Source organism: Mycolicibacter longobardus (assembly GCF_002102265.1).
Taxonomy (GTDB): Bacteria; Actinomycetota; Actinomycetes; order Mycobacteriales; family Mycobacteriaceae; genus Mycobacterium; species Mycobacterium longobardum.
Genome location: NZ_LQPG01000008.1, coordinates 1 through 56,412, shown reverse-complemented (window position 1 = coordinate 56,412; position 56,412 = coordinate 1). Strand labels below are relative to the sequence as shown.

Here is a 56,412-nt window from a genome sequence, read left to right as displayed (position 1 = left end):
CCACGCGGCGGGCGAGCAGAAATCCCGAGAGCAGCCCGGTGGCCGCCCCCGCGGTGACCGGTCCGGGACCGCGCCCGCCCCGCACCCCGGGCACCATCAGCACAGCACCCAATGTCGATGCGCCGTTGGACAACGAGATTCCGCGCTGGGTGGCCTCCCGCGCCGCCGGTATCGCGTGCAGCACCCGCCAGGCTCCGGCGAGGTCGGCCAGCAGCAGGTCGGCGTGCCATGGCGGGGCCAGGGCCTCGTCGTCGGGCATGATTCCCAGGCCCACGTCGGCCGAACAGAGTGCCTGCGCCCCCGTCGAGGACAGCACCGCCACCGTGCGCCCGGCCCGCTGACGGTCTGCCAGCGCAGCGGCCAGCGCCACGTCGAGCGCTTCGTCAGTATCTTCCACACCGACCGGTGCCAGTTCGTCGAACGCGGGCCGCAGCTCGCCCAGGGTCGACACGTCGAGCGTGGTCAGTTCCGCGCCGCAGGCCCGTGCCTCGGCGAGCAGGGCTGTCGCCAGCGGGTGACGTACGGATCCGTGGGAGAGTACCCGCGGGTCGATGAGCACGGCGTCGACCCGGTCGAGCCGGCGCAGCCCCTCCGGGCGCAACGGCAGCGCCGCGTGCTGGTCGACCAGCGATCGGCTCAGGGTCGCCGCGAACGATTCGGTGGTGGTGCGCATGGCTTTCGGGCCGGCTACCACTGCCGCGGTCGCGGCCGCGTCGACGTTCCGGGTGAGCAGCCCCACCAGGCCGGCGCCGAACAACTGCACCCGGGCCGCCCGGTTGCCGTGCCGTTCGGCGGCGCCCTCCGGCAGGGGCACCGGGCGCGACGGCAGATGCACGTCCGCCTGGTCGGCGTGGCGGGCCAGGTACGGCTCGTGGCGGATCCAGGCCTGCGCCGCGGCCTGGTTCTCGGCGGCCTTGATGCCCTGCAGCGCCAGATCCACGGCCAGCGAAGCCGGCGACAGCGTGGCGATGCGGGCACCGGTCGAGATCAGTGACAGCACCGTGTGGGCCGAGCCGGTACCGATCCGGTCGACGAGTTGGCGGCGCAGCCACGGCTGGTAGTTCGCCAGGGCCGCGGCGGCATCGACGGTGATCGGGGCCTCCGGCAGGCGCAGCACCCGGCCGGCGACCGCGATGGCCAAACCGGCGATGTTGACACCGACCATCACTCCGCGGGCCATCAGCAGCAGCCCGTCGCCGGGCAGCGCGGCGGGCTCCGACCGACCGGCGGGGGCAGCCGGGGACCCCGCGGCGTCGGCGCGCAGGTAGGACCGTTCGGCGTCAGAGATCAAGCGACACAGGTCATTCAGCGATACCCGGTCACCCTCGGTCGCGAGTTCGACGACAACGCGCGACAGCGGGCGGTTCAGCCGCGCCGAGACCACTCCGGGCTGCGCGACGACGGCGTCGAGCACCGGGCGCCCGAGTTCCGGAGTGTCGGTGAGCCCGCGCACCTCGATCCAGGCGCGGTCCTCGCCGCGCCAGCACCGGCGGGTCAGCGTCGCCGCGACGGGCTCCCCGGACAGCATCCGGGCCGCCTCACGAACCGGCACCGCGGCGACCTGCAGGCTGGCCGCGGCGACGGCGCCCACCGCCTCGGTGGTGGCCGACGCGCCGCGGGCAGCCGCGTCGACCAGGGCCGAAGCCGCCCGGATTCCCATGGTGGCCGGGCTCAGCAGCAACGATGTCGGGATCAATTCCGCAGCAACCAATCGTGTGATCTGACGGCGGGTTCGGGTGACAACCCCCCGGGCGGCCAATTCACCGCTTCGAACGGGCCCAATTCTTGCGACACTTTGGCAATTGCGCAACTATATGAATGTGTCGTTCGGCGAATCCCGCCGTGGGAGATGGGCCAAAATGAATGCCGCCATGGCAAAAGATGAAGAACGGCCAGCCGAAAAAATCAGTTCAACCACCCTGCCCGGCGAGCCGACCCCACCGCAGCTGACCTCCGCTGCGAGCACATTCGCACTGCTCAGCAGCCCGGCTCGCCTGCACGTGATGTGGCTGGCCGCCCAGGACGCCTACGACGTGACGACGCTGGCGGGACGGGCCGGCATCAATGTCGCCACCATGAGCCAGCACCTGACCAAGCTGCGCCTGGCCGGGTTGATCAACGCCCGCCGCGAAGGGCGCCACCACATCTACACCGTCGACGACCCGCACATCCTGACCCTGCTCCAGCAGATCTTCGCCCACATCGCCCCGGACGGAACCCTCGCACCGGACCCGCCGCGAGAGACTCGCCGACCCCGCCACCAGACGTGACGCCGGTCACGGACGAAAGTCCCGAGATGCAGTGATCGGCAACACACTCCGATTTTTTACAATGGGCGGCTGTATAACGTCCGTACTCATGAAAGACCCTGTACTCGCGCTCCCGGTCGTGGCGGGAATCCTCGGACTGCTCGCCTTCGCCTTCCTGATGCTGGAGGTCGTGTTCCACATCGGCTGAGCGTGGGCCCTCCGGTGGCTCAGTCGGTGATGACGCCCGGATACGGCAGCAGCGCCATCTCGCGGGCGTTCTTGATGGCCGTGGCCACCTGGCGCTGCTGCTGGACGGTGAGTCCGGTGACCTGGCGGGCGCGAATCTTGCCGCGTTCGGAGATGAAGACCCGCAGCGTGGCGGTGTCCTTGTAGTCGACGGCGGCCAGGCCCAGTTTGGTCAGCAGGTTGCGCTTGGTCGATCTGGGCGGATACTGCGAAATCCGCCGAGCTCTTTTGGGTTTGGCCGCCATCTACCAGCTCGCTTTCCGTACGCCGGGAAGTTGGCCGTTGTGCGCGAGCTGGCGCACCCGCACCCGAGACAGCCCGAATTTGCGCAGGTACCCGCGGGGTCGGCCGTCGGCCGCGTCGCGGTTGCGCAGCCGCACCGGGCTGGCATCACGCGGCTGGCGGGAGAGCACGCGTTGGGCTTCGGCGCGTTGCGCGGGGCTGCTCGACGGCGCTCGGATGATCTCCTTGAGTTCAGCGCGACGCTGCGCATAGCGGGCCACCAGGGCGCGGCGCTGCTCGTTCTTGACGATCTTGGACTTCTTGGCCATGGTCAGCGCTCCTCCCGGAAGTCGACATGGCGCCGGACGACGGGGTCGTATTTGCGCAGCACCAGGCGGTCGGGATCGTTGCGGCGGTTCTTGCGGGTGACGTAGGTGTAGCCGGTTCGCGCCGTTGAGCGCAGTTTGACGACGGGACGGATGTCGGTGCGCGCCATCAGATCCGCTGACCTTCGCGACGCAGCCGGGCCACCACGGCCTCGATGCCGTCGCGGTCGATGACCTTGATGCCCTTCGCGCTCACCCGCAGCCGGATATGGCGGTCTTGCGAGGGCAGATAGTAGGTCTTGACCTGAATATTCGGCGACCAGCGGCGCCGGGTGCGGCGATGCGAGTGCGAGACCGCATTGCCGAAACCGGGTGCCCGTCCGGTGACCTGACAGCGTGCGGACACCAGAACCTCCTCCTTCGTGACTTCTCTTATTGAAAATGATTGTCGACAAGCTTCGGGCTGAAGGCTACCGTAGGGACGACGTTAATGACAATGATTTTCATTAGGAGGATGATGCGGACTCCAGTGATCCTGGTGGCCGGGCAGCACGGCACCTACGCTGCCGTCGACGCGCTGCGGGCCAAGGCGGGCACGGTGACCGTCGGCTACCGCTTGGACGGTCACGTGGTGGTGCGTGAAACCACCAGCGGGCCAGTGGGTACGGCCAAGGTTTCGGCCCTCGAGCTGGCACACGGCTGCGTGACCTGCACGATCCGCAACGACCTACTGGTGCTGTTGCGCCGGCTGCACCGGCGCGCCAACGCCGAGCGCATCGTCGTCCACCTGCTCGACTGGCTGGAGCCGCAACCGATCTGTTGGGCGATCCGCAACGTGCGGGTGCGGGTAGGGCCTGGGTACATCGACGGCCCGGCCGGCCGCGATGTGGAGGTCGCCGCGATCGTCACCTGCGTGAACGCGACGACCTGGCTGTCGGAAGCACTCGGCGACGACGAGCTCGACGATGGCCGTACGATCGCTCAAGTCGTGGTCGGCCAAGCCGAGTCCGCCGACGCGATTGTGGTTTCCGACCCGGATCCGACCGCGTTGGCGGTGCTGCGCCGGTTGGCTCCTCGCGCGCGCATCACCGCCGGAATCGATCGCCTGGAACGGGCTCTGAGCCATCTCGATGCCGATGCGCGCCGCGGTCGCGGCGACGACCCGCATGCGCCGTTACTGGCCGGTCAGCCCTCGCTGCGGGCCGAGGGTCCGGTCGAGATGATCGAGTTCCACGCCCGCCGGCCGTTTCACCCGCAGCGGCTGCACTCGGCCCTCGACGTCCTGCTCGAGGGGGTGGTCCGGGCGCGCGGGCGGCTGTGGCTGGCCAACCGGGGCGAGCGCGCGGTCTGGCTGGAATCGGCCGGCGGTGGCTTGCAGACCGCCTTGGCGGGCAAGTGGCTGGCCGCCATGACGGGCGCGGAGGCCACCCGGGTCACCCCGGAGCGGCATGCCTTCGCCGACCTGATCTGGGACCACCGTTACGGCGACCGGCACACCTCGCTGGTGGTCCTGACCTGCGGTGCCGACACCGAGCAGATCCGTGTGGGCCTCACCGGCGCACTGCTCACCGACGACGAGCTGCGCCACCCGAATCAATGGTCGAGCTATCCCGACCCGTTCGGCGACCATCACCAAGAACCCTGCGACGAAACCTCCACGGCAGACATTTCCACCCGCCGCACCCGAGACGGAGACCAGCGATGAAACCCGGCATTCACCCCGACTACCACCCCGTCGTCTTCCAGGACGCCACCACCGGGGAAGCCTTCCTGACCCGCTCCACCCTCACCAGTGAGCGCACCGTCGACTGGCACACGCCGGCCGGCACCCGTAGCTATCCGCTGGTGATCGTGGAGATCAGCTCGGCGTCACATCCGTTCTGGACCGGCAACAACCGCATCGTCGACTCTGCCGGTCAGGTCGAGAAGTTCCGCCGCCGCTACGGGCAACGGCAGATCTGATCCCGCGGGAACATCACTCGGATCCGGTGAGGGCCTCGATCACCTCGCGTGCCACCCGGGTGCCCGATTCGATGGCGCCGTCGAGGTAGCCCGGGTGGTCGCGGGCCGTCTCGGAACCCGCCCAATGAATATCGCCGACCGGCGTGCACGCTATGGGCGGGATTCCGCCGCTGGTTCCCGGCTGGGCAAGTGCGACATAGCCACCGCCGACGTATTCGTCCAGGTGCCATGACTTTTCGTGCCAGCTCGCCGGGTCCAGAACTTCCGGCCCGACGTACGCGGCCAGCGCCCCGAGCACGGCATCGCGACGAGCGGGCGCATCGAGTCGGTCGAGTTCGCGCGCCTCGGGTCCCCCGACGAGGACACACAGGTGGCCCGGGCCGCCCGGCGCGCTGGTGTCGAACACCGCCCTGCCGGGTTTGTCCAGCACCAGGAACTCACCGCCGACGCGGTCTCTCCAGAACGGCCGTGGATAGACCGCCACTCCCTTGTATACCGAGCCCATATAGGTATCGGACGCCAGTGCGGCGCGGCTTGGCGGGAGCGGAGGGTCATAGGCGATTCGTCCGGCGATCGGCGGCGGAACCGTCACGATCACCTTCGCGGCACGTACGTCGCCCGCGGTCGTGTGGACCGTGACGCCACCGTCGCGGCAGACGATCGATGTGACGCGGTGGCCCGGGCGTACTCGCGAACCGAGTTCGCCGGCGAGACCATCGATCAGCGCCCCAGCCCCTTCTACCAGTAGGGACTCCTGAGCCCCACCGGTCGTCGACAGCATGGCCCGCAACCCGCCCTGCTGGCGGATCGCCTTCGCCATCGCGTGAATGGAGTAACGATCCAGGTCGGCCGTCCACGAGATATACGCCAGCACCTCGAGCAGCCGTCGAATGCGCCGCGGCAGGCGGCGCAGCCAGGCCTCAACCGTGGTGGTGTTCCACCGTTGCGTCGTGGCGACGCGAGACAAGACTTCGACGCCGGCCAGGACGAGAAGGGCGCCGAGCATCGACGGCGCCCCGGCCCGCAGCCTGCGCGATCCGTCGATCACGACGGGCAACGGCGAGGTGTGCATCCGAAACTGCGTGGCGCCCAACTCGGCAGCCAGCGCCATGATCCGACTGTGATCGTGGCCGATCCACTGCCCGCCGAGGTCAAGGCGCGACCCCAAGGCGCTTGTCACGGTCAGCGCCCGTCCCCCGAGCCGTTCTGCGGCCTCGAGGACGATCACCTCGACCCCGGCACGGTGCAGCTCACGGGCGGCCGTCAATCCCGACAGCCCCGCACCCACCACGGCCACCGTCGTGTCATGTCCGCCGCTCGCGGCGCGCTCCGCGTCATCCCGTTGCACGCCCATTAATCTAAGTCGGTCAACCGACCGAGTCAAGGTTCGCCGCTGCCGGTCGAACCCCCACCCGAGATCAGCCGGAGCGGCGCGGCCGGGCGCCGACGGGCTGGGGATCGGCGAATCGCACGATCATGTCGACGGCGCGGTCGAGATCGCGTCGGGCCCGATCGGGATCCGGGCTCGTCACATACTGCAGGATCAGGCCGTCGGTCAGGGCCAGTGCGAGCCGTCCGAGGCTGTCGAAATCGATGGCACAGCGCTCGCCGGCCGCCTCGGCGGCCTGCGCACAGAACTCGGTGACGAGCGTGGTGTAGCGCTCGTACTGCAGCTGAGCCAGCCCACCGGAGCCTTCGCTTCGCACCGAGTACATGGCCAGCTCGTACTGCATGATCTGCAGCCCGGTGTCGCTTTCGACCAACTTGCTCCAGAAGCTCGTCACGCCCTGCCGAAGCGCATGGGCCACTCCCCGGTCAAGCTCCAGGTCGGCCCGAACCGCGTCCACGACATCGCTGATGACCGTGGCGATGACCGCACGCAGCAGCTGGTCCTTGGACGGAAACACGTAGTGCAACGTGCCCAGCGGGATTCCGGCTTGGGCAGCGACCGCGCGCAACGTCGTCCCCGGTACGCCGACCTCACTGAGTACCTGCATGGCCGCCGCGACGATCTGCCCCTCGCGCTCGGTCGCCTTGACGTAGGTCATCTAACCGGCGCGCCACACCCGCAACGCGGCCACGATCATCGGAATCTGCAGCGGCAGGCGCGCGATCATCGCAGCCCTCAACCACGGCTTGTCCCAGAACAGCCGGACACAGTTGACGTTGGCCGGGAACACCGCGACGAACAGCGCGACCGCGGCAAGCCCCGCCTCTCGGCGGGTGCGCGGCAACAGCAGCAGAGCTCCGATCGCGACTTCGGCAAGTCCGGACACATGCGTGTACGCCCGGGCCGTGCCCGGCAGTTCAGCCGGGACGATCGCATCGAACGGCTTGGGCCAGACGAAATGTGCGGCACCCATGCCGAGCAGCATCCCGGCCAGCCCGCGCGCAACGTTCACGGCACGGTGCGGTGCCGATGAGGAGGCAGTCACAGTCCGATGGTAGCCAGCGCGGCGTTGAATCAGCGTTGCCCGCCGCCGAAGAGCACGGCCTCCATCAAGGTGCCGATCCGCGACCGGTGCTCGTCGGTGTCGTCGAAGTTAACCAGGCGTCCGATATCGACGACAAGGGCAAGGGCCGCGTGGACGCGGAACACCGCTTCGGTCTCTCCCGATCCGACCTGAGCGACCAGGTGGGCCCATTCGTTGACGTTCTGCCGCTGCAGCCCGCGCAGCTCGACCCGGTCGCGTTCGGGCAGGTTCGCGAACTCGGCGAAGTAGATGTTGATCAGGTCGGGCGCGGCGAACGCCAGCGCGGTATAGCGTTCGGCGATCCGCAGCGCGGCCTGCCGCGGATCGCTCGACTCGGCCAGGGCATCGGTGATGACCAGCAACACCCGGTCGCTGGCCCGGTGGAAGGCGGCGGCGAGCAGGGCGGCCTTGCTCGGGTAGTAGCGGTACGCGCTGGAGCCGTTCAAACCGGCCGCGGTGCCGATCTCCTCGATACCGACTTCGTAGAAGCCCCGCTGCCCGAACAGGCGGATGGCTTCGACCAGCAACCGCTCGCGTTTGGAGGTGCTCGGCAGGCCCCGCTGCGGCCGCCGGGGCGCGGGAGCAGCCGGCGCCGGAGGCAACTCGGCGGTCAGCACCGACCAACACAGCTCACCCAGCAGCGAGTGCAGTGTCGCGGCGGGCAGTCGTGTTCGGTGCGCGGAGATACTGCCGATGACGCTCAGCGCCGCGGCGGCCAGGGTCGCCGTGTCGACACCGGACAGCCGCGGGCGCAGTACCGCCAGCGGTTCGGCGATGGCGGCGTTCAGCTCGTCGTAGCTGCCGCGGATGTGCGTGCGATCCGGCGGCTGCAGGTAGCGCCGCTCCCACCGATAGAACGCGCCCTCGCGTCGCATCCCGATCGTGGTCTCGATCAGCGCGTCGGTGATCGCACCCAACCGTTCCCGTGCCGGCCGGTTCGGGTCGTCGGCGGATCGGGCAGCGGTCACCAACGCCGCCGCCGCGTGCTCGGCGGTCGCGACCAGCAGCGCGTACTTGTTGGCGAAATGCCGGTACAGCGCCGGCCCCGAGATGCCGACCTCGGCGGCGATCTCGTCGACACCGACGGCGTGGTAGCCGCGATCGCTGAAAGCACGCGCGGCGGCCCTGACGATCTGCGCCTTGCGGTCCTTGGGGCGCCGCTGCACCGGGGTCGTCGATGCCCCGGTCGTGGCCATTCTCACCCCCCCTGTGTTGACAGCTCGGTCGGACGCCCATAAGTTAACCACAATTTACATTTTCATCCGCAAAGGAAGACCATGTCCGAGAGCACCGGCTCCGCCAAACTCACCGCGACCCGCGACGGCCGGGTCCTGCGGGTGACGCTGACCAATCCCGAACGGCTCAACGCGATCGACTACGCCACCATGACCGCCCTCGGCGACGTGTTCTCTGGAGCGGCCGATGATCCCGAGGTGCGGGTCATCGTGGTCACCGGCGAGGGCAAGGCGTTCTGTACCGGCGCCGACCTGTCCGCCGTCGGCGGAATCGGCCCCGAGGAGGTGATGGACTGCGCCAGCCGGATGGTCACCTCGGTCGCCCAGACCCCGGTACCGGTGATCGCGCGGATCAATGGCCCGGTCGCCGGCGTCGGCGTGGGCCTGGCACTGGCCGCCGATCTGATCTACGCCGCCGAGAGCGCCTATTTCCTGCTGTCGTTCACCAACATCGGTCTGATGCCCGACGGCGGCACCACCGCACTGGTCGCCGCTGCGGCCGGACGCGCCGTCGCCAATGAGATGGCACTGCTCGGTGAGCGCCTGCCTGCGACTGCCGCCCGCGACGCCGGCCTGATCAACGCGGTGCTCACCGACGCGGAGTTGGACGCACGCGTCGACGCCGCCGCCGAGAAGCTGGCCCATGGGCCGCGCCGTGCCCTGGAATTGACCAAACGGGCGCTCAACGCCACCGGCCTCGCATCACTTGAGGCCGCGCTGGCCCGCGAGAAGGCCGGCCAAATGGAGTTGCTGGGCTCCCCCGACTTCTTCGAGGGCGCTTCCGCGATGCTGCAGAAGCGCAAGGCGGTGTTCGGCCAATGACCGCACAGCCCTTGCGGTCTCGCCGCAACCACTGGATGAACCAGGTGGCGATCCACGCCGAGATGCGTCCCGACGCCGTCGCGTTTCGCTGTCGTGGCAACGACACCACCTGGCGAGCGCTGCACGATCGTTCGGAACGTCTTGCCGGGGCACTGTTCCGGCGCGGCATCAGGCTCGGTGACCGCGTCCTGATCGTGATGCTCAATCACACCGAGTACGTCGAGTCGGTGCTGGCGATCAACGCCCTGGGAGCCATCGCCGTGCCGGTCAATTTCCGCCTCACCGACCCCGAGATCAGCTACATCGTCTCCGACAGCGGCGCCAAGGGCGTCATCACCGACCAACTGCTCGCGCCGCTGATCGAAGCGGTCCGCAAGAACACCACCGGGCTCGATGTGGCCGTGGTACTCGGCGACGACTACGAGTCGCTGATCACCGAGCCCGGAGACCCGTACCCGGCAACCGACATCCCCGAAGACACCCCGGCACTGATCATGTACACCTCCGGGACGACGGGAAGTCCCAAGGGCGCCATGCTGTCCTATTCGAACTTGCAGGCACAGTCCCTGAACTGCATCCAGGCGTTGCAAACCAACCCGGACAGCGTGTACTTCTGCGCCGCGCCGATGTTTCACATCGCCGGCCTGGGCAGCATCGCACCCAACCTTGTGGTCGGTACCAAGACGGTGATCCACCCCCTCGGGGCGTTCAACGCCGCGGAGACGCTGGACGCCTGGGAGCGGGAGCGGGCCACGTCGGTGTTCCTGGTGCCGGCGCAGTGGCAGCTGATTTGCGCGGACCCGACTGTGCGGCAAAGGGATCTGGCCCTAGAGGTTATCAGCTGGGGTGCCGCACCGGCGTCGGACACAGTGCTGCGCGCCATGGCCGAGACCTTCCCGGATGCGCTCAACGTCGCGGTGTTCGGTCAGACCGAGATGTCGCCCATCACCTGCGTGCTCGACGGCGCCGACGCCATCCGCAAACTCGGCTCGGTGGGCAAGGTGATCCCGACCATCGCCGCCAGGGTGGTCGACGACGACATGAACGACGTGGCGCCCGGCGAGATCGGTGAGATCGTCTACCGCGGGCCGACCATGATGCAGGGCTACTGGAACAAGCCGGAGGCCACCGCGGAGGCCTTCACCGGTGGCTGGTTCCACTCGGGAGATCTGGTTCGTGTCGACGACGAGGGCTTCGTCTACGTCGTCGACCGCAAGAAGGACATGATCATCTCCGGCGGTGAGAACATCTACTGCGCCGAGGTGGAGAACGTGCTGTTCGAGCATCCGATGATCCGGGAGGCGGCCGTGATCGGGCGCGCCGACGAGAAGTGGGGTGAGGTTCCGGTAGCCATCGTGACTGTCACCGCCGGCGAGGCGTCGCTGACGCTGGACGACCTCGAACCCTTCCTCAACGAACGGCTCGCCCGCTACAAGCACCCCAAAGAGCTTGTGCTGGTGGCCGAATTGCCCCGCAATGCCAGTGGCAAGGTGGTCAAGCCCCACTTACGCAAGCAGTACGGCTAGCGGAATCTACGAACCCCTTGGGACGGTAGGTTAGGACGATGGGTAAGGCAGCATCGCTGTGCCTCATCAGCGCGGCGTACCTGGTCGCGATCGGCGTAGCCGGCGCCTGGCTGGCTTGGGGAACCAGCACCGGACAGCTCTGGCTCGCTACGTTGATCGCCGACGTGTTGGCCACCCTGGTGGTATTCGCCTTCAGCAGGGGCTTCCGCAATTCCAGCTTCTACGACGCCTACTGGAGTGTCATCCCGCCGCTGCTGCTGGCGTATTGGTGGATGCAGAGCACGCCCCATGTCGACACGACGCGTTGCGTGTTGGTCGCCGTGGTCGTCGGGCTGTGGGCGGTGCGCCTCACGGCCAACTGGGCCTGGGGGTTTCCCGGCCTGCACCATGAGGACTGGAGATATCAGACCCTGCGGCAACGAGCGGGGCGCGGGGAGTTCGCCGCGGACCTCGTCGGCATTCACCTGATTCCCACGCTGCAGGTGTTCGCCGGCATGGTGCCGGTGTATGTCGCGGTGACCCGGCCCGAGCGCGGGCTGGTCTGGCTCTCCGTCGTCGCCTTTGTCATCGGCATCGCCGCCGTCCTGCTCGAACTGGTCGCCGACACGCAGTTGCAGCGATTCGTGCGGGACCAGCCACCGGGCACGGCGATGGATCGTGGGGTATGGGGCTGGTCTCGACACCCCAACTATTTCGGTGAGCTCAGCTTCTGGTTCGCATGCGCGCTGTTCGGGGTGGCCGCCGCACCGGCTCAGGCCTGGTGGATGTTCTTCGGGGTGCTGACGATGCTGGCCATGTTCTTGGGCGCCAGCATTCCGATGATGGAGGACCGCAGCCTGCAACGCCGGCCTGAGTATCAGGATGTGATCGACCGGGTGCCGCGCCTTTTCCCGCGCCCGCCTCGACGCATTGCGAACTGACGGTAGCGTCGATGCATGGGGTTGGTGTTTTCCAGTGAGATCGAGGCGCCGCGTGACGAGGTCTTCGCCTGGCATACCCGACCGGGCGCATTCGCCCGGTTGAGTCCACCGTGGCAGCCCATGCGGCTGCGCGCCGAAACCGACTCATTGCGTGACGGCACAGCCGAGCTGAAGCTTCCCGGTGGCCTCCGCTGGGTGGCCCAACACCAGGCCGACGGCTACGACCCTCCGCGGCAGTTCGCCGATGAACTGAGCAGCCGGGGCCTGGCCTCCCTGCCGGCGCGACTGGTGATGACGTGGCGGCATACCCACCAGTTCGACGATCTCGGTGACGGCCGGACCCTGATGACCGACCGGGTCGACACCCCGATTCCCGAGACGCTGCTGCGGCCGATGTTCGTCTACCGACACCGCCAGCTTGCCGATGACCTCGCCGCGCACCAGCGCGCCCAAGCGCATGGCCTGGACCCTTTGACGGTGGCCGTCAGTGGAGCATCGGGGCTCGTAGGTTCGGCATTGACCGCGTTCCTGAGCACCGGCGGCCATCGGGTGATCCGGCTGGTGCGGCAGTCCGCAGCCGATCCCGGTGAGCGGCAATGGAATCCCGACGATCCGGATCCCGATCTGTTGGCCGGGGTTGATGCGGTGATTCACCTGGCCGGCGCGTCGATTGCGGGCCGCTTCACCGACGAGCATCGCCGCGTGATCCGCGACAGCAGAATCGGGCCGACCCGCAGACTCGCCGAGTTGGTCACCCGGACCACCGATGGACCGACTGTTCTGATCTGCGCCTCGGCAATCGGCTATTACGGGTACGACCGCGGTGACGAGGTCCTCACCGAAGACAGTGAACGCGGGGATGGTTATCTGGCCGACGTCGTCGCCGACTGGGAGGACGCCCTGGCCCCGGCAGAGCAGTCCGGGACCCGCGTTGTTCGCATCCGCACCGGCATTGTGCAATCGCCGGCGGGCGGGACACTGCGCCTGATGCGACCGCTGTTCGCAGCCGGGCTGGGCGGCCGTCTCGGCAGTGGCCGACAGTGGCTGTCGTGGATCGGAATCGACGACTTGGTCGACGTCTATCACCGGGCCCTGTGGGACACCGGGCTTTCGGGGCCGGTCAACGCCGTCGCTCCGAATCCGGTACGAAACAGCGAATACACCAAGACACTCGGACGAGTGCTGCGCCGGCCCACGATTCTTCCCGTCCCGGGCCTGGGGCCACGAGTGTTGCTCGGCTCCCAGGGCGCGCGTGAACTCGCCTGCGCAAGCCAGCGGGTGCTGCCGGTGCGCCTGGGCGATGCCGGTCACCGGTTCCGTACACCCGAACTCGAGCCGGCGCTGCGGCATCTGTTGGGGCGTGCCGGCCAGGAATGAGCCGTTCGGGGCGCCCTACTTGCTGATCCGTCGATAGCGGCGCAGCGCCTCAGCGCGCTCGTGACGATGGTCGACGATCGGCTCCGGGTAACCCGGCGGACGTTGCCCCCGCTCCAAGTGGGAGTCTTCGACATCGGCTAGTTCCGGAACCCAGCGGCGTACGTAGGCCCCGTCGGGGTCGAACTTGCGGCCCTGCAGTGTCGGGTTGAATACCCGGAAGTACGGTGCCGCATCAGTGCCGGTTCCCGCACACCACTGCCAGCCATGCTGATTGTTGGCCGGGTCGCCGTCGATCAACTGGTCCAAGAACCAGCGGGCGCCCCACTGCCAGGGCAGGTGCAGGTCTTTGACCAGGAACGAGGCGGCGATCATCCGAACCCGGTTGTGCATGAACCCGGTGGCGCGCAGTTCACGCATGCCCGCATCGACAATGGGAATGCCGGTCTCTCCGGCCTTCCAGTGCTCGAACAGGCGCTGCGCCTGCGCATCGGTGTCGGTCTGAATCGAGTCGAACTCGTGGTTCCAGTTGTGCCAGGCGCTGCGCGGCCAGTGATGCAGAACCGCCGCGTAGAAGTCGCGGAATGCCAACTGCCGCAGGTACGCAGCGGCTCCGGGATTCTGGAGGTCGAGATCGGCGGCCATGGTGCGCGGGTGGATGTTGCCGAACTTCAAATACGCCGACATCCGGCTCACCCCGTTGCGGGCGGGCAGATCACGGTCGTGTTCGTAGCGGTCCAACCCGTCGGCCACAAATTCTTTCCAGTGCTGGAGCGCGGCCGCCTCCCCGGCCGGGAACTCGATCTGCCCACCGACGTCGGGGATTTCCACCGGCTGGGCGGCCTGGCTGGACAGGTCTGGCGGGTCGATCAACTGCGTCGACTCGGTCCGTGTGGCCGCCGGCCGGCGCCAGCCGTGTTCGCGCCACCGCCGAAAGAACGGAGTGAAGACCCGGTACGGGGTTCCGTCGTCTTTCACCACCCGTCCCGGCGAGACCAGGTACGGCGATCCGATTGCCACCAAAGGGATTTCGCCGAGTGCCGCTTGGACCTGCTCGTCACGACGCCGCCCGAACGGTGCGAAATCCTCCGAGACATGCACGGCCGTCGCCGAGATCTCGGCGGCGATCTGTGGGATCCGCTGCTGCGGGAGCCCGCGGGTGATCAGCAGCCGGCCACCGAGTTCGTCACGAAGATGCCGCAGACCGTCACCCAGGAACTGGAGCCGGCGCCGCCCCGACGAGGCCTCCAGACGTGGATCCAGCACAAAGCAGCACAGCACTTCGGAATCGTCTGCGACAGCAGCCGACAGCGACGGCAGATCGCCGACTCGCAGGTCACGGCGGTACCACAGCAAGGTCGGCACGGCGCCAGGGTAGCGGCTCGGCATCGAGCGGCGCCGAAACTCCTGCGTCAGGCCGGCGACAGCGGCAACCGCAGCGCTCCGGGAGAACTGTCCGGCACCGTCGGGTGGTGCGGCCGCACCGCCGCGATGCGCCGATAGGGCTGCCCGAGCGGCGGGCGGGAGTCGGCCTCACCGTTGTTGGGCCAAAACGCCATGGCCCGTTCAGCTTGCGCGGTGATGGTAAACGACGGGTTGACGCCCAGGTTGGCGGTGATCGCCGAACCGTCGACGACGTGGATGCCGGGATGGCCGTAGGCGCGCTGATAGGGGTCGATGACACCGGTGTCCGCTGACTCGCCGATCGGGCAGCCGCCGATGAAGTGCGCGGTCAACGGGATGTTGAGTGCGTCGAGATAGGTGCCCCCGGCCATGCCGCCGACCTTTTCGGCCATCCGCCGCGCCACATCGTGGGCGGTCGGGATCCAGTCCGGATTAGGCTCCCCCACACCCTGTTTTGCGGTCATCCGGGTGCCGAACAGGCCACGCTTGCGGTAGGTGGTCAGCGAGTTGTCCAGTGATTGCATCACCAGCACGATGATCGAGTGCGCCGAGGCGTTGCGCGGGAACATGCTGTGCAGCATCATCGCCGGATGGCGTGCGATGGTCAGCATCAATCGAGCGAAACGCCACGGCCCGCCGTCGATCAGGTGGGTGCCCATCATCGACAGCAGGTTGGATCCCTTGCCGTAGCGGCACACCTCGACGTGGGTGTTGGCTTCCGGGTGGATCGATGAGGTGATCGCCACGCCCTGGGCGAAGTCGTCACGGTCGGGTGCGAACACCACCGGCACCTCTTCGGAGTTGGTGCGGGTCAGCTCGCCCAACCGCGGCGAGAGATGCGGCAGCGATCCGGTGTCGCGCAGCTTGTGCAGCAACCGCTGGGTGCCCAGCGACGCGGCGGCGAACACCACCTGCCGCGCGGTGAAATCCTGCTTGTGCTTGCGCAGCCACCGGCCGGTGCGCACCGTGCTGACCACATAGCCGTCGCCGTTCGGCCGGACATCGGTGACCATGGTCAGCGGATGGATCTGGGCGCCGGCGTGCTCGGCCAGATACAGGTAGTTGGTCTCGGTGGTGTTCTTGGCGTTGTGCGGGCAGCCGGTGAAGCACTGCGCGCAGCCGATGCAGCCGGTGCGGTCCGGGCCGGCCCCGCCGAAGAAGGGATCCGCGACGGTCTTGCCCGGCTCGTCGCCGAAGAACACCCCGACGTTGGTGGGGTGGTAGGTGTCCTCGACCCCGAGGTCGCGGGCCACCGCCAGCAACACCTCGTCGGCCGGAGTGGTGTGGGGGGTGGGCGTCACCCCCAGCATCCGTCGGGCCTGCTCGTAATACGGCGCGAGTTCGGCCCTCCAGTCGGTGATGTGCGCCCACTGCGGGTCGCTGTAGAACCGATCCAGCGGCTCGTAGAGGGTGTTGCCGTAGATCAGCGACCCCCCGCCGACGCCGACGGCACTGGCGATGAACGTCTTGCCCAGCACGGTCAGCCGCTGCGGGCCGAAGCAGCCCAGTTTCGGTGCCCACATGGCCTTGCGGACATGCCAGTTGTTGGGCGGGAAATCGGTGGAAGCCCAGCGGCGGCCCATATCCAGCACGGCGACCCGATAGCCCTTCTCGGTCAGGCGCAGCGCAGCCACACTGCCGCCGAATCCCGAGCCGATCACCACAACGTCGTAGTCATATGTCATTCGGGTTCCTCCGTGCGTGTGTCTGGAGCGGGAACGAGCAAGGCAAGCGACACCACCAGCAGCAGGCTGAGGCCGACAGCGTTGAGTATCGCGTCACGCGGGCCGTACATGTGCAGCATGCCGAGGTGGTAGATCAGGTGCAGCGCATTGAAAACCGACCAGCTGATCGCCGTGATCACCACGACGGGGCGGTTGCGCAGGTGGTACACCGCCACGGCGCTGAGCACCCCGAGCGCGAGGAACATGCCGCCGACATCCTTGACGAGATGCTCGTTGTAGGGGCCGAGCACCAGCAACCATCTCATGCCCATACCGGGAAAAGTGTTGTACCAGTTCAGCGGAGCGAAGTACGCCCACGCTCCGAGGCTGAGGCCGAAGGTCGTCAAGATGATCAGACATACGCGATGCAGGATGGAATTCATACTCTCCTGACGACGCGGCGCGGGAGTTTGTGACGGCATGCGGGTCTACCTGCTCTCCGGCGTGAGCGCGGCCAGCCAGTCGGCATAGGTCTGGTGGCCTCGCGGTCCCGGCTGGGTGGGCAGCAACGCGCCGTTGGCCATGGCCTTTCCGCTTGCACCGGGCACACGTAGCGGAATGACCGCCTTGCGCCCTCCGCGCCGCCGGATCAACTGGCGCGCCATGTCGACCACCGACTCCACACGGGGGCCGGCGAGTTCGGGCGCCATCTGCTGGGGTTCGCCCACGGCGAGGGTGCACAGGTGGGCGGCGACTTCACTGACGGCGATGGGCTGCGACTGCATCTTCGGGATGACCGCGACCGGGCCGGGCATCTGCGCAAGTATCTGGTCGGCGAACTCGTGAAACTGTGTGGCGCGCAGAATCGTCCACGGAACGGCACCGGCCCGCACCAGTTCCTCCTGGCGCAGCTTGCCTTGGTAGTAGCCGCTGGCCACCCGGTCCACGCCGACGATCGACAACACGATGTGGTGGCGAACGCCGTGGCGTTCAGCGGCGTTCAGCAGGTTGGTCGTCGCCGTGCCGAAGAAGGCCCGTGAGGTCTTGGCGCTCGTGGTCCGGACATCGGCGACATCGATGACAACCTCGACGCCGTCGAGTGCGGCGTCAAGCCCGGTGTTCTGGATCAGGTCAACGCCCTGCGCGCGAGCCAGAATCACCGGTTGGTGCCCCTTGCCGCGGAGTTGGTCGACGACTTTGCGTCCCGTCTTACCCGTCCCGCCGGCAACGGCGATCTTCATGGGCGTTCCCTCCCGGTATGTGGCGGCGAGCGGACAGGGCCGCGGCGATCGGGTTCATTCTGGTCGAGATCGGTCCTCGGCATGCGGACTCTCGATCGGTTCGTTCAAATTTGTGCGCGAGCCGGCGACGTCCCGGGGTGTAGATGGGAACCTGTAGATAACCTGACCTCGACGGACTCCAACCTCACCGGGGGTCACTGTCGTGGACGTCAACTGCACCTGTTCACCTGGCTTGGCAGCGACCACGTCGCTGATCGGCGTCTCCAGATGTGGACTGTTTAGCGAGGTCCAGCGATGGCTGGCCGAATGCTAGCGACACGCACTGATACACCACAAATCTCTGCTAGAACCGGTAACGCAGGACCCATACGCCGCGTCGGGCTTGAGCCCGCCAGTGGGCGAACCACTTGCCGAACATACGTGTGGGCCACGAGATATCGCCCCGCCAAGCCCGCGCCTGAGGATCACTGAAGGATTCCATGGCCTGCGCACCGAGTTGCTCCTCGATGAACGTCATGTGTGGGTTGAGGTGCTCGAGCTCGCGTGGATCGTCAAAGCCGAATCCCTGGTAGCCCTTGGGTATCCCGACTTCTCGGAGCTCGCCGATCTGTACGGGCAGCGCCCCCATCATCTTGGCGGCGATTCGCGTGTAGGCGACTAAGGCGAGTTCGCCGCCGACGGTGAAGTGGTCGGTGAGTGTGGCCAGGATCTGGGTGTTGTCTGCCTTGGTGAGAAATCCGAGTATGCCGTCGGCGACGGCGATGACGGGGCGGTCGTGTGGGATGCCGGCTGCCCAGTGCGGTTCGGCCAGCGAGGCCGCGACCAGATGTGCGCGGTCCAATTCGGGGATGAGCTGGCGGCGCAGCGCGATGACGTCGGGTAAGTCGATGTCGTACCAGTCAACCGTCGGTGGCGGGGCGATGCGGTGCATGCGGGTTTCCAACCCGCACCCCAGCTCCACCACCACGGCATCGGGGTGCGCGGTGATGAATCGGTGCACGAGTTGGTCCAGCATCTTGCTGCGAAGCGGTGCGGCGATCTTGACAGTGCCCGAAATCTTGATGGCACCGGCAGGGCCGATGCGATCGAGTACCTCGGCGGCCAGTTCATCAGCGAGCAGTGGATGCGGCGCGCGGGCGTCGAGGGCTCGTGAGGCAAGTGTGATCAGCAGCGTCTTCTCGACCGGGGTAAGGTCGTCAATCGTCACTGTCATTTGTTGCCTTTCTTGTCGTTGCGATAGTGGGTGACCGAGTCGGTCAACTGCTTGCCGGTGTCGAACGTGACGAATTCGCCTACGGCCAAGTACACGTCGACCATGGCGAGCCCGATTCGGTTGGCATCCGGCACCGTCAAATCCGGCGTTCATCTGTCGAGCCAGCCGGTCGTGCAAGACCACCAATCCAGTGTGCATGGCACACATCACGGCCGCGGCATCGCGGCGCGCTCGGATCCGGGCGCAAGGCGCTCGGGCCATCTGTTGGTCGGGAACTCCTCGGCTCCGGCGGCCAGTTCGTCGAGCAGTTCGGCGGCCGCGGGGCCGCCCTCGCTCGTCGCCCTGGCCAGATAATGCAGCAGCGGCGGGCTTGTGGCGATGAAGCTGGGCGTTTCGGGTGGGCGCCTGGGGTGGCGCCGATTCTGGCCGCATGCCGCTGGGGTGAACGCGAACAGGCCGGTGACGCCGAATAGAGCGCGCGCTATCTGGCCTCCGCCGGGCGGGTGTCCTGGCGGCCTCTCCGATCGAACGCGCGTCTACGCGCGGCGCTGACCGCGACCGGTGGGCTGTCACGGACGGCTTCGATGGGACGCACACCATCGGATTCGGAAGGGTTCGGGGGTCAGGCCAGGCTCATGAGCCGATCGATGTCGTTGACCCGACCGGTCACTAAAATGGTGTCGCCGTACGATAATTCGGTCTCGGCTGAAGCGTAGGTGAACTCCTCGTATCCATTCTTGACCGCCACGACGGTGATGCCGTATTTGGAGCGCACCTTGGTGTGCCCCAGTGGCCGGCCCACCATCGGTTGCGGCGGATGGATCTTGGCGATCGCGAAGTTCTCGTCGACTTGCAGGTAATCGAGCAGTTGTCCCGATACCAGGTGGGCTACTCGCTCTCCGGCTTCGCGTTCGGGGAACACGACGTGGCTGGCACCGACGCGTTCGAGGATGCGGCCATGGTGTGCCGTGATTGCTTTTGCCCAGACGTCTTCAACTTCGAGCTCAACGAGCAGCGAGGTGATCAAGATGCTGGCCTCGATGTCGGTGCCCACCGCGACCACTGCCCGATAAAACTCATCGACGCCCAGTTCTCGCAGGGTGCCGATGTCGGTGCAGTCTGCGGCGACAACCTGGGTGAGGTGCCCGGACAGCCCCTGCACCACTTTGATGGACTCGTCGATGGCTAGCACTTCGGTGCCGCGCCGGGTGAGTTCGAGCGCGATCGCGCTGCCGAATCGGCCCAAACCTATCACCACGACAGGTTCGTTTCGCTGGTCAGCCAACGATGGTCCTTTCTGCAGGCCGCTCATAGCGGCGTTCGCGGTGGCGCAACGCCAGCGCGGAGGCCAAGGTGAGCGGCCCCAGACGCCCGACGTACATCAACACGATAAGCAGCCATTCGGCGGCATCAGGCAGATCGGCGGTGATCCCTGTGGACAGCCCCACCGTGCTCAGCGCCGATACGGTCTCGAATAAGACCTGGTCGAGCGAGAAATCGGTGAGAGTCAGCAGCGTGAGCGTGGCCACCGCGCTCACGCCGACGAACAGCACTGCCACAGCCAGGGCTTGGCGCTGGTTGTCCGCGGGGACTTGACGCACTCCGACATTGACCCGGCTTTCACCGCGCATCTCGGCCCACAACACCACGGCCAGCAGACCAAAGGTGGTGACCTTGATTCCGCCAGCGGTACTGGCGCTACCGCCGCCGATGAACATCAGCAGATCGGTGAATAGCAATCCTTCCGAACTCATGGCGCCGATATCGACGGCGTTGAACCCTGCCGTGCGCGGCATTGTCGCGGTGAACACCGCGGCCAGCATTCGGCTATCGGTCGGCAGCGCGCCCAACGTGGCCGGATTGTGCCGCTCGGTTGCCGCGATGACCACGGTGCCCACGATGAGCAAGGTGACAGTGACACTGACCGTGAGCTTGGTGGTCACCGACCAGGCACGCGGATGACGCCAGGCCCGTGCCAATTCGAACACGACCGGGAAACCTAGGCCACCGACGATAACGGCCGCGCACACCGTGAGCATGATCCATGCGTCGCCGACGGAGCCGACCAAACTGTCGGCGTTGAGGGAGAACCCGGCATTGTTGAACGCTGATACCGAGTGAAACACACCGTGCCACAGCGATTCCCGAACGGTGAACGGGCCGTTGGTGGCCCACCGGATCACCAGAATGGCGGCGACGATGGCCTCGGAAGCCAGGCTGAAGATGATGACGTTGCGCACCACCCGCCCGACATCGCGTGGCGTCAATGTTCGGATTTGAGCTTGGGCAACCAACCGGGCCCGCAAGCCCAGCCGCCGGGATAGCAACACCACCATGAGTGAAGCCACCGTCATGATGCCCAAGCCCCCAAGCTGGATGAGCACGAGGATCACCACTTCACCGAACGCTGACCAGTAGGTGGAGGTATCGACGGTGATCAGCCCGGTCACGCACACCGCGGACGTCGCGGTGAACACTGCGTCAAGGACGCTGGCACCGGTGCCCGTCTCGGTGGCCTCCGGCAGCATCAAGAGGCCGCTGCCGATCGCGATCGCCACCGCAAACGACCCCATAATCACCCGGCCGGGATGGAACCGTTCGGCAGTGCCCGCCACGTTGCGATGCTACGTCGGCGCTGACGGCGCCCAAGGGTGACCCCACCGCAGACCGAGCCGCTGGCGTTCTTGGGTGTCGAGTGGTGCCTCGACCATGCGGGCAGCCTGGGTGTCCTCAGGTGTTCTTGGCGACGAACCGGCGAAACAACGGCCAGGCGATGGCCAGGTTATAGGCCACCCCGCCCATCAGATACGGCCACCACGTGCCATGGTCGGACGCCACCCAGAAGGCTTTGGCTGCCCAATAGGGTGGCAGGACACCGAAAGCCAGGTTCCAGGCCGAATCGATGAACCACGGCAGGCACGGCAGCCCGGCGATCAGCATGCCCAACACACGCACCATGGCGATGCCCTGAATCTTGTTGTTGGCCACCGCCACGATCAGCAGCAGGGTAACCACCGCGGACAGGCCCGCAACCATGCCGATCGGTATCAGCGCCGGAATCAACCCCGGCTCCAGGATCCCGCTGAACGACATGGTGGCGATCACGTAGACAGTGGTAACGGCCATGACAGTGGCCGCTCGGTACCCGAAGAACGTCGACACGGGGACCGGGGTGACCCGCAACGCGGTCAAGGTGCCGGCATCGATCTCATCGAGCACCAGGAAGGCCGCCAGCCCGCCGGCGATGATGATGCTTGTCAGTAGCAAGAATGCGGTGAGCACCAGCGGGTAGTAGGGCACCAGGTCGAACTCGTAGCGTTCAGCCAGCAGATCGGTGACCATCGGGGTAAGCACCGCGACGCCGGTGGTCCAGATAACCGGCGCCACCACAATCATGACCAGCAGCGGATCGCGGTAGGTCCCGCGAATGTCGTTGCGGCCGAACGCAGCCAGCGCCTTGCCTGCGCGCAGTCCCAGCACGGTGGTCACAGCACGCCTGACCTTTCGATGACGAAGCGGTCGAACGACACTTTGGCAACCGAGCACAAGCCGACCAGACACAGCGGCGGGTAGGCCACCGCGTAGGCGATCTGGCCGGCGCTCAAGCTCACTTGATCAAACGCCGCACCGAGCAGCAGCAGTGGGCCCTGGGTGGGGATGACATAGAGCACCGCGTGAGGCCACAGCCCGGAGTAGAAGATCAACGGAGGGACCAGCATGATCGCCAGCGGAATAGTCGCGGCCAGAAACCAGTCGGTGACCGACGCGAACGGCAGCGACGTGATGAAGCCGACCACCAGCATCAACAAGGTCCCAAGGATCACCCCGACAACCAAATGCAGCGGGTGGTAGGTGAAACCGTCGGCGATGGTGGCCACGGCGATGGCCACGAACAGCGAGATCGACACCAGCACAATGAGCTTGGCGGCCAGATACTCCCAGAACCGCAGGGGCGTGGAGACCATGGCCCCCAACGTGCGTTCCTGTTTCTCGAAGAACACCGCAGCGCCGATGAAGAAGAACCCGATGATCGCGATGTCGCCGGCCAGCACGTAGGGTTCGGCGACCGGGCGCAGGTCGCGCGGCATCGGTAGCAGCACTGCCAGCCAGATCAGGCCGGAAAAGATACCGGCGTGCAGGAACTTCTGCCGAGTCTGCAACGTGAATTCCAGGCGCAGCGCGGTGGCCAACCGGGTCATGTCAGCTGCCTTCCGGTCACCTCGACGAAGACGTCGTCGAGGCTGGCTTCGCGGCTATGAATGGTCTCGACATGGTGGTTGCGTAGCACCGCGTGAAACACCGGATCGTCGGCCAGGCCGTCCATCGCGAACTCGGCGGTGTCCAACCCGCCGGTGTTGGTGCGGTATTGCACCCGCACCCGCCGTTGACTGCGGGCGATCTTCAGCTCGGCGGGCTTGTCGAGGGCGACGATGGCGCCGTCGACGACGAACGCCACCCGGTCACACAGTTCGTCGGCGGTCGACATGTCGTGAGTGGTCAGAAAGATGGTGCGCCCCCCGGCTTTGAGGCCCAAGATGATGTCTTTGACCTTGCGGGCGTTGACCGGGTCCAAACCTGAGGTCGGTTCGTCGAGAAACAACAACTCGGGATGGTTGATCAGCGACCGCGCGAACGTCAGCCGCATCTGCATTCCCTTGGAGTACTTGCTAACCCGGGTGTTGGCGGCATCGGACAGCCCCACCGACTCCAGTAACCTCGTCGGGTCTGCGGTCGGCCCGTCATACAGCGCGGCAAAAAAGCGCAGATTCTCGGCGCCGGTCAGCTTGTGATAGTGGTTGGGCAATTCGAAAGACACCCCGACGCGCTGGTAGTAGTCCGGGCCCCAGGCCAGCGGATCGCGGCCCCACACACTGGCTTGACCGCCGTCGCCCCGCAACAGCCCAATCAATATCTTCTGGGTAGTCGATTTCCCGGCACCGCTAGGGCCGAGGAAACCGAAGATTTCTCCGCGCCCGACGGTGAAGTCCATGCCGCGAACCGCGGGATGGGGGGCGTTCGGGTAGGTGAACGTCAGCCCCGCGACACTGATCACGACGTCGGTGGTGGTCGCCGGGGGTACCGCGTTAGTGCTCGGTGTTGTGGGCATCGGTTCGCGGGTGCCTCTCGGGTCGGCGCAGGTACACGCGCACAGCGGACTACAACATTTCCGACCAGACTTCCCGGAACACCGAAGCTGACTGTACTAAACTTTCAGAAAACAGTGAAGAGCTTTTGGGGTGAGGAGGATTCGTCGTGACTACGTCCCCAGGACTGCAAGATGCGGCCGAGCAGCTGGCCGTGGTGCTGACCAGCCACGGACTGCAGCGGATGACCGCGCGGGTGTTGGCGACGTTGTTGTTCACTGAGCAGCCCAGCCTCACGATGGCTGAACTGGGCCATGCCTTGGGCGCCAGCGCGGGTGCTATCTCGGGAGCCCTGAAGATGCTGACCTCGGTGGGGCTGGCCGAGCGGGTCGCCGCGCCGGGCAGCCGCCGCGACCACTACCGGCTGCGTGACAACGCCTGGGCGATCCTGTTCACCGGACAGAACCAGACGATTGCAGCGATGCAGGCCGCCGCCGACACCGGCATTGCCGCCACCGGCGATGACAGCCCGGCACGGCAGCGCCTAGTCCAGATGCGCAACTTCTACACGTTCCTGTTGGCCGAGATCCCCGTACTGCTGGACCGGTGGCACCATCAGGCCCAGGGGTCCGGCCCGCAGAGTACGCCCCCTGATTGACGTTGTCCCGCCGACCTCGGAGCGTTCTTGTGAAGCCACGTGCCGCCCAGACTGCGATCGGTCCCGCACTACAAACACCAGCTCGCGATAGCCCCGATGCCACCGATTCGATGCTCGGCGTCTAGCATGAATCGTCCCTATGGGTTTCGACACCTATTTCAGCCGGTCTCCGGCCCCCGGGGACGTGTCTAAAAAGTTCGAGCTCCTGGTAGACAGTGGTAGGCGCGAAGCCGTGGAAACGTGATCGCGTCGATTTGGGAACGCGTGGTCCGTTGTGTTCTGGGCAGTTTGCGACCATTCGGCCCGGAGTCCGGTTCAGGCGGTGTCGGCGGGGCTGTCGACGCTCAACGGACTGATTCCGGTCGTGGACAGCAGCGTTCGGTGCAGGAGCGCGCGGAATTGGTGCGGCCGCAGGCGACCGTTGCCCGGCAGGAAAGGGAAATCGCCTTTTTTGGAAGAGGTCTCGGCGCACTTTGCGGCCGCGGGATCGAAGGCGAGCCGCCTCGAGCTCGCCGCCGCGGACTGCGCCTGCCACGACGTACCCGCGACGGCCGAGCTACCCGGCGTGTCGAGCCCGGGCTACAACTGTCAGCGGGTCGCGGAAAGTGACTCACGTGAGGTGCCGCTGCCGAGGATGTTGGAGGGCCGTGGAATGCGTGTTGAGATTCTGAGCAGCTCAGACTGCCCAAATGCGGCAGCGGCCCATGAATTGCTGGTCGACTGTCTGGCCGTACTCGGGATCGATACGGCGATCGTTGAGCGCGTCGGCCCGTTTCCGTCACCGTCGGTGCTGATCGACGGGACCGATGTGATGTGTCCCGATCAGCCGCCGACAGGGGATTTCTGTCGGTTGGACCTGCCCACCCGCGAGTTGATATTTGCCGCGCTACGACGGGCGGTTGCGGCCGAAAGTTAGTGGCCGCATCGCATACACGATCACGGCAACGCCGACCAGGCAGACAGGGCGCCAATCACATCCCAGTGGCCGGGCCGCAACCCATCGAGGAGCACGGCCCCAGGCCGGCGAACCGGCAACGAAGACGCCGCCGTAGGCGGCCAGAATCCGGGCTCGTGAGCATCGGAGGGTGATTCAACTCCTGCCATTATATCAGCGTTGACTGTACTATTTGGTCCAGCCACCAGGCAGCGGGGAGGACGGCGAGGACATCGAGATCGCGCAGGTCATTCCACTTCCGGTGTTCGATGCACGCAAGGAGGCTGAATCGTGGCGGCTGTGAACACGTTTGCGCCGGTGAGCCAACTCGAGGACCGGCGCCAACCCACCACCACGCTGGAGGGTTGGCGCCGTTTCGTTGATGCAGACCCGCCCGAGTTCACCCTGCTGCCCGATGCGCAGTGGAGCGCCCTGTCGGAGACCGAGCGGACCAGCTACAACGAAGCCCGTGTAGCGCACCACAGTGAACTGGTTGTGGTCACCACGTCGGCGATCCAGCGCATCACCAACGAAGGCCGGCTGTTGACCCTGCTCAACCAACGCGAGATCGGCGCCCGGCGCGGGCTGATCATTTCCGGGGCGGCCGCGACCGGGAAGACCACCGCGGTCAAACAGCTCGGCCGGTTTCACGAACTGCGGATCCGGACACGATTCGCCGACAAGTCCCGGATCCCGGTCGTCTACGTGACCGCGCCGCCGAAAGGCTCGCCGCGCAAACTCGCGATGGAGTTCGCCCGATTTCTGGGCCTTCCGCCGATGCAACCGCGGATGAATGTCACCGACATCGCCGACGCCGTCTGCCAGGTCCTCATCGACGCCCGCACCGACATCGTGATCGTCGACGAGATCCACAACCTCAACCTCGATACCCGCGCCGGCGAGGAACTGTCCGATCACCTGAAGTACTTCACCGAACACCTACCTGCCACCTTCGTTTACGCGGGCATCGACGTGGAGCTCTCCGGGGTGTTCACTGGCACCCGCGGGCGCCAGTTGGCCGGGCGTTGCGGGGTGATCAACACCAGCCCGTTCCCGTATGCCGGGGAATGGAAGTCGTTGGTGGCCGCGATGGAAGGCACGCTGCGGTTGCACTGCCACAACGCCGGAACGCTGGTCGCCGAGGCCAAGTACCTGCATCAACGCACCGGCGGCATGATCGGAAGCCTGGCGCACCTGATCCGCTCGGCGGCGATCCGCAGCATGCTCGACGAAACCGAGAGCGGCACCCGAGATCTGATGGACACCGTGCTCATCGACTACGCGGCCCAAACATCGGCGCAACGCCATGCGAGCTGAGGCGTCGATCCGGCCGGTGTGGCCTATCGGGCCTACGGCGCCGTTACCGCGAACCGTCACACCGTTTCGCGCAGAAACCGTGCAGTCCTATCTTGATCGCCTCGCGCACGCTAACCACCTGGAACCCCGGCAGCTGCGGCGCTACCTGGCCGACGGCCCTGCGATCTGCCGTCCCCGGCCGGACTGGTTGGCAACCGTCAGCAGCCAGCCTGTGGCCTCCCTTCAAGCCCGGCTCATCGGGCTGGCCAACCGCGACCGCGACCCCACCCGCCAACGCCGCCACGCGCGGCCCGCCTGCCGGCTCTGCATGGCACGCCGCGGTGTCTACGAGCCTGTCTACTGCTGGTTACCCGACTACGCCACCGTCTGCCGCCGCCACCGCCGATGGATCGGCCCGGGCACCTACACCCTCGAAGATCAACGCGACCTGCACTGCACACCCCTCGTCCTGGCCGCCGCGCAGCACCATGCCCGATTGCATCGCCGTCACAACGGCACCGCACGGTTCGCAGTCAAGGATGCCGCGCGGATCCGCCGCTGGTGGGCACGCAGCACAAGCCCCTCGGAGTTGCCGCCCGACGACGTTGACACGCATATCGCCGCCTACCCCGACCTGATCGCCTTGGCCGCCATCCTGGCCGATGCTCGCGTCCGGATCTGGAACAGCGTGGCAGCAACACCCGCGCGAACTCGCGTAGTCGACGCGGTCTACGTCAGCATCGGACGCCGGTTTCCCCAGCGCCGTGACCACACCCGACCCATCGAGCAGTGGATCCACGATCAACAGCTCAGCGCCGTACGCCGCGCACACAACGCAAATCGCGCGGACCCCACGACCAGCCGATAAGCGTTCCAGGGACGGGCCAGCTGAGTGATGTCATGGCTGACGGCGGGCTTGCGAACCGGTACCACACAATTCAGCCCTTGCTGTTATATCAGCATCTACTGTACTGTTTGGTACATGCTGACGTGTGAGAGGCGGGAATCGGCGCTGGCCCGGCTGGGCCGGGCGCTGGCGGACCCGACACGGTGCCGGATTCTGGTGGCCCTACTAGACGGGGTGTGCTATCCGGGCCAGCTGGCTGCACACCTGGAGTTGACGCGGTCGAATGTGTCCAATCACCTGTCGTGTTTGCGGGGCTGTGGGCTGGTCATCGCCACCTATGAGGGTCGGCAGGTTCGCTATGCGCTGGCCGACAGCCACCTCGCCCGGGCCTTGGGCGAATTGGTCCAGGTTGTTCTCGCGGTGGATACCGACCAACCCTGTGCCGACGAGCACGTCATGTCGGCAGCAGCCGAGCTACCCGTTGGTCGATGACCGAGATTGCTCGGGTAACTCGACGATCGCAGTAGCTCAATCGCAGTGAGATGAACGAACAGAAGGGGTTAGCAGTGGCTTCACATGGACTCATGGCTAGAGCGGCCGGGACGGTATTCACCGGGCTGGTCGGGGTGAGCGCCTACGAAATACTGCGCAAGGCCGTGGGAACCGCTCCGGTGCACCGAGCCGCGGTCACCGCAACCGAGTGGGGTCTGCGCGGAACCCGACGCGCAGAAGTGGCAGCAGAGTCGGCCCGGCTGAAAGTCGCCGACGTGGTCGCCGAGGCCCGCGAACGCATCGGCGAGGATGCCGCTGCGCCGGTTGGCGCCAAGACCGACGATGACGACTGCTGCTGAGTGACGAGCCGTCGCCGGTTTCTCGGCGGCGGGGTAAGTCCACGGCCGATTGTGGCGAAAATCGGTTCGCCCGTATCCACGAGGAAGGTTGATCGTGCAGACTACTGGAGCGTCCACCGATACCGGGCCCGCACTGAGCGTAGTGTCCGCGGGCGCCGGACGGATACGTGTGCATGCGCCCTGGTTTCACTTCGACGCGATGCGAGCTGTCGCGATCGAGGACACGGTCGCCAAGGTGGCCGGTGTGGATACCGTCCACGCCTACCCCCGCACGGCGTCCGTGGTGGTCTGGTATTCGCCCGAGCGCTGCGACACCGCGGCCATCTTGTCGGCGATCGCCGACGCCGAGCACATCCCTGCGAAGTCGGTGCCCCCGCGGGCACCGCACTCGGTCGATGGGCGCAACCCCGGTCTGGTGCAGCGAATTCTCGACTGGAGCTCGCGGACGCGATCAGGTGGGCACGCTGACATGGTTTCCCAACGGTCAGGGGAAGGAAGCGGCGGCTGCTGTGACCACGACACCGGCCAGCCCGGGTCGCAGCGGCTGTGGGGCGTCGCCAAGCTGCGGCGAGCCGCGTTCTCCGGGGTGATGCTGGGCGCCTCACTGGTGACGGCGTGGCTGACTCCATTCGGGCCGGTGGCACTGGGATTGAAAGTCGTGGCGCTCGCGGTGGGTGCTTCGACGTTTGTGCCTTCAACCGCTAAGCGACTGGCCGAGGGCCGCCTCGGTGTCGGCACGTTGATGACCACCGCCGCGCTCGGCGCGGTCGGACTCGGTCAGGTCGGTGAGGCCGCCATGCTGGCGTTTTTGTTCTCGGTTAGCGAGGGCCTGGAGGAATACGCGGTGGCCCGCACCCGTCGCGGCCTGCGCGCCCTGCTGGCGCTGGTGCCGGACCAGGCCACCGTACTGCGCGACGGTGTCGAAACCGAGATCGCCACAACCGAACTGCGCGTCGGCGATCAGATGATTGTCAAAGCCGGGGAACGCCTGGCCACCGACGGCATTATTCGTGCCGGGCACACCGCCCTAGACATCTCGGCGATCACCGGCGAATCGGTGCCGGTAGAGGCCGGAATCGGTGATGAGGTGTTCGCCGGGTCGATCAACGGGTCCGGAGTGCTGCAGGTTCAGGTCACCGCCACCGTTGAGGACAACTCGCTGGCGCGAATCGTGCACATCGTGGAAGCCGAACAAGCCCGCAAAGGCGCCAGCCAACGCCTGGCCGACCGCATCGCGCGGCCGCTGGTGCCCGGCATCATCATGACCGGGGCGCTGATCGCCGGGGCCGGCAGCGTCTTCGGTAGCCCGGTGGTCTGGATCGAACGCGCACTGGTGGTGCTGGTCGCAGCCTCCCCATGCGCGCTCGCCATCGCGGTACCCGTCACCGTCGTAGCGAGCATCGGCGCCGCTTCCAAACTCGGCGTACTCATCAAGGGCGGCGCCGCGCTGGAGGCCCTGGGCGCCATCGGCACCGTCGCCCTGGACAAAACCGGAACGTTGACCGCCAACCGGCCGGTCGTCATCGACGTCGCCACCACCAGTGCCGCCACCCGCGAGGAGGTGCTGGCGGTGGCGGCCGCGCTCGAGGCCCGCAGTGAACACCCCCTGGCCGCGGCCGTGCTCGCCGCTGCCCAAGCGCCGGTGGCCGCCGCGAGTGACGTGCATGCCGTTCCTGGGGCTGGGCTGACCGGCCACCTCGAGGGGCAAGCCATCCGACTGGGACGGCCTGGCTGGATCGACCCCGCCAACCTTGCCGATCACGTGACGCACATGCAACAAGCCGGGGCCACAGCGGTTCTCGTCGAACGCGGTGGACAGCTGCTCGGTGCCATCGCCGTCCGCGACGAATTACGTCCAGAAGCCACCGGGGTCATCACCGGACTGCGCGACCGCGGCTACCAGGTCGCGATGCTCACCGGCGACAACCCTGCCACCGCTGCGGCGCTGGCCACCCAAGCTGGAATCCAGCACATTTATGCCGAACTGCGCCCCGAAGACAAGGCTGCCCTGATTGCACAACTGCGCGCCCAGCGGCCCACCGCGATGGTCGGCGACGGCGTCAACGATGCACCTGCCCTAGCCGCCGCCGACCTCGGAATCGCAATGGGTGCCATGGGAACCGACGTCGCGATCGAAACCGCCGACGTCGCCCTGATGGGCCAAGACCTGCGTCACCTGCCCCAAGCACTAGACCACGCCCGACGCTCCCGGCAGATCATGCTGCAAAACGTCGGGCTATCGCTGACAATCATCACAGTGCTGATGCCGCTGGCGGTGTTCGGAACCCTCGGCCTGGCTACCGTCGTGTTGGTCCACGAACTTGCCGAAGTGGTCGTCATCGCCAACGGTATGCGCGCCGGGCGCCTCAAACCCCTCTCGGGGCAACACAAGACACCCGACGGCCGCAGGGCGACTGAAGTTAGCGCCAGCATGCAAGTCGCCAAGACAAAGCGTGTTTAGCCCTGTTTAGCCCCGACTAACCGTCGACTAACCGCGCACATTCAGCCGCGAAGTGGATGCGTGTCACCGGTGGCTGGCGCGGGCGAACACCCCGCCGAGCACATCCAGGGTGGCGGGCACTAACCGGTAGTAGGCCCATTTGCCGCGCTGAGTGCGTTCCAGCAGGCCGGCCTCGACCAGGATTTTGAGGTGGTGCGATACGGTCGGCTGGGATAGCCCCACCGGGGTGGTCAGGTCGCACACACACGCCTGGGCGCCCTCATGGCCCGCAATCAGCGACACCAGCCGCAGCCGGGTCGGCTCGGCCAGCGCCTTAAGCACGCCAGCCAGTCGCTCGGCGGCCACCGCGTCCAGCACGCCGTCAATGATCGGGCTGCAGCACGCCGCAAGACTGCCCGAGTCATCGCGATCGGTTGGGGACGTGACCGTGGCGGGCATGGCCCTAGTATGACACACGCATTGACAGGTATCGATGCTTCGTGCACACTGCACCCATAGATAGCTGTCGATGAAAGGAGTGGGGTCGGATGACCACCGACCACAACGAACTGCGCGATCAGGTCCGGGCCAGCTACGGTGCGGCCGCCACCGCGATCGGCGGCGGCGCCACCAACAGCGAGGTGCTGACCGCGGCGAGCTGCTGCGGGTCCAGCGATTCGGCCGAAATCGGCACCATCTTCGGCGCCGGCCTCTACGACGCCGACGAGCACTCCGCTATTCCCGCCGACGCACTCGCAGCCAGCCTGGGCTGCGGCAACCCGACCGCGGTCGCCGACCTACACCCCGGTGAACGCGTGCTCGACCTCGGGTCTGGCGGCGGCATCGACGTGTTGTTGTCGGCCCGCCGGGTGGGTCCGAACGGGTTTGCCTACGGAGTCGACATGACCGATGAAATGCTGGCCCTCGCAGAGGAGAACAAAGCCAAGGCCGGCGCCGCCAACGTCGAGTTCCGCAAGGGCACCATCGAGGACATCCCGCTGCCCGACGCCGCCGTCGACGTGGTGATCTCCAACTGCGTGATCAACCTGTCCGCCGACAAACCCGCCGTGCTCGCCGAGATGTTCCGCGTCCTGGTCCCAGGAGGGCGGATCGGGATCTCCGACGTCGTCGCCGAAGACCACCTCAGCGCGGCCGAGCGCGCCGAACGCGGCTCCTACGTCGGCTGCATCGCCGGGGCACTGTCCCGCCAGGAGTATCTGGACGGACTGGCCGCGGCCGGATTCGTCGATGCCTCAGTGACGTTCACCCACCAGGTGGCCGAAGGAATGCACGGCGCGATCATCCGCGCCACCAAACCCGCCGCATCGTCTGACTGAGGCAGCCGCAGACAACGCGACCGCGCCCTCACACCCCAACCCACTTCACGTTGATAGTTGCCAGCGAAGCGGCTGACCGTTCGCGCATCGGGAGAGAAACCTATGAGTGACACCGCCGTATCGACTGCTGCACCCGCAGTGGCCGCCAAGCTCTCCACACTGGACCGGTTCTTGCCGCTGTGGATCGGGGTAGCGATGGCCGCCGGCCTGTTGTTGGGGCGGCTGGTGCCAGGCCTGGGAGCGGAACTCAGCGCTATCGAGGTTGACGGGGTTTCGTTGCCCATCGCCCTTGGGTTGTTGGTGATGATGTATCCGGTGCTGGCCAAGCTCCGCTACGACCAGCTCGGCGAGGTCACCTCCGACCGCAAACTGCTGGTGTCCTCGCTGGTGTTGAACTGGCTGATCGGTCCGGCGGTGATGTTCACCCTGGCCTGGCTGCTGCTGCCCGATCTGCCCGAATACCGAACCGGGTTGATCATCGTCGGGCTGGCCCGCTGCATCGCCATGGTCATCATCTGGAACGACCTGGCCTGCGGGGACCGCGAAGCCGCCGCGGTGCTGGTCGCGTTGAACTCGATCTTCCAAGTCCTCATGTTCGCCGCGCTGGGCTGGTTCTACCTCTCGGTGCTGCCCGGCTGGCTTCACCTGCCCCAGACCGGGATCGAGGTCTCGCCGTGGCAGATCGCCAAATCCGTGCTGATCTTCCTGGGCATCCCGCTGCTGGCCGGGTACCTGTCACGCCGCCTCGGTGAACGGGCCAAGGGCCGGCCCTGGTACGAGTCACAGTTTTTACCCCGTATCGGCCCGTGGGCACTGTATGGGCTGTTGTTCACCATCGTCATCCTGTTCGCCCTGCAGGGCCACCAAATCACCTCCCGGCCTTTCGATGTCGCCCGCATCGCGGTGCCACTGCTGGCCTACTTCGCCATCATGTGGGCCAGCGGCTACCTGCTCGGCGCCGTCCTGAAGGTCGGCTACCCGCGCACCACCACGTTGGCGTTCACCGCCGCCGGCAACAACTTCGAACTCGCGATCGCCGTGGCGATCGCCACCTACGGCGCTACCTCCGGGCAAGCCTTGGCCGGGGTCGTCGGCCCACTCATCGAAGTACCCGTGCTGGTCGGATTGGTCTACGTGTCCTTGGCGCTGCGCACCCGCTTGTTTCGACCACAACCCGAGCCAAGCGGTGCCCGCTGATGGTTGATAAACCCAGCGTCCTGTTCGTCTGCGTGCATAACGCCGGACGCTCCCAAATGGCGGCCGCACTGCTCACCCACCTGGCCGACGACCGCATCGAAGTCCGCTCCGCGGGCACCGAACCCACCGACCAGATCAACCCGGCCGCCGTGGCCGCAATGGCCGAACGGGGCATCGACATCACCGCCAACACGCCCACGGTGCTCACCGCCGACACCGTGCAGACCAGCGACGTCGTGATCACCATGGGCTGCGGCGACACCTGCCCCTACTACCCGGGCATCACCTACCGCGACTGGAAACTGCCAGACCCCGCCGGCCAACCCCTCGAGGTCGTCCGCTCCATCCGCGACGACATCGCCAACCGCGTCCACGCCCTGATCGCCGAACTTCTGCCCGCCGCCGGAAACGACTGATCGACCAGGTGACGACGCGACAAACCTGGCCAGCCAACCCATTACTGGGCCCGTGGCCAGGGCCTTGAGCCACGGTTGCTGCGTCGTGGTGATGACGAGTTTCATTAGACGAGGTGGCTGACAAATGCGGGATGCACCAGCAGCGCAACGCCAACAACTACGAGCGTCGCCGCTGTCCAGCGCCTGACCCGGTCGCCGAAGGGGGCCGTTCTCTCCAGCCAGATCACCACCGAAAGCGACAGCATCCACGCCAATTGCATGGTGCCGAGGGCGATCAGGAGTACGAACAGCATCCAGCAACTGCCTAGGCAAAACATGCCGTAGCGGCCGCCGGCAACAAGCGCCCGTGCCAGACCGTAGTCGGGGCGCTGGCCGGGCGGCAGAGACAACGGCATCGGCCAGCGGCAGTGCCGCAGGCAGGTCGCCTTCAGCGGTGTGAGCTGATACAGCCCGGCGGCGACGGCCACCGCGCCGGCCAGGCGGCCGGCCCACCCAGATCCGTGCGCCACCGGTCCAGTGAAGTGGCTCCACGCGACAAAGGCAGGGATGCCGGTGGCGCTCCACAGCGCCAAATATCCGGCGACGAAGATGAGCGCCGGAGCCGCGGCGGCGCGGGCGTAGGAGCGAACCACGGGCACGACCGCGGGAAGCATCATCGCCGCCATCATGGCCACCCACGCGATGAGGAACGCGGAGAACGACATCGGTGACTGGCCCCCCATGGACATTCCTGAGTCGCCGTCCATGGTCATTGTGTCGCCGCCCATGCCGCGGGCGCTGACCACCGACCACCACCAGCCCACCCCTGCCACACTCAGCAGGACTGCCGGCAACCACACATCGGTCCATGACCGCCCGGGCACGTCGCTGCCGTCTTGGTCAGGCCTTCTATCCGCCACCGGCGCCCGCTGTCTCGTCGCGGGGACGGCTGAGGTCGACGGGGACCTCGGCATCCAGGTCGCTTTCCAAAATCCAGCACACCGTGGACTGGTCGTGTTCGGTGGGCGCGGCGTGCGCCGCGTAGTCGAGAAGGGTCTGCAAGTGGCCTTCGAGGGCGACAAGTTCGGCGATCTGCGCGCGGACTTGGTCGAGACGGGTACTAAGGACTTGTCGCACGTGCCCGCACGGCACCTCGCCCCGGTCGTGGATCGCCAGGATCTGGCGCACCTTCTGCAAGGTCAGCCCCGCCGCTTGGCCTCGATGGATGAACCGCAGCCGGTCCACGAACTCGGGCCCATAGTCGCGATACCCCGACGCCGTGCGCGCCGGAGGCGGCAGCAACCCCGAGTCTTCGTAGAAGCGAATGGTTTTCGCGCTGGTGTTACTGAGTTTCGCAAGCTCGCCGATCTGCATGTCACCCATCCTTGACCTTCCAGTGCACTGGAAGGTCAAGGATGGGTTCGTCACCGCTTGACGGGGCAACGATGAGGAAGGGAGTGTTCGCGATGGTGCGGCAGGGAGTATTGGGAAAGGCGGCGCCGCCGGTGAGCCACGCGGTGGCGTTTGCGGCCTATGCGGCGCTGCACACGGCATTGGCGAAGGCTCCGTGGCGCAAGGCAACGGTCAAGGCTACCGCCTGGGGTCTGCGCGTTGCGCGAACGACCGAGCGCAAGACCAGGGAGACCGCCGAGCGGGCTCGCTTGACGGTGGCCGACGTGCTGGCCGAGGCGGTCGAAAGCCTCGGGGAGGAAGTCCCACCGCCAGCGGCGGCCGACGCGACCCGGATGACAACCAGTGAGCCTGATGATGCTGACCGCTGAAGCTACTCCGGATGCCGGTGCCACGCCGGTCGTGGTATCCGCCGCGGCGGGCCGCATGCATGTGCGCGCCACCGGGGTTGAGTTCGATGAGGCCCGTGCCGCTGCGATCGAGGACACGGTCGCCACGGTGAGCGGTGTGCGCGCCGTGCAGGCCTATCCGCGCACGGGATCGGTGGTGGTCTGGTATTCGCCCAGCCGGTGCGACACCGCGGCCATCGTGTCGGCGATCGCCGATGCCGAGCACATTCCCGCGGCGTCAGTGCCCGCGCGTGTCCCGCACTCGGCCGATGTCGGCAGCGGCGGCATTGTGGGCAAGGTCGTCGGGGGGATCGCGCGAACGCTGCTGGGGCCGCGCGGTGACGAGCTCGACCGGCCGCCGGAGATCGAGCGGCTGCGGCAGGCGCTCGATCGTATCGGCTATCACCTCGAGCCGGCCGCCGCGACCCCGCCGTCGCCGCGCGAGGAGGCCAGACGCGGGATTCGGGCCTGGTGGCGGCGGGTGTGGCTGGCCTGGCCGTTGGGGCTGGTGTCGATGTCGGCACCGATGCTGTTCGGCGCTTACCCGTGGGCGGGCTGGCTGGCGTTCGCCGCGACGGTGCCGGTGCAATTCATTGCGGGGTGGCCGTTCCTTAAGGGGGCGGTGCAGCGGGCGCGGGCGTGGACCGCGAACATGGACACGCTGATCGCGCTGGGCACACTGACCGCGTTTGGCTACTCCACCTACGAGCTGCTCGCCGGTGGCCCGCTGTTCTTCGACACCGCGGCGCTGATCATCGCGTTCGTCGTGCTGGGCCGCTATTTCGAGGCCAGGGCCCACGGCAAGACGCGGGAGGCGATCAGCAAGCTGCTGGAGATGGGCGCTAAGGAAGCCCGGCTGCTCGTCGACGGACAAGAAATTCTCGTCCCTGTGGATCAGGTGCAAGTCGGAGACCTGCTGCGGGTGCGGCCCGGCGAGAAGATCCCGGTCGACGGCGAGGTCACCGACGGGCGCGCCGCCGTCGATGAGTCGATGCTGACCGGCGAGTCCGTCCCGGTCGAGAAATCGGTGGGTGACCGTGTTGCCGGGGCGACGGTCAACACCGACGGGCTGCTGACCGTACGGGCCACCGCCGTCGGCGCCGACACCGCGCTGGCGCAGATCGTCCGCCTCGTTGAGCAGGCCCAGGGCGGTAAGGCCCCGGTCCAGCGGCTGGCCGACCGGGTCTCGGCGGTGTTCGTGCCGGCCGTCATCGGTGTTGCCGTCGCGACGTTTGCCGGGTGGACGCTGATCGCCGCCAACCCGGTCGCCGGCATGACCGCCGCGGTGGCGGTGCTGATCATCGCCTGCCCCTGCGCGCTGGGCCTGGCCACCCCCACCGCGATCATGGTCGGCACCGGCCGCGGCGCGGACCTGGGGATCCTGGTCAAGGGCGGCGAGGTGCTGGAAGCCTCCAAGAAGATCGACACCGTGGTGTTCGACAAGACCGGCACCCTCACCCGCGCCCAGATGCGGCTCACCGATGTTGTCGCCGGCCAGCGACACCAGCGTGATCAGGTGCTGCGGATCGCCGCAGCGGTCGAATCCGGCTCCGAACACCCCATCGGCGCGGCGATCGCCGCCGGCGCGCGCGAACGGGGACTGGAGGTTCCGGCCGCCACCGCGTTCGCCAGCCTCGCCGGGCTCGGGGTGCGCGCCGAAATCGACGGCCGACCCGTGCTGATCGGGCGGCGCACGCTCGTCGACGAGCACGATCTGCTGCTGCCTGAGCACCTTGCCGCGGCAGCTGCGGAGCTCGAAGAGCAGGGCCGCACCGCGGTATTCGTCGGCCAAGACGGGGAAGTTGTGGGTGTGCTCGCCGTCGCCGACACGATCAAGGACGACGCCGCCGACGCGATCCGTCGACTGCACGCCATGGGGCTGCAGGTCGCCATGATCACCGGCGACAACGCCCGCACCGCGGCCGCGATCGCCCAACAGGTCGGCATCGACCAGGTTCTGGCCGAGGTATTACCGCAGGACAAGGTGACCGAGGTCCGGCGACTCCAGGACGAGGGCCGGGTAGTCGCCATGATCGGCGACGGCGTCAACGACGCCCCCGCCCTGGTACAGGCCGACCTGGGCATTGCGATCGGCACCGGCACCGACGTGGCCATCGAAGCCTCCGACATCACCCTGATGGCCGACCGGCTCGACGGTGCGGTGCTCGCGCTCCAGCTCTCGCGGCGCACGCTGCGCACGATCCACCAGAACCTTGGCTGGGCCTTCGGCTACAACACCGCCGCCATCCCCCTTGCCGCGCTCGGCCTGCTGAACCCGATCATCGCGGGTGCCGCGATGGGGTTCTCCTCGGTCAGCGTGGTGACCAACTCGCTGCGGCTACGCCGCTTCGGTCGACAGTTACCCCGGCAACGGCCGCTCAGGTAGTTGACATCACAGCTTGAGGGCGTTACGGAGGATGCGGAAATGCCACCACGGCGGCGCTCGTTTACCCCCGAGTATCGGGCTAAGGCCGCGCACATGGTGATCGATGGGCACCGACGGGTTGCCGAGGTCGCCCGTGAGTTAGACCTGCACAAGGATCTGCTGTACACGTGGGTGCGTGACGAGCGGTGGCGGATGGCCAAGGTCCGCAGCACCGACACCCAGTGGACGGACCCCACTGCAGGACAACCGCTTTCGGTGCAGGAGCGCGCAGAATTGGTGCGGCTACGAGCGACCGTCGCCCAACAGGCCAAAGAAATCGCCTTTCTGGAAGAGGCCTCGGCGCACTTCGCTGCCGCAGCATCGAAGGTGAGCCGCTTCCACGAACTCATGCCAGCGGAGTGCGTCTGTCGGGACGTGAACCGGATAGCTGAACTGTTGGACGTGTCGACTTCCAAACCGCCACCAAAACGAGCACGTTTCACCACCGATAGCATGGCAAACTCAGTCCATCGGGATTGTCATTTGACCTGAGGCACCGCAGGTCAAACGGCCACGAGTGCCTCAGATCAAATGACAACGGACACCAGCCAGCGGCTGGCCGATCGCATCGCACGACCGCTGGTGCCAACCATCATGATCGCCGGGGCGCTGATCGCCGGGGTTGGCAGCGTCTTCGGTAGCCCGCTGGTCTGGATCGAACGCGCTCTGGTGGTTTTGGTCGCAGCGTCCCCGTGCGCGCTGGCCATCGCAGTGCCGGTGTCCGTGGTGGCGGCCATCGGCGCCGCCTCCAAACTCGGTGTACTGATCAAGGGCGGCGCCGCGCTGGAGGCGCTGGGCACCATCGGCGCGATCGCCCTAGACAAGACCGGAACGTTGACGGCCAACCGGCCCACCGTCATCGACGTCGCCACCAGCAACGGCGCCACCCGCGAGGAGGTCCTGGCGGTGGCGGCCGCGCTGGAGGCCCGCAGTGAACACCCCCTGGCCGCGGCCATCCTCGCCGCCACCCCAGCGCCGACCGCCGCCGCCAGTGACGTGCAAGCCATCCCCGGGGCCGGGCTGACCGGCCGCCTCGACGGGCATGCCGTCCGTCTGGGTCGGCCCGGCTGGCTCGACCCCGTCGACCTCGCCGATCAGGTGGCGCGCATGCAACAAGCCGGGGCCACCGCGGTTCTCGTCGAACGCGACAATGTGCTGCTCGGCGCCATCGCCGTACGCGACGAACTACGCCCAGAAGCCGCCGAGGTCATCGCCGCGTTACGCGCCGGCGGTTATCAGGTGACGATGCTCACCGGCGACAACCACGCCACCGCGGCCGCCCTGGCCACCCAGGCCGGGATCGAGCACGTCTATGCCGAACTGCGCCCGGAGGACAAGGCCCACCGGGTCGCGCAGCTGCGTGCCCGCCGGCCCACCGCGATGGTCGGCGACGGCGTCAACGACGCACCGGCCCTGGCCGCCGCCGACCTGGGCATCGCGATGGGCGCCATGGGAACCGACGTCGCCATCGAAACCGCCGACGTCGCCCCGATGGGCCAAGACCTGCGCCACCTGCCCCAAGCACTCCACCACGCCCACGGCTCCCGGCAGATCATGCTGCAAAATGTCGGACTATCCCTGGGTATCATCGCCGTGCTGATGCCGCTGGCGCTGTTCGGAACGCTCGGGCTGGCCGCGGTCGTGCTTGTGCACGAGCTCACCGAGGTCGTCGTCATCGCCAACGGCGTGCGCGCCGGACGCATCAAATCACTTACCGGGCCAACCCAAGACACCCGACCGCCTCACGGTGACGGTGGGACGACTATTGCCGCGACAGGCCGGCCAGCGCGACAACCGACATAATCCGCGGTTCCCCACGGTCACCGACCAAGATCTGCCCACCGCAACCGCAGCAGTCATGGTGGTGGACAGCCAGAACGCCGGTATGCGGCGCCGCGAGGTGACATGTATGCCGGCCGGGGCCGCACGCGCGGCCACGACGTCGCGCTACCCCGGATTATGGGCGGGCACTGGCCCGCGCGGTTGGGCGCAGCCCTCGGACGCGGGTGTGGCCATCAGGGGTGGCGTGGTCGATCTGCACGGTGGTGTGCTCGACGTGAAACTCGTTGTGCAGCACCGTTTCCATGCGGGAGCGGACCGCGTGGCAGTCGGCTTCGCCGGTGACGAGCACATGCGCCGACATCGCCGGCTGACCGGAGCTGATCTGCCACACGTGCAGATCATGCACCTCGACCACCTGGGGTATCGCGGCGATCCTGTCGTTGATCTCGGCCGGGTCCAGGTCTGCGGGGGCGGCCTCTAGAAAGATCCGCCCGGCCTCGCGGACCAGGCCCCACCCCGCTTTGGCCATCAACGCCGCCACCACCAGGGCCGCAATAGCGTCGGCGCGGGCGAAGCCGGTGGCCCACACCACCGCCCCGGCGATCGCGGTGCCGATGAACGCGTACAGGTCGTTGAGGATGTGCTGAAAAGCACCCTCGACGTTCAAACTGGTGCGGTTCGCCCGGCTGATCGACCAGGTGGCGGCAATGTTCACGACGATCCCGGCCAGGGCGGTGAACAGCACCAGCGGGCCGGCAACCTCCGGCGGGGTGATCAGCCGGCGCACCCCTTCGTAGACGAACCACACCGTCAGCAGCAGCAGAGTGATCCCGTTGGCCTGCGCGGACAAGATCTCCACCCGCTTGAACCCGTAGGTATAGCGGCCCCGCGCCGGACGCCGCGCCAGCCGGATCGCGATCAGCGCCAACACGATCGACGCCGCGTCGGTGAGCATGTGCCCGGCATCGGAGATCAATGCCAGCGAGTTCGCCACCAGGCCGATGACCACCTCGACGGCCATGAACGCGACGATCAAGCCCAGCGCGATCCCCAGCCACCTGCGGTCCGCGTCCGCCGACACCCCGTGGCCGTGATCGTGCCCGGTGTCGTCGGTGCGGCCAGCACCGGAGTCGTGGGCAGGTCGCGGCGCCGACGCGGTAGCGTCGGCGCCGCCGTCAGTGGTGCCCGCCATGGCGCCCCCCGTAGTAGCCTCCGCCGCTGAACAAGCCGCCAAGAAAGCCGCCCTGTCGGGGGCGTTCGGCATACATCGGCGGCGCCGGGTAGGGCTGCGGCACATACCCGCCTGGCGGCGGTTGCTGCGGCTGCTGTTGGGCGGCGTAGAACCGGCGCTCGGCCTCGGTGAGCTGCTCAATCTCCCCCAGGTCGAGGAAGATGCCGCCGCAGCCGGTGCACTGATCGATCGTCACCCCGAACCGCTGTACCGGCAGCATCTGCGATGCACACCGCGGGCACAGCAGCGCCGACTCCCTCGCTTCCCGTGATCCGCGCTGGTCTTCCACTTCTCGGCTCCTCTCCGGCCGGTTCCCGATCGACTGCCGGGAGTCTATCTAAAAATGCGTACATATGCATGTGTGCATACGATTCGTCATGCGCCTGGCACCGCGGCTATGTCTCCCGCAGGATCCCAACGCCTGAACGCGGGAAGGGCAACTGAGCGGGGACGCGGTCAGCGGGCATCGGTCCGCGCCGGCTCGGCGGTCGCACAAGCACGGGATGTGCGACGTCTGCGGTCATGCAGCAGGCTTGCCGCCGCGACGGCCGCGCAGACCGCTGCGGGGATGATCAGCGCGTAGCCGCCGAACCAAATACCGGTCAGTACCCCGGCTGCGCCGCCGGCCAGGAACAGCAGCAAGGTCGCGGTAAGGACGGCTGTTTTCCACTTCTCGATTCCGTGCCGGCGGCTGCGGCCCAGCATCAGCCCGAGGTCGGTGATGGTGCCGGTGAAGTGCGTGGTGCGGATCGCCATCCCGCCCAAGCTTGAGGTCACGCCGTTTTGCAGTCCCAGCGCCGCGGCGGCAAGTCCAGCCTGGACCACGGTTCGCTCCACGCCGAACGTGGAAAGTGTCGCCTGGACCACGGTTTCCTCGACCCCGATCGCGGCAAGCAACAACAGCGCGGCTTCAGCTACCAGCACCGCGGCATGGCGCGGGCCGGTGTCGGTGTGGGTGGGCGCCAGAACCGCGCCCGCTGCCGCGGTGCCGCCCAGGAACCCGAACAGGATCGCCGCGAGCACATGGCCTTCATACAACCAGGGGTTCGGGTTGCCCGTGTTCATGCCCAACTCAGTGGTTACCGCGGTGAGGTTGCCCACCGGGAACGCCAACACCAGCAGGGCCACCGCGTTGACAAACCCGGCGACCCCGGCCAGCAGCCCGCTGTACCCGAGCACCAGTACCCGCGGGGCCCACGGCGCGGGCGTCGGCGTATGCGGCATCATCGCTCCCTGTCCGGTGGTCCGCGGCGGGCGCAACGCTAACAACGCAAGCTTACGACCACGTGACCACTTGTCTAATTGTCTGAGTCGCGGCTGCCCGCCGGTGTCGCCGCTGGCGCGTGGTGCCCTCCGACGACCGCTCGAAGCGCCGAAGGACGGATGTGAGGCTTCGACTAGCCACCATAACATGCATACATTACTATGTGTAGATATGTGCTGGGTCGGAGGAGTTTCCTGATGGCTCTCATCGCAGTGGTGCTCTATCTCGTGTTCGGTGTGCTCGGGTTCGGGTGGCGCAGCTGGCGGCAGTGGCGCATGACCGGATCGACGGGCTTTCGCGGTGTCAGCGGCCGGTTCGGATCGCTGGAGTGGATCGCCGGCGTCGGGTTCGTCGCGGCGGTCGTCATCGGTGTCGCCGCGCCGCTGCTTCAACTGGCCGGCATGCTTTTCCCGCTCGAGGTGTTGCTCGCGACGTGGATACAGACGACCGGCGTTGTGGTCGCTGTGGCCGGCATCGGCGCAACCGTCTACGCGCAGCACGACATGGGCGAGTCCTGGCGGATCGGGGTCGACCCCAACGAGGCAACGACGTTGGTGCGCCACGGTGTGTTCGCGGTGGTCCGCAACACGATCTTTTCCGCGATGCTGGTTTTCGCCGCCGGGTCCGTGCTCGTGGCGCCCAATCCGCTTGCGCTCGCCGGTTTCGCGCTGCTGGTCGCCGCGATCGAGCTGCAGGTCCGCGGTGTTGAAGAGCCCTACCTTCGCACCGTGCACGATCAGCAGTACCACGCCTACACCGCCGCGGTCGGGCGTTTCGTTCCCCGAGTCGGGCTGTCCTGACGCCGCGACTGGGTGTGCGCAGGGCCAGCAGATGTTGATGGATCGGGCGGAAACCGCGCTGGTGAACAGCTTGCCGCGGCGCTGGCTGCAAAGCTGTTATGAAGCGCCGCTGCTGGCGCGATGCGGCGGTCGGCTCATCCCGGGATCGCGGGCCCTGGAGATCGGATGCGGTTCCGGATACGGCACGCAGCTGATGCTGGAGCGGTTCGGCGCCACCCGTGTCGACGCGGTGGATCTGGACCCGGCGATGATCCGACGAGCGAGCCGGCGGCTGGCCCGCTACGGCGACCGGGTTCGGCTCGCCCAGGGCAGCGCGACCGACCTGCGTGCGGCGCTGGATGCCGACGACGCGAGCTATCATGCGGTGTTCGACTTCGGGGTCGTCCACCACATCCCGGACTGGCGCAACGCGCTGGCCGAGGTCGCCCGGGTGCTGAGACCGGGTGGGCGGTTCTACTTCGAAGAAGTCACCGCTCATGCCTTGGCCTGCGACGACCGGTTCACCGTCGAACAGTTCCTCGACGAACTCACCCGGTGCGGCCTCGTGGTCCTCGGGTCGATCACCCGCATCCGTGGCGATTATCTGCTCGGGGCCGCCGACAAACCCCTCTCGGGGCAACAGGATCGAGTCTCGCGGCAACAGGATCGAGCGGCAGGTGGTCCTGGCTGCGCCGGCCCGCTTCACGCCGGTTGATCCACCAGCATCTCGGCCGCGACGACGCAACCAGCCCGTGGGTCAGCAGCCGCAGTCCTCACCCCGCCAGGACCGAAAACCTTGCCAGACCGCGGCGGCGGCAACGCCCAGCCCGATCACCGGATCGAGCCACCAGCCGCCGGACCAGTTGGCGGTAACCGCCAGGCCAGTCAGCACCGCGGCGGCCTGCACTGCGCACAGATAGTTCTGCGCGCCCTCCCCGGCGGTGGCCGCCGAGGCCAACCGGGCACCCAGGATGCGTTGGCCACGCCCCAAGACCGGCATCACCAGCACCGCGAACGCGGTCAACACGATGCCGATCACGCTGACCTCGGGGTGGCGTTCACCGAAGAGGTGATGGACCGATTCGGCGGCGATGTAGGGGGCGGTCAGCCAAAACGACACCGCCACACCGATTTGCGCGCGGCGCTCGGCCGTCGCCGACAGGGTCCGCGAACCGGTGAACCGCCAGATCACCACCACGCCGGCCAATGCCTCGGCCACACTGCCCAATGCCCAGCCGGTCAGGGCGACCGACCCAGCCGCCAACCCCTGCCACAAGCCCACGACGGCCTCCACGGCCAGAAACACCAGGCTGATCCACGCCAGCCCCCGCGCCCATCGGGCGTCCCGCAGCCATCCTGCGTCGCGTACAACCGGTGCCGGCGCAGCGTGCCCCGATTCCGCACAGCATGTGTCGTCGACCAACTCGGCGGGACCGCCCGCCGGATCGAAGTCAGCCACCACAACCCCACTATCTGCATTTGATTGCTCTTATGATCAGGCCACGGCGGCGGGACCCACGACCGCCACACCTACCCGCTCGGCAGCAGCGCGCCGCCGCCAAAACCCCACTCATCACCCGGTAGGACCCCGGGTGACCTCGATTGTAGGCGGTCGACACCCCCAGGCCAGGGTGCCTACCGCCAGGAACTGGCGGTAGGCACCCCGTTCATCGGTGCGCGACGCTCACCACACACACGCCGACGTTAGGCGACCGTCAGCGAGGCGGTTCTAGATCCGCCGACGAGACCGAGACCATCGCGCCGCCCCGCCGCTGGCGACCGCCCTCCGTCTCGGTGGACTGGACCCCGCCATCACGCGATCCGTTACCGGCGAGGCGGTAGCGGATCAGCCGGGAGCTGTTAGTGGCCACAGCCACCGAGGACGCGTTGTGCAGGATCGCCGCGAGCACCGGCGACAGCGCGCCGACGGCCCCGATCAGCAGCCCGGCGGCGTTGACCGCGATCGACATGCCGTAGTTCTGCCGGATGACCTGGACGGCACGTGCGCCCAGGTCGGGCACGTCGAGCAGGCGTTGCAGGTTGTCGTTAGCCAATGCGACATCGGCGGTCTCGACGGCCACATCGGTTCCGGCCAACCCCATCGCGATCCCGATATCGGCGCTCGCCAGCGCCGGGGCGTCATTGACCCCGTCGCCGACCATCCCCACGACGTACCCCTCTGCCTGCAGCGCGCGTACCGCCTCGAGTTTGTCGTCGGGGAGTACTTCGGCGCGCCACTCGTCGATGCCGAGTTCGCCCGCAACCGCGGCGGCGGTATCGGAATGGTCGCCGGTGAGCATGACGATCCGGCGTATTCCGTTGGCTCGCAGCTTCGTCAAGACCTCAGCGGCCTCGGGACGGACCTCGTCGCGCAGGCTGATCAACCCCACCAGCGTGCCGTCCACCGCAAGCAGCAGCGGGGTTTCGGCCTGCTTGCGCAGCTTGTCGACCCACTCTGTGGCTTTCTTCGACACCCGGACCTTCTCGGCGCGCAGCAGCGACGGGCTGCCCAGCAGCAGGATCTGCCCATCGGCCCAGGTGCGCATCCCCAGCCCTACCAGCACCTCGCATTGCTCGTGCGGCGGAATACTGATATGGCGTTCCTCGGTCGAGCGGATCACCGCCTCGGCCAGTGGGTGACGCGAGTGGATCTCCGAGCTGGCGGCATAGGCCAAGACCTCCTCGGGCTGCCAGCCCTTATGCAGTGCAACAATATTCGTCACCACCGGGCGTCCCACCGTGAGCGTGCCGGTTTTGTCGAACACCATCGCGTCCACCTGGCCCGCCCGCTCCAGATGCGAGCCGCCCTTGATCAGGATGCCGCGGCGCGCCCCGTTGCCGATCGCCGCACTGATCGCCGTCGGCGTGGACAGCCCCACCGCGCACGGGCAGGCGATCAGCAGCATCGTCATCGCCCGGCGGACATCGCCGGTGAGCACCAAGGTGAGTGCCGACAGCAGGAACGACGCGGGCACGAAGCGCCGCGAGAAGTTCTCCCCGACGGTCTGGATCGGCGCCCGATCGAGCTGGGCCTCCTCGACGCGGGTAACGATGCGGCCGATCACCGTTTCCTTACCCACCGCGCGGGCGCGTACCACCAACCGTCCGCGCACCACCACCGACCCGGCGTGCACCGCTGCCCCCGCGATGATGCTGACCGGCAGGTTTTCCCCGGTGATCGCGGCCTGATCGACAACCGCCTCCCCGTCGATGACCTCGCCATCGACCGGGATCGCCACGTGATCGTGCACGATCACCTCGTCACCGATCTCCACCGTGTCGATCGGCACCTGGACCTCGGTGCCGTCGGCGGTACGGATCCACGCGGTGTCGGCGGTGCCGCGCAGCAGCTCGGAGATCGCCCGCCGGGTGCGCCGCACGGTCAGATCTTGCAGATACTCACCGATATTGAGCAGCCACAGCACGGTGAGCGCGACCACGTTCTCGCGCAGGACAAGGCTGGCGATGATCGCCGCAGTGACCAACGTGTCGGTGCCCGCGCGACCCGAGCGCAGCGACCGCAGCGCGCCGCGCAGGAACGGATAGCCCATGAAGACGGTTGCCCCGGTGGCGACCAACTGCCCGGTTGGGCCCAGCATCGGCGGCCGCCGGAAGCCGTAACGGCGCACACCCAGTAGGAACAGGGCCGCCCCGCCGATGACCATGCGCAGCACATCGGTGTTGCGGACGTCAGCTGATCGCGGCGTGCGCGCGGGGATCATCTCGTCGGCCACATGCTCAGCCGCGGCGATCGCCGCTAGCAGCGACGGCCGATCGGCGCGCCGTGGCGAGTACCACACCACCACCGATCCGGTGTGTGGGTAGGCGTGCACTGCCCGCACCCCGGGCTGGCGGCCCACCGACTCTTCCACCGCCACGGCACGACGCGAATTCGAACAGACCCACGCAACCGTGACCCGCATCCGCCCGGCCGCATCGGAAGCCACCTCGAAAGCAGGATCATCGACAGCCGCATCCGACACGATCGTCAGCGCGGCATGGTTGGCAGCAGTCACCGACGCCATCAGTGGTCGTGGTCGTGGTCGTGCACGTCAGCGGCGGCAGGAGGCTGGACCTCTTCGCCGATACGCTCGCGGGCCTCGGCCATCACATCGGAGGCCTTCAGCCGGGCCGACTCCGCGACGACCTCGGCGCGCCGCGTCCCGCGCAAACCCAACTCCGTCGTTGCGACGGCGGCCCGGCGAACGGGCGCCTTCCCGAGCGCCTTCTTCAACACCTCGTAGGCGCTGACCCCGACCAGCCCGGTGACCACCGTGGCCCCCGCTTTCGCCAACAATCCATACATTGCGATCAGTAACCTTTCGTTCCGCTTCTGCCCCAGTTGGCATACCGCTCAATCCTTCGCCGCTGACGTTAACATCTAAACATTGCAATATCAACATGTATTATGGATCCGCGGGTGTCGGACGCTGCTTGCCGCGACCCGGCCACAGCCGAGCTCCTGCGACCATGGGGGCTGCCCTGAAAGGGGATTCATGCAGCAATTCGTTATCAGTTTCGGGCTGGTCGCGGTCTTTGCGCTGATGGTGGCCGAGTCGGCCGGCATCCCGATTTCCTCCGAGGCCACCATGCTGCTCGGTGGAGCGCTGGCCGGCGGCGCGGTGGCCGGCATACACATGGACCTCCCGCTGGTGATCGCGGCCGGCACCGCCGGCAACCTGGCCGGCAGCTATCTGGGCTGGGCGGCGGGCCGCTACGGCGGCCGGGCCGCCCTGCGCCGCTGGGGCCACCACCGGTGGCTAAACAAGGCCCACCTCGACCGAGCGCAGCGATGGTTTGCCCGCCACGGTGCCGCCTCGGTGTTCTACGGGCGCCTGCTGCCGGTCATCCGCAGCTTCATTTCGCTTCCGGCCGGGCTCGCCGGTATGCGACCGGCCCGCTTCGGCATCTACACCCTGCTGGGATGCCTGCCCTGGACCACGGCACTGGCCGGAGCCGGCTACGCCATCGGCGCGAACTGGCGGACCGTTGCCCACTCTTTGCACTCGCCCGCCGCCCTCATCATCGCCGGGACCCTCGCCGTCCTCATCGCCGCCGCGACAGTCTTCATCATCCGCCGCCGCCGTGCTCGCCGCGCTGGTGAACGCTCGACACTGCTGCTCGTGGAACCGACCAGCTGCACCGGTGAGCGCCGCCCGATGGGCGACCATTAGGTAAGACCGCCAGACAGCGGCGGACCTACCGGTCTGCCAGCTCTGGTCCGCTGATCTGCAGCACCGCCGGCGATGAACTCGCGGCCCGCCGTCGCACGAGCCGTGCCGCGCGAAGGCCTTGGGCATCGTCACATTGCCGAGGGCAGCTCACGCCTTCGCCCCAGGCCGCGCTGTTCGGCTGCGACTTCCCTCAGCGCCCGAACTATGCTCTGGGCTCAAAGGCGCACCTTACCGGCCTATTCGCCGGAACCGGCTAGCAAAACAGCCTCGTGACCACGACCACGACGAAGGCGGGAACCCCGACCACCCGTGTGGCCCTGGGATGATTCATGGCGCTTCAGGCTCGTCGAGGCAATGATCGGCCTCGACCGTTGCCCCCTGATGTGGGGCCACACCCATCCGCGCTTGGTGGTCCTGGCAATTGTGCTGGTGCTCGCGCCCTGCTGACTGGTGTCCCGTGGGCAGCAGTACACCACACGCACGCGACCGAGCACCGCGCCCGGGCCGATGATCGCCTACGCCGCCTACCCCGTACCAGGGGCCTGCGGATTCACCGTTGCCGGTCGGGCGCGCCTTGGTCGAGTCACGCTCGCTGTCTTCGAATCAGTGGCAGAACGTCGCCGCCCAGGGTGTGGGAAGCCGCACGGTTTGGTATCCAGAGTTCTAGTCGCTCGGGGTCGATGCCGAAGGTATGCGACGCTGCCATGTACGGCGCATCCCCGTAGGTCGACGATAGCATGTGCCACAGCAGAATTGGTTCTTCAACCCCGACCTCGACCGGCTCATGTTTGCGCCATCCCCTTGATGACACCTGAATCATCAGCGACCTATGCCGATCGGGAGAGATAAGACGCAGATCCCGGCCTCGCTGGATCAATGCCTGTATCGCGATCCCCCAGCGGGCCTTGATGCGCGCGTATCCGTTAAGGCTCAGTGACTCTGAGATATCGGCTGCGGCTACTTCGCTCGGGTATAAGAACGCGCCGGCAAAGCGGTGCGCTTCTTTCTCGCGTAACCGCTCGTCACCCACGTCCCGGTGGTGATGCAGCTTCAAATGGCCCAGCTCATGCGCGACTGTGAACCGCTGCCGGTCGCCGGCACTCGTCGGCGTGTACATCACCAGTGCTGATTTCGGTGTTGCTCTGGACATCCCGGAATGGCCATCAAACGCTGGATGTTCCGCCCCGAGTCGAACCAGCGGGGCAACGGCCGCCCCTGCACGCTCAACGGCACGCATGACATGCGTAATGGGTTGGTTCCGCGGAATCCCGAGTTCATCCCGGGTAGCCGTTGCGATACCTTCGATATCCGCGGCGGTGATATCAGCGGTGACCGGTTCAAGAGCTAACGGCGTTCTTTCCGATGCCTCCATAAGTCGACTGGCAATGCGTTGTAGCTCCTCGAAGCAGCGCAGCGCAGCCCTGGTAGCTTTGGCGCCCGCACCGGCGGTCTTACGAAAATGCACTGCTGCCGGGTCCACGGGCGATGACACCGAATCGAAGAACGACAGCGGCATTCGCACGGCCGCGCAGACTGTAGCAACCAATGCTGGCGACAGCTCTCGATCGCCCCTTTCGACCGCGGAGATCGTCGATTGAGGTACACCGGCCTTCTGAGCCAGTTCGGTTTGTGTCAGCTGGAGCAGTTCGCGAAGGTCGTTTAGCCGGGCACCGGGGCTAGGCGCTCCCGCCACTGCCGTCCTCCTCGTCGTAGCTGACCGTGGTCTCGTCAAGGTCTTCGTCTAGGACCTCGAAACGCATTGCCTCGAAGTCAGTTTGCGTTCGCGGGAGGTCGGCCGACAAATCGATCGGCACACCGCGGTGCGAGCTACCTGGCCCTATGGGGCGCACGACTCGCAGTGAGACCTCGGCGTCGCATTCATCCCATAATGTCAGCAGGTTGTGGGAGAGGTTTTTGGACGCCCCCCACAACGCCAGCTGCGCGCACGGCCGGTTGCGATAGTAGGCACGGCGGCGGGTGTTGGATCCGGCGCACGGCACACCGCCGGGAGTGGGTGCCTCACGTAGGAGCCGTATCGCTAAGTCACTGCCTGAGTGAATGAGGTGGATAGCGCCGTTTTGACTATGCCGCTTCCAATCGATGGACCAGCTGTCGACCGCGTGCGCGCTCAAGTAGTCGAAGACCTCGCTGCGGTAGTGCGCGGTCCGTAACCATCGCTTGTCGTCACCGGTGGTGATGCCCAGCACCTCAAGCCGATGCCGTGCATGGCCGAAGGCGTCATGGAGCGGTTCGACCAGCGGCGATATCCGATGTACGAGATGCTGAATGTTTCTCACGGCGCGATAATATCGCGATGATGCGATATTATCGCGCTTAATGAAACAGCGTGTCGCGAGAAGCGCGGCCGGTTTGGCCCGGTGGAGACCGGCGTACCACGCCGACAACGCGCGGCGGCCACCGCCACGACGGACGCCCTGATCAGTAGGCCGCGCAGTACATCTCAACGAGGGCGCTAGGACTGCTCGTCCCCGAGGCGGTGGACGGCTTGGGCGGTGTACGTGGTTTTGACCGCGCCGCCTGGCGTGGTTTCGATCTTCATAATCGCGTCGATGCGTACCCTGTCGCCGACGGCGAGTCCGCGGGTTTCGTGTCCGCCGATCCGGCCGAGTTTGACGGTGACGGTGTCGCCGTCGTCTTGTTGGATCAGCCAGGATGATACGGCGCTGACGGTGAGGTATTCGCCGATGACCTCGACGTACTGCTCATCGAGGTTGGCGTTTTCGACGGTGGTCGCGATGTAGGCGGCCGCGGCGGCGGATACGGTGACCCTGCGGGTGGTGCGTTCGGGTTGTTGCCAGTCGATTTCGATGTCGAATCCGGCGCGGTCCAGCGTCTTGGACAAATCGCGCACCGCGGAGGCGGTACGGGGCCCCATCTCGCCGAGTTCTCGCACGAACACCGAGTTCGCCGGGCTAGGGCCAATGTCATTGCCGGCGGTGAATACGTCGATGGCCGCCCCGATCGCGGTGTCGAGCAGCTGGTCGGTGGTTTCGAGTTCGGCGAACATGCCGACCTTGCCGTCCCCGTGTCCGGTTTCGGTGATCGGCGAGGTTGCCGGCATGATCGTCAGCACGATCGAACCCGGGCCGGGTGAGGCCTTCAGCAGCAGATCGGTGCGGTGGCGCACGTCGGCGTTGGGTTGGCGCCCCAATGATTTGTCCCCTTGCTGGGCGGCGCCGACCGCGGTGGCCAGCCGCTGAAATCCGGTCATGACCCGCGCCACCTCCGACACCCGTGCCGACGCACCGGTCACCCCTTCGCCGGTGATGCGGATGTTGCCCCGCGAAGCGCGGGTGCGGCCCAGGCCGTCGTCGTCGTCGATCAGGGCCTCGATGCTGATCCGGGACAGGTCGTCAGGCGTGGTCCAAGTCGGTGAGTCGTCGCCGGCCATCGCGGCCAGGATCGCGGCCTGCATCCGGTCCAGCTGTTCGTCGCTGTCACTGGTAGTCATCGACGATCACCTCCACATAGCCGCGGCGCGGCAAGGCGTCGTCCCGCGCCGGGATCGAACCGCGTGTGCCGCATCGTATTCGCTGCAGGTAATCATCCACCTGCCCGCGGCGTTCAAGGTACGGGGTCAGATAGCGGTCCTCGGTGTTCGGGTCGGGCTGGCAGTGCCAGGCGAGGAGTTGAGTGTCCACCTGCACTCCGACAATGCGGCGGACCTTACCCCGTTGGGCAAAGGCTGCCAGCGTGTGGACGCTGGTGGGGTTCAGGTGCGCCTTGGCCAGCTCAAGGTCCTCGGCCCAGTACGCACAGGACACCACCTGTGGTTCGGGATCGTCGGAAAGGAATTGCCCGTAAAGCCACGCGGCGTTGACGTGCACGTGTCGGCGCAGCAGGTTCGTCGCAGACTCCCAATCCTGCCACAGCCTCTGTCGATGAGCGCCACGCCCGTCGACGAAGCGCTGACGCACCTCGATCCGGGTTGCACGATATCGGCCGGGGGGCAACAACCCGTGCGTTGGGTCCAACTCCGGAATCACAACACCGCCCCTTCTGCCGACCGCCGTGCGCGAGTGGCTCTACCTGACTGCGTGCGCTGGTCCGCCGTCCCCCTGTCCTACGGTCAACTGTGACCATGGTGCGCCATCGGGTGCGTCCTGGTCGGTCGACGCGGCGAACAGCGCATCGATGACCTCGTCGATGCGTGCCACCGCGTCGCGCGCCGCCTCGGCGAGCCGCTCGGCCGCCGCTGGCTGGCCGGTGTCGGCCAGCGCGGCCTGCAGGTTTTCCCGCGCGGCCAGCAACCGGCCGAAATCCGCCCCGGCGGCGGCCGGGGCCTCGCCGGCGGTGAAGGCGCGGATCAACTCATCGAGCGCCTTGCGCTGCCGGGTGCTCATCCGCTGGGCTTCCCGCGGCGGCTGATACGCAACATCCGAGGGGGCGCTCACTCCCGCCGCCGCGAATGCGGTGTTCTCCGAGACATCGGCCAGATAAGCGATCGCCCGGATCGACGCATCCGAGGGCCGGGTCGCGTAGGTACCCTGCCGTAGCCGGTTGAGGGTCGCGTGCGAGATATCGTGACCGGCGCTCTGCGCCAGCTCCGCCAGCCGGCGTCCCGACGCGCCACCGTGCCGCTTCACTGCAACATCAATCAGGTCGATCAACGACCTCGGAGTCTTCACCATGGCTTGGCACCCACTTCCCGGCTACGCTGACGCGCGCGCGTGCGCGCGCGAGCCCCAGTGTTCTGGAACATGGAACACGAGTCAAGCGCAACACGCCGTTGCGCTACGGGCGCAATCAAATCACAGGAATGTAACCTGCCTCATGTGACGGACGGCATCGGTGGGTTAGGCGGTAGCACGCCGGGTCACGCTGCGGCGGTTCGGAGTGCGGCCATGCTCGGGCCAGATCGTCCGGCCCAGGGCGTCTTCCAGCCGGGCCAGCGAACCGATATCGCACAGCACCGTGCCGGCCAGGATGCGCCCAATCGTGGTATGGGCGACCCCGCTGGTGGTGGCCAGCGCGCGCTGACCCGTCGCGGCCTCGGCCATCGCCGCGCGCAGCGCACGCGCGAGGCCCTGCGCGGCGAACGCCGACGCCGGGGCATCGGCGACCAATTCGGCATCCGGCCACGCCCCCGAGGCCACGTAGGCCACCGGTGGCCGGTCGGCGTTGCTGCGCGGCATGCGCCCACGATAACCGCCGATGCCGTCGCACCGGCACGACTTGTCAGACCCCTCTGCTCAAATGGTGCATACATGCACCGATATGGACGGAGGCGACGTGCACAACCAGTCATCGAAGGTGCCGCGCCATGGTGAGCGCCGGCGAGCAGCTGACCCTGCCGTTGCGCTGGGGGCCCGCCATGGCTGACGGCAGCCTAGACACGGCCGTGCAGACGGTGATCGGCGCCTGGATCGACGACGGCGTGCTGGCCGCGCAGACCCTGGACAAGTTCGGGTTGCTGCTGCGCCGGTTCGCCCGCTTCGCCGCCGCCCACGACACCACCACGCTGGCCGCCGTCGATGCGGCGCTGGTCGCGAAATTCGTTGCCGCCAAAGGACGGGCCCGGCATGGCTGCGTGTCAGACGCGGCGGTTGCAACGATGCATAACCGGCGCGCAGCACTTCGGGCGTTCTACCGCAGCGCCCGTCGTCTGCGGTTGACCCTCGATGACCCCACTACCGACATCGACGTTCCCGCCCGGCAATCGTCCCCACAGCGGCCACTCTCCAATGACGAGGCCGCCCTGGTGCGGCTATTCGCCGAACACGCCACCCCGACCCGCCACGCCGCCACCGCCGCGTTGCTGCTCGCCGGCGCGCACACCTCCGAGCTGGGGCACATCAGCGCCGCCGACATCGACCCACAGACCGCGACCGTAGGGGCGCACGGATCGCGCAAACACCGCCCGCGCGTGTTGCCGCTGGACACCTGGTCGGTGCGGGTGCTCGCTGAACGCGCCGACTACCTCACCGGCCCACTACCTACATCGGCCGCGTCGCCGGTGTTGTGCACCGCCGCCGGCGGCAGCGACGCCCATAAACAAGCCCGCGTCTGCGTCACGGTGCGCGACATCCTGTCCCGCGCCGGGCTCTCCGAGGACTCGGGCATCCGTCCCGCATCGCTGACCGCTTATGCCGCCCGACGTGAGTTCGACCGAACCGGCCGGATCGAAGATGCCGCCCACCGCGTCGGCGCGTCGTCGCTGGACGCCACCGCGGCGCTGATCGGCTACGACTGGCACGACGGGGGGTGATCCGCCGTGAGCAGGAAACCCGCGACGCCCGACCAGGCCGACGCCTATGGCGCCGGGCGGATTCAGCAGCGTCAGCTGCACCGGATCGCCACACCGATGGATCTCACCCTGCTCGAGATCGACACCATCGAAGCCGTCGCGTCCAGCGAACTCATCTATCGACTTGCTGAAACGCTGCCCGTGCATGAGCCTGGCACTCCGGGTCGGCTCCCGCACTATCCGTCCTGGGTGTATGTGCTGCACAAGGCGCTGGCCGGGGTGTTGGGCTCACACAGCAAAGCCGCCCGCGCGATGGCTCACCCCGCCTACTGGCGTTCGATCCGCCATCACGCCGCTGCCCATCACGCACCGAAAGCACGGCGGTGCCCCCCGCAGCGCTGGCACCACAACTACGCCCAACACCTGCTCGACGAGCACGCCAACGAGCTGCTCGACGCGTTCCGGCCTTTGGCCCGCCGGTTGGCCATCGAGCTCGGCTGCCTGGACCCCGCCGCTACGGTGTCGCACACCGATCCCGCCCGCGGACAATACGTCGTCGGCGATGGCACCGTGGTGGCCGCGCCGGTCCGCAAGATCACCGCCGAGCGGTGGGCCGAACAGGGCGGACGCACCGTGCACGCCGGTATCGAGGTCCAAAACGGCGAATATGACAGCGAATTTCGTTGGGGCACCAAATTCGTGCTACTCGGCACCCGACCGGACAACGTCCGCAACAACCGTGTGGTCCTCGACGTCGACGCCGTGCCGGCGGGCAAGGGCTACGGCGGTGAAGCCCGCATCGCCGTGGACATGATCGACCGCGTCATCGCCGACCCAGACAGCCGCTGCGACGGCGTCTGCTACGACGGGGCATTCCGCGGTAAGCACATCGACCACTGCATGAAACGCGGTCTCACCGTGCTCTCACCGGTGCACGATGGCACCCGAAAGCCCACCGCACTCGACCGCATTGACTGCAAATGCGGCGAGTCCCACGAGCTGTGGACCGCCGATGGCCGCATCTGCGAGCGGCAGGTCCTCGACACCGGACACAAACACCTCCAGACCTGCCCGACCAGCAAGATCTTCTCCCGCCGCAACGCCGACGGTAGCCACCGCTGGTATCTGGAATTCGCGACCCCGTCGTGCGGCACCGTGCACCGCGAACGCATCGACACCACCGCCGAGGACTGCGCCCGCGGCCACAACCGCGCCGAACACCTGCGCCAGCACGTCAAGACCGATGACGGCGAGAGTGTCTACGACCGCTGCTACGGCTGGCGTGAAGATAGCGAATCGCTGAACAACACCCTCGACCGTACCCTCTACGGCGGACGCATGATCGCCTACAGCGCCGTGCGACAACTGACCGTCATGCTCGGATTCGCCATCGGCCGCAACGCCATCGCAGCCTATCTGCACCGACGACGACAACCCGAAGAGCGAGCCGCCTAACGCTGTTACCACGACGATGGTCATCGCACGTCGACCACGGCCGCCCAGACGTCGCGTGGCATTTGTCATGCCAGCTAAACTCACACCCGCCACACCGTGACCGGCCGCCACTTTGTATTGGCCCGTCCGGAATGGCACCGGGACGCCCCGGACACCGCTAGAATCCGCTGGTGTCACGCCGATCGGCGGGATTTTAGTCAGGTATTCAAAGACGTCCCCGGCCCCCGTAGCTCAGGGGATAGAGCACGGCTCTCCTAAAGCCGGTGTCGGCAGTTCGAATCTGCCCGGGGGCACCATGTGCCTGTATTACGTCGGGTGATGCTTGACGTTTCGGCTTCGGGTGATGCTTGACAGTGTTTCGGCTGATGCTTGTCAGTT

Annotated in this window: 59 protein-coding genes, 1 tRNA gene and 2 pseudogenes (1 of these 62 only partly in view); 26 read left to right on the top strand and 36 right to left on the bottom strand. The window is 67.1% G+C overall.

What is annotated here, in order from left to right; genetic code table 11:
- Positions 1-1,660 carry the 5' end (the start) of a cation-translocating P-type ATPase gene (locus tag AWC16_RS03015; RefSeq protein ID WP_085263416.1) on the bottom strand. 2,636 nt of this gene lie to the left of the window's left edge, so 1,660 of the gene's 4,296 nt are visible here — the first part of the coding sequence; it begins with the start codon at positions 1,658-1,660; its stop codon lies off the left edge, out of view.
- 211 nt (positions 1,661-1,871) lie between these two features.
- Here AWC16_RS03015 and AWC16_RS03010 point away from each other — a divergent pair, with 211 nt between their 5' ends.
- Complete coding sequence (locus tag AWC16_RS03010) at positions 1,872-2,270, top strand: ArsR/SmtB family transcription factor (protein ID WP_085263415.1); 399 nt, start codon at positions 1,872-1,874, stop codon at positions 2,268-2,270.
- Between the two features lie 206 nt (positions 2,271-2,476).
- On the opposite strand, the gene rpsR is transcribed toward AWC16_RS03010, so the two are convergent.
- The 4 genes from rpsR to rpmB are packed head-to-tail and all read right to left on the bottom strand — an operon-like array spanning position 2,477 to position 3,449.
- Positions 2,477-2,740, bottom strand: coding sequence for a 30S ribosomal protein S18 (gene rpsR, locus AWC16_RS03005; RefSeq protein WP_085263314.1), 264 nt, complete (start codon positions 2,738-2,740; stop codon positions 2,477-2,479).
- Complete coding sequence (gene rpsN, locus AWC16_RS03000; protein WP_085263313.1) at positions 2,741-3,046, bottom strand: 30S ribosomal protein S14; 306 nt, start codon at positions 3,044-3,046, stop codon at positions 2,741-2,743.
- 2 nt (positions 3,047-3,048) lie between these two features.
- On the bottom strand, positions 3,049-3,213 hold the full coding sequence (gene rpmG / locus AWC16_RS02995) for a 50S ribosomal protein L33 (protein ID WP_085263312.1): 165 nt from the start codon (positions 3,211-3,213) through the stop codon (positions 3,049-3,051).
- Entirely contained in the window at positions 3,213-3,449 is a 237-nt protein-coding gene (gene rpmB, locus AWC16_RS02990; RefSeq protein ID WP_085263311.1) for a 50S ribosomal protein L28, read from the bottom strand. The genes rpmG and rpmB overlap by 1 nt, the downstream gene beginning before the upstream one ends.
- A gap of 111 nt (positions 3,450-3,560) precedes the next feature.
- Between rpmB and mrf the strand changes: the two genes are divergently transcribed.
- Positions 3,561-4,748 (top strand): ribosome hibernation factor-recruiting GTPase MRF, encoded by a 1,188-nt coding sequence (gene mrf / locus AWC16_RS02985; RefSeq protein WP_085263414.1) that lies wholly within the window; start codon positions 3,561-3,563, stop codon positions 4,746-4,748.
- A complete protein-coding gene (locus tag AWC16_RS02980) occupies positions 4,745-5,005 on the top strand; it encodes a type B 50S ribosomal protein L31 (protein ID WP_085263310.1) in 261 nt (86 codons plus the stop codon). The genes mrf and AWC16_RS02980 overlap by 4 nt, the downstream gene beginning before the upstream one ends.
- 13 nt (positions 5,006-5,018) lie before the next feature.
- Here AWC16_RS02980 and AWC16_RS02975 read toward each other — a convergent pair whose 3' ends face one another.
- From AWC16_RS02975 to AWC16_RS02960, 4 genes are all read right to left on the bottom strand, one after another.
- Positions 5,019-6,359: a flavin monoamine oxidase family protein gene (locus tag AWC16_RS02975; RefSeq protein ID WP_085263309.1), complete on the bottom strand. Its 1,341-nt coding sequence runs from the start codon at positions 6,357-6,359 to the stop codon at positions 5,019-5,021.
- A gap of 64 nt (positions 6,360-6,423) precedes the next feature.
- Positions 6,424-7,053: a TetR/AcrR family transcriptional regulator gene (locus tag AWC16_RS02970; RefSeq protein ID WP_085263308.1), complete on the bottom strand. Its 630-nt coding sequence runs from the start codon at positions 7,051-7,053 to the stop codon at positions 6,424-6,426.
- Positions 7,054-7,440: a DoxX family protein gene (locus AWC16_RS02965; RefSeq protein ID WP_085263307.1), complete on the bottom strand. Its 387-nt coding sequence runs from the start codon at positions 7,438-7,440 to the stop codon at positions 7,054-7,056. It abuts the gene before it with no gap.
- Between the two features lie 29 nt (positions 7,441-7,469).
- Positions 7,470-8,675 (bottom strand): TetR/AcrR family transcriptional regulator, encoded by a 1,206-nt coding sequence (locus tag AWC16_RS02960; protein ID WP_085263306.1) that lies wholly within the window; start codon positions 8,673-8,675, stop codon positions 7,470-7,472.
- An 81-nt stretch (positions 8,676-8,756) separates the two neighbouring features.
- On the opposite strand from AWC16_RS02960, the gene AWC16_RS02955 reads away from it, so the two are divergent.
- Genes AWC16_RS02955 through AWC16_RS02940 form a run of 4 tightly spaced genes read left to right on the top strand, consistent with a single transcriptional unit; the run spans position 8,757 to position 13,359 of the window.
- Positions 8,757-9,536, top strand: coding sequence for an enoyl-CoA hydratase (locus AWC16_RS02955; RefSeq protein ID WP_085263305.1), 780 nt, complete (start codon positions 8,757-8,759; stop codon positions 9,534-9,536).
- A complete protein-coding gene (gene fadD5 / locus AWC16_RS02950) occupies positions 9,533-11,062 on the top strand; it encodes a fatty-acid--CoA ligase FadD5 (RefSeq protein ID WP_085263304.1) in 1,530 nt (509 codons plus the stop codon). Before AWC16_RS02955 ends, fadD5 begins: the two co-directional genes overlap by 4 nt.
- Positions 11,063-11,100: 38 nt before the next feature.
- Positions 11,101-11,982: a DUF1295 domain-containing protein gene (locus AWC16_RS02945; RefSeq protein ID WP_085263303.1), complete on the top strand. Its 882-nt coding sequence runs from the start codon at positions 11,101-11,103 to the stop codon at positions 11,980-11,982.
- Positions 11,983-11,997: 15 nt separating this feature from the next.
- On the top strand, positions 11,998-13,359 hold the full coding sequence (locus AWC16_RS02940) for a TIGR01777 family oxidoreductase (RefSeq protein WP_085263302.1): 1,362 nt from the start codon (positions 11,998-12,000) through the stop codon (positions 13,357-13,359).
- Between the two features lie 15 nt (positions 13,360-13,374).
- Here the strand turns inward: AWC16_RS02940 and AWC16_RS02935 are convergent, their stop codons facing one another.
- The 11 genes from AWC16_RS02935 to AWC16_RS02890 all read right to left on the bottom strand — a co-directional run bounded on the left by AWC16_RS02935 (position 13,375) and on the right by AWC16_RS02890 (position 23,985).
- A complete protein-coding gene (locus tag AWC16_RS02935; protein WP_085263301.1) occupies positions 13,375-14,721 on the bottom strand; it encodes a cryptochrome/photolyase family protein in 1,347 nt (448 codons plus the stop codon).
- A 47-nt stretch (positions 14,722-14,768) separates the two neighbouring features.
- Positions 14,769-16,445, bottom strand: a complete 1,677-nt coding sequence (locus AWC16_RS02930) for a GMC oxidoreductase (protein WP_085263300.1) — start codon at positions 16,443-16,445, stop codon at positions 14,769-14,771.
- A complete protein-coding gene (locus tag AWC16_RS02925) occupies positions 16,442-16,906 on the bottom strand; it encodes a hypothetical protein (protein WP_234812098.1) in 465 nt (154 codons plus the stop codon). Before AWC16_RS02925 ends, AWC16_RS02930 begins: the two co-directional genes overlap by 4 nt.
- Positions 16,907-16,912: 6 nt before the next feature.
- Positions 16,913-17,665 carry an SDR family oxidoreductase gene (locus tag AWC16_RS02920; RefSeq protein ID WP_085263298.1) on the bottom strand — a complete coding sequence of 251 codons (753 nt, stop codon included), beginning with the start codon at positions 17,663-17,665 and terminating at the stop codon, positions 16,913-16,915.
- Positions 17,666-18,008: 343 nt separating this feature from the next.
- On the bottom strand, positions 18,009-18,878 hold the full coding sequence (locus tag AWC16_RS24200; RefSeq protein WP_165759154.1) for a class I SAM-dependent methyltransferase: 870 nt from the start codon (positions 18,876-18,878) through the stop codon (positions 18,009-18,011).
- Positions 18,875-19,012, bottom strand: coding sequence for a hypothetical protein (locus AWC16_RS24195; RefSeq protein WP_165759153.1), 138 nt, complete (start codon positions 19,010-19,012; stop codon positions 18,875-18,877). Before AWC16_RS24195 ends, AWC16_RS24200 begins: the two co-directional genes overlap by 4 nt.
- Positions 19,013-19,500: 488 nt before the next feature.
- Positions 19,501-20,190: a potassium channel family protein gene (locus tag AWC16_RS02910; RefSeq protein ID WP_207572242.1), complete on the bottom strand. Its 690-nt coding sequence runs from the start codon at positions 20,188-20,190 to the stop codon at positions 19,501-19,503.
- Positions 20,156-21,436 (bottom strand): TrkH family potassium uptake protein, encoded by a 1,281-nt coding sequence (locus AWC16_RS02905; RefSeq protein WP_234812097.1) that lies wholly within the window; start codon positions 21,434-21,436, stop codon positions 20,156-20,158. The genes AWC16_RS02910 and AWC16_RS02905 overlap by 35 nt, the downstream gene beginning before the upstream one ends.
- Before the next feature lie 172 nt (positions 21,437-21,608).
- Positions 21,609-22,367 carry a fluoroquinolone transporter permease gene (locus AWC16_RS02900; protein WP_085263296.1) on the bottom strand — a complete coding sequence of 253 codons (759 nt, stop codon included), beginning with the start codon at positions 22,365-22,367 and terminating at the stop codon, positions 21,609-21,611.
- Positions 22,364-23,077 carry a fluoroquinolone export ABC transporter permease subunit gene (locus tag AWC16_RS02895; RefSeq protein WP_085263295.1) on the bottom strand — a complete coding sequence of 238 codons (714 nt, stop codon included), beginning with the start codon at positions 23,075-23,077 and terminating at the stop codon, positions 22,364-22,366. Before AWC16_RS02895 ends, AWC16_RS02900 begins: the two co-directional genes overlap by 4 nt.
- On the bottom strand, positions 23,074-23,985 hold the full coding sequence (locus AWC16_RS02890; protein WP_085263294.1) for an ABC transporter ATP-binding protein: 912 nt from the start codon (positions 23,983-23,985) through the stop codon (positions 23,074-23,076). Before AWC16_RS02890 ends, AWC16_RS02895 begins: the two co-directional genes overlap by 4 nt.
- 164 nt (positions 23,986-24,149) lie before the next feature.
- On the opposite strand from AWC16_RS02890, the gene AWC16_RS02885 reads away from it, so the two are divergent.
- Positions 24,150-24,620, top strand: coding sequence for a GbsR/MarR family transcriptional regulator (locus AWC16_RS02885; protein WP_085263411.1), 471 nt, complete (start codon positions 24,150-24,152; stop codon positions 24,618-24,620).
- 322 nt (positions 24,621-24,942) lie between these two features.
- Positions 24,943-25,536 carry a hypothetical protein gene (locus tag AWC16_RS25710; protein WP_306341111.1) on the top strand — a complete coding sequence of 198 codons (594 nt, stop codon included), beginning with the start codon at positions 24,943-24,945 and terminating at the stop codon, positions 25,534-25,536.
- Here the strand turns inward: AWC16_RS25710 and AWC16_RS02875 are convergent.
- On the bottom strand, positions 25,507-25,683 hold the full coding sequence (locus AWC16_RS02875; RefSeq protein ID WP_350223014.1) for a YnfA family protein: 177 nt from the start codon (positions 25,681-25,683) through the stop codon (positions 25,507-25,509). The genes AWC16_RS25710 and AWC16_RS02875 overlap by 30 nt on opposite strands.
- 162 nt (positions 25,684-25,845) lie before the next feature.
- Between AWC16_RS02875 and AWC16_RS02870 the strand changes: the two genes are divergently transcribed.
- From AWC16_RS02870 to AWC16_RS02850, 5 genes are all read left to right on the top strand, one after another.
- Positions 25,846-26,871 carry a TniB family NTP-binding protein gene (locus AWC16_RS02870; protein WP_046285499.1) on the top strand — a complete coding sequence of 342 codons (1,026 nt, stop codon included), beginning with the start codon at positions 25,846-25,848 and terminating at the stop codon, positions 26,869-26,871.
- Positions 26,872-26,950: 79 nt separating this feature from the next.
- A complete protein-coding gene (locus AWC16_RS02865) occupies positions 26,951-27,718 on the top strand; it encodes a TniQ family protein (protein ID WP_164517904.1) in 768 nt (255 codons plus the stop codon).
- A gap of 114 nt (positions 27,719-27,832) precedes the next feature.
- On the top strand, positions 27,833-28,189 hold the full coding sequence (cmtR, locus tag AWC16_RS02860; RefSeq protein WP_046285501.1) for a Cd(II)/Pb(II)-sensing metalloregulatory transcriptional regulator CmtR: 357 nt from the start codon (positions 27,833-27,835) through the stop codon (positions 28,187-28,189).
- A gap of 50 nt (positions 28,190-28,239) precedes the next feature.
- Positions 28,240-28,548: a DUF1490 family protein gene (locus AWC16_RS02855; RefSeq protein WP_276062076.1), complete on the top strand. Its 309-nt coding sequence runs from the start codon at positions 28,240-28,242 to the stop codon at positions 28,546-28,548.
- Between the two features lie 91 nt (positions 28,549-28,639).
- The gene (locus tag AWC16_RS02850) at positions 28,640-31,009 is read left to right on the top strand and encodes a heavy metal translocating P-type ATPase (RefSeq protein WP_046285513.1); all 2,370 of its coding nucleotides are present in this window, start codon (positions 28,640-28,642) and stop codon (positions 31,007-31,009) included.
- A 63-nt stretch (positions 31,010-31,072) separates the two neighbouring features.
- Here the strand turns inward: AWC16_RS02850 and AWC16_RS02845 are convergent, their stop codons facing one another.
- The gene (locus tag AWC16_RS02845) at positions 31,073-31,447 is read right to left on the bottom strand and encodes an ArsR/SmtB family transcription factor (RefSeq protein ID WP_046285502.1); all 375 of its coding nucleotides are present in this window, start codon (positions 31,445-31,447) and stop codon (positions 31,073-31,075) included.
- A gap of 89 nt (positions 31,448-31,536) precedes the next feature.
- Between AWC16_RS02845 and arsM the strand changes: the two genes are divergently transcribed.
- Positions 31,537-32,325: an arsenite methyltransferase gene (gene arsM / locus AWC16_RS02840; protein WP_046285503.1), complete on the top strand. Its 789-nt coding sequence runs from the start codon at positions 31,537-31,539 to the stop codon at positions 32,323-32,325.
- Positions 32,326-32,427: 102 nt separating this feature from the next.
- A pseudogene (gene arsB, locus AWC16_RS02835) lies at positions 32,428-33,938 on the top strand (ACR3 family arsenite efflux transporter).
- Positions 33,939-34,042: 104 nt separating this feature from the next.
- On the opposite strand, the gene AWC16_RS02825 reads toward arsB, so the two are convergent.
- Entirely contained in the window at positions 34,043-34,741 is a 699-nt protein-coding gene (locus AWC16_RS02825; RefSeq protein ID WP_224864600.1) for a DUF2182 domain-containing protein, read from the bottom strand.
- A gap of 85 nt (positions 34,742-34,826) precedes the next feature.
- Entirely contained in the window at positions 34,827-35,291 is a 465-nt protein-coding gene (locus tag AWC16_RS02820) for a heavy metal-responsive transcriptional regulator (protein WP_046285514.1), read from the bottom strand.
- Between the two features lie 71 nt (positions 35,292-35,362).
- Between AWC16_RS02820 and AWC16_RS02815 the strand changes: the two genes are divergently transcribed.
- From AWC16_RS02815 to AWC16_RS02800, 4 genes and pseudogenes are all read left to right on the top strand, one after another.
- Positions 35,363-35,698 (top strand): DUF1490 family protein, encoded by a 336-nt coding sequence (locus tag AWC16_RS02815; protein ID WP_414826532.1) that lies wholly within the window; start codon positions 35,363-35,365, stop codon positions 35,696-35,698.
- 55 nt (positions 35,699-35,753) lie between these two features.
- Positions 35,754-38,102, top strand: coding sequence for a heavy metal translocating P-type ATPase (locus AWC16_RS02810; protein WP_125078595.1), 2,349 nt, complete (start codon positions 35,754-35,756; stop codon positions 38,100-38,102).
- 39 nt (positions 38,103-38,141) lie between these two features.
- Positions 38,142-38,633, top strand: a complete 492-nt coding sequence (locus AWC16_RS23350; RefSeq protein ID WP_133055903.1) for a transposase — start codon at positions 38,142-38,144, stop codon at positions 38,631-38,633.
- 51 nt (positions 38,634-38,684) lie between these two features.
- A pseudogene (locus tag AWC16_RS02800) lies at positions 38,685-39,882 on the top strand (heavy metal translocating P-type ATPase); the annotation flags it as partial.
- Positions 39,883-40,098: 216 nt separating this feature from the next.
- On the opposite strand, the gene AWC16_RS02795 reads toward AWC16_RS02800, so the two are convergent.
- The 3 genes from AWC16_RS02795 to AWC16_RS02785 all read right to left on the bottom strand — a co-directional run bounded on the left by AWC16_RS02795 (position 40,099) and on the right by AWC16_RS02785 (position 42,378).
- Positions 40,099-41,115, bottom strand: coding sequence for a cation diffusion facilitator family transporter (locus tag AWC16_RS02795; RefSeq protein ID WP_085263293.1), 1,017 nt, complete (start codon positions 41,113-41,115; stop codon positions 40,099-40,101).
- Positions 41,099-41,443, bottom strand: coding sequence for a TFIIB-type zinc ribbon-containing protein (locus tag AWC16_RS02790; RefSeq protein ID WP_082108488.1), 345 nt, complete (start codon positions 41,441-41,443; stop codon positions 41,099-41,101). Before AWC16_RS02790 ends, AWC16_RS02795 begins: the two co-directional genes overlap by 17 nt.
- Positions 41,444-41,610: 167 nt before the next feature.
- The gene (locus AWC16_RS02785) at positions 41,611-42,378 is read right to left on the bottom strand and encodes a DUF1275 family protein (protein ID WP_085263410.1); all 768 of its coding nucleotides are present in this window, start codon (positions 42,376-42,378) and stop codon (positions 41,611-41,613) included.
- Between the two features lie 237 nt (positions 42,379-42,615).
- Here AWC16_RS02785 and AWC16_RS02780 point away from each other — a divergent pair, with 237 nt between their 5' ends.
- Both AWC16_RS02780 and AWC16_RS02775 read left to right on the top strand, forming a co-directional pair.
- Positions 42,616-43,218, top strand: a complete 603-nt coding sequence (locus AWC16_RS02780; protein ID WP_046285971.1) for a methyltransferase family protein — start codon at positions 42,616-42,618, stop codon at positions 43,216-43,218.
- A 37-nt stretch (positions 43,219-43,255) separates the two neighbouring features.
- On the top strand, positions 43,256-43,912 hold the full coding sequence (locus AWC16_RS02775; RefSeq protein WP_082108384.1) for a class I SAM-dependent methyltransferase: 657 nt from the start codon (positions 43,256-43,258) through the stop codon (positions 43,910-43,912).
- A 42-nt stretch (positions 43,913-43,954) separates the two neighbouring features.
- On the opposite strand, the gene AWC16_RS02770 is transcribed toward AWC16_RS02775, so the two are convergent.
- From AWC16_RS02770 to AWC16_RS02760, 3 genes are all read right to left on the bottom strand, one after another.
- Positions 43,955-44,620, bottom strand: a complete 666-nt coding sequence (locus AWC16_RS02770) for a cation efflux transmembrane domain-containing protein (protein WP_046285981.1) — start codon at positions 44,618-44,620, stop codon at positions 43,955-43,957.
- A gap of 292 nt (positions 44,621-44,912) precedes the next feature.
- Positions 44,913-47,120, bottom strand: a complete 2,208-nt coding sequence (gene ctpC, locus AWC16_RS02765) for a manganese-exporting P-type ATPase CtpC (protein ID WP_224865678.1) — start codon at positions 47,118-47,120, stop codon at positions 44,913-44,915.
- Positions 47,121-47,221: 101 nt separating this feature from the next.
- A complete protein-coding gene (locus tag AWC16_RS02760; protein WP_105295685.1) occupies positions 47,222-47,509 on the bottom strand; it encodes a DUF1490 family protein in 288 nt (95 codons plus the stop codon).
- Between the two features lie 184 nt (positions 47,510-47,693).
- Here AWC16_RS02760 and AWC16_RS02755 point away from each other — a divergent pair, with 184 nt between their 5' ends.
- On the top strand, positions 47,694-48,371 hold the full coding sequence (locus AWC16_RS02755; RefSeq protein ID WP_082108382.1) for a DedA family protein: 678 nt from the start codon (positions 47,694-47,696) through the stop codon (positions 48,369-48,371).
- A 583-nt stretch (positions 48,372-48,954) separates the two neighbouring features.
- Here AWC16_RS02755 and AWC16_RS02750 read toward each other — a convergent pair.
- The 6 genes from AWC16_RS02750 to AWC16_RS24885 form a co-directional block, all read right to left on the bottom strand.
- Positions 48,955-50,064, bottom strand: coding sequence for a helix-turn-helix domain-containing protein (locus tag AWC16_RS02750; protein WP_046285973.1), 1,110 nt, complete (start codon positions 50,062-50,064; stop codon positions 48,955-48,957).
- Positions 50,048-50,668 (bottom strand): hypothetical protein, encoded by a 621-nt coding sequence (locus AWC16_RS02745; RefSeq protein ID WP_224864599.1) that lies wholly within the window; start codon positions 50,666-50,668, stop codon positions 50,048-50,050. The genes AWC16_RS02750 and AWC16_RS02745 overlap by 17 nt, the downstream gene beginning before the upstream one ends.
- Positions 50,669-50,844: 176 nt before the next feature.
- Positions 50,845-51,843 (bottom strand): hypothetical protein, encoded by a 999-nt coding sequence (locus AWC16_RS24615; protein ID WP_046285974.1) that lies wholly within the window; start codon positions 51,841-51,843, stop codon positions 50,845-50,847.
- Positions 51,830-52,378: a DUF6932 family protein gene (locus AWC16_RS02730; RefSeq protein ID WP_046285975.1), complete on the bottom strand. Its 549-nt coding sequence runs from the start codon at positions 52,376-52,378 to the stop codon at positions 51,830-51,832. Before AWC16_RS02730 ends, AWC16_RS24615 begins: the two co-directional genes overlap by 14 nt.
- A gap of 39 nt (positions 52,379-52,417) precedes the next feature.
- Positions 52,418-53,023 (bottom strand): hypothetical protein, encoded by a 606-nt coding sequence (locus AWC16_RS02725; protein WP_046285976.1) that lies wholly within the window; start codon positions 53,021-53,023, stop codon positions 52,418-52,420.
- 165 nt (positions 53,024-53,188) lie between these two features.
- Positions 53,189-53,527 carry a helix-turn-helix domain-containing protein gene (locus tag AWC16_RS24885; protein WP_224864597.1) on the bottom strand — a complete coding sequence of 113 codons (339 nt, stop codon included), beginning with the start codon at positions 53,525-53,527 and terminating at the stop codon, positions 53,189-53,191.
- 128 nt (positions 53,528-53,655) lie between these two features.
- Here AWC16_RS24885 and AWC16_RS02715 point away from each other — a divergent pair, with 128 nt between their 5' ends.
- From AWC16_RS02715 to AWC16_RS02700, 3 genes are all read left to right on the top strand, one after another.
- Entirely contained in the window at positions 53,656-54,600 is a 945-nt protein-coding gene (locus tag AWC16_RS02715) for a site-specific integrase (protein ID WP_224864596.1), read from the top strand.
- A 6-nt stretch (positions 54,601-54,606) separates the two neighbouring features.
- Positions 54,607-56,034, top strand: a complete 1,428-nt coding sequence (locus AWC16_RS24880) for a hypothetical protein (protein ID WP_224864595.1) — start codon at positions 54,607-54,609, stop codon at positions 56,032-56,034.
- A gap of 220 nt (positions 56,035-56,254) precedes the next feature.
- Positions 56,255-56,330: transfer RNA gene (locus AWC16_RS02700), tRNA-Arg, on the top strand.
- The last annotated feature ends 82 nt before the right edge of the window (positions 56,331-56,412 follow it).

Coding starts and splice junctions, on each gene's coding strand:
- AWC16_RS02785 (WP_085263410.1), bottom strand. CDS start 42,378: ATGCCGCATACGCCGACGCCCGCGCCGTGGGCCCCGCGGGTACTGGTG.
- fadD5 (WP_085263304.1), top strand. CDS start 9,533: ATGACCGCACAGCCCTTGCGGTCTCGCCGCAACCACTGGATGAACCAG.
- ctpC (WP_224865678.1), bottom strand. CDS start 47,120: ATGCGGGTCACGGTTGCGTGGGTCTGTTCGAATTCGCGTCGTGCCGTG.
- AWC16_RS02920 (WP_085263298.1), bottom strand. CDS start 17,665: ATGAAGATCGCCGTTGCCGGCGGGACGGGTAAGACGGGACGCAAAGTC.
- AWC16_RS02795 (WP_085263293.1), bottom strand. CDS start 41,115: ATGGCGGGCACCACTGACGGCGGCGCCGACGCTACCGCGTCGGCGCCG.
- AWC16_RS02980 (WP_085263310.1), top strand. CDS start 4,745: ATGAAACCCGGCATTCACCCCGACTACCACCCCGTCGTCTTCCAGGAC.
- AWC16_RS23350 (WP_133055903.1), top strand. CDS start 38,142: ATGCCACCACGGCGGCGCTCGTTTACCCCCGAGTATCGGGCTAAGGCC.
- cmtR (WP_046285501.1), top strand. CDS start 27,833: ATGCTGACGTGTGAGAGGCGGGAATCGGCGCTGGCCCGGCTGGGCCGG.
- AWC16_RS24885 (WP_224864597.1), bottom strand. CDS start 53,527: ATGCCGCGCAGCAACGCCGACCGGCCACCGGTGGCCTACGTGGCCTCG.
- rpmG (WP_085263312.1), bottom strand. CDS start 3,213: ATGGCGCGCACCGACATCCGTCCCGTCGTCAAACTGCGCTCAACGGCG.
- AWC16_RS02780 (WP_046285971.1), top strand. CDS start 42,616: ATGGCTCTCATCGCAGTGGTGCTCTATCTCGTGTTCGGTGTGCTCGGG.
- arsM (WP_046285503.1), top strand. CDS start 31,537: ATGACCACCGACCACAACGAACTGCGCGATCAGGTCCGGGCCAGCTAC.
- AWC16_RS02960 (WP_085263306.1), bottom strand. CDS start 8,675: ATGGCCACGACCGGGGCATCGACGACCCCGGTGCAGCGGCGCCCCAAG.
- AWC16_RS02755 (WP_082108382.1), top strand. CDS start 47,694: ATGCAGCAATTCGTTATCAGTTTCGGGCTGGTCGCGGTCTTTGCGCTG.
- AWC16_RS02930 (WP_085263300.1), bottom strand. CDS start 16,445: ATGACATATGACTACGACGTTGTGGTGATCGGCTCGGGATTCGGCGGC.
- AWC16_RS02940 (WP_085263302.1), top strand. CDS start 11,998: ATGGGGTTGGTGTTTTCCAGTGAGATCGAGGCGCCGCGTGACGAGGTC.
- rpsN (WP_085263313.1), bottom strand. CDS start 3,046: ATGGCCAAGAAGTCCAAGATCGTCAAGAACGAGCAGCGCCGCGCCCTG.
- AWC16_RS02725 (WP_046285976.1), bottom strand. CDS start 53,023: ATGGTGAAGACTCCGAGGTCGTTGATCGACCTGATTGATGTTGCAGTG.
- AWC16_RS02955 (WP_085263305.1), top strand. CDS start 8,757: ATGTCCGAGAGCACCGGCTCCGCCAAACTCACCGCGACCCGCGACGGC.
- AWC16_RS02910 (WP_207572242.1), bottom strand. CDS start 20,190: ATGAGCGGCCTGCAGAAAGGACCATCGTTGGCTGACCAGCGAAACGAA.
- AWC16_RS02815 (WP_414826532.1), top strand. CDS start 35,363: ATGAGGAAGGGAGTGTTCGCGATGGTGCGGCAGGGAGTATTGGGAAAG.
- mrf (WP_085263414.1), top strand. CDS start 3,561: ATGCGGACTCCAGTGATCCTGGTGGCCGGGCAGCACGGCACCTACGCT.
- AWC16_RS02820 (WP_046285514.1), bottom strand. CDS start 35,291: ATGCAGATCGGCGAGCTTGCGAAACTCAGTAACACCAGCGCGAAAACC.
- AWC16_RS24615 (WP_046285974.1), bottom strand. CDS start 51,843: ATGACTACCAGTGACAGCGACGAACAGCTGGACCGGATGCAGGCCGCG.
- AWC16_RS02945 (WP_085263303.1), top strand. CDS start 11,101: ATGGGTAAGGCAGCATCGCTGTGCCTCATCAGCGCGGCGTACCTGGTC.
- AWC16_RS02715 (WP_224864596.1), top strand. CDS start 53,656: ATGGTGAGCGCCGGCGAGCAGCTGACCCTGCCGTTGCGCTGGGGGCCC.
- AWC16_RS24200 (WP_165759154.1), bottom strand. CDS start 18,878: ATGACAGTGACGATTGACGACCTTACCCCGGTCGAGAAGACGCTGCTG.
- rpsR (WP_085263314.1), bottom strand. CDS start 2,740: ATGGCGGCCAAACCCAAAAGAGCTCGGCGGATTTCGCAGTATCCGCCC.
- AWC16_RS02895 (WP_085263295.1), bottom strand. CDS start 23,077: ATGACCCGGTTGGCCACCGCGCTGCGCCTGGAATTCACGTTGCAGACT.
- AWC16_RS02845 (WP_046285502.1), bottom strand. CDS start 31,447: ATGCCCGCCACGGTCACGTCCCCAACCGATCGCGATGACTCGGGCAGT.
- AWC16_RS02810 (WP_125078595.1), top strand. CDS start 35,754: ATGCATGTGCGCGCCACCGGGGTTGAGTTCGATGAGGCCCGTGCCGCT.
- AWC16_RS02855 (WP_276062076.1), top strand. CDS start 28,240: ATGAACGAACAGAAGGGGTTAGCAGTGGCTTCACATGGACTCATGGCT.
- AWC16_RS02975 (WP_085263309.1), bottom strand. CDS start 6,359: ATGGGCGTGCAACGGGATGACGCGGAGCGCGCCGCGAGCGGCGGACAT.
- AWC16_RS02890 (WP_085263294.1), bottom strand. CDS start 23,985: ATGCCCACAACACCGAGCACTAACGCGGTACCCCCGGCGACCACCACC.
- AWC16_RS02970 (WP_085263308.1), bottom strand. CDS start 7,053: ATGACCTACGTCAAGGCGACCGAGCGCGAGGGGCAGATCGTCGCGGCG.
- AWC16_RS02925 (WP_234812098.1), bottom strand. CDS start 16,906: ATGCCGTCACAAACTCCCGCGCCGCGTCGTCAGGAGAGTATGAATTCC.
- AWC16_RS02775 (WP_082108384.1), top strand. CDS start 43,256: ATGGATCGGGCGGAAACCGCGCTGGTGAACAGCTTGCCGCGGCGCTGG.
- AWC16_RS03010 (WP_085263415.1), top strand. CDS start 1,872: ATGGCAAAAGATGAAGAACGGCCAGCCGAAAAAATCAGTTCAACCACC.